This window comes from Mesorhizobium sp. P3_A10 (assembly GCF_056403175.1).
Genome location: NZ_JBFUFZ010000008.1, coordinates 1 through 55,787, shown reverse-complemented (window position 1 = coordinate 55,787; position 55,787 = coordinate 1). Strand labels below are relative to the sequence as shown.

53 protein-coding genes and 1 tRNA gene (1 of these 54 running past the window's edge) are annotated in these 55,787 nt (G+C 63.3%); 29 read left to right on the top strand and 25 right to left on the bottom strand.

Annotated elements, in window-relative coordinates; translation table 11 throughout:
• The 3 genes in view from AC1DXU_RS26020 to AC1DXU_RS26010 are tightly spaced (at most 15 nt apart) and all read right to left on the bottom strand, a layout consistent with a single transcriptional unit that may run on beyond the window.
• Positions 1 to 857, bottom strand: partial view of an iron-containing alcohol dehydrogenase gene (locus tag AC1DXU_RS26020; protein ID WP_477373597.1) — the 5' portion only. The gene continues 436 nt to the left of window position 1, outside the view; the window shows 857 of its 1,293 coding nt (coding positions 1–857); it begins with the start codon at positions 855 to 857; the stop codon falls past the left edge of the window.
• Between the two features lie 15 nt (positions 858 to 872).
• Complete coding sequence (locus AC1DXU_RS26015; RefSeq protein WP_477373595.1) at positions 873 to 2,327, bottom strand: xylulokinase; 1,455 nt, start codon at positions 2,325 to 2,327, stop codon at positions 873 to 875.
• Positions 2,328 to 2,333: 6 nt separating this feature from the next.
• Complete coding sequence (locus AC1DXU_RS26010) at positions 2,334 to 3,011, bottom strand: 4-hydroxythreonine-4-phosphate dehydrogenase (protein ID WP_477373593.1); 678 nt, start codon at positions 3,009 to 3,011, stop codon at positions 2,334 to 2,336.
• Between the two features lie 159 nt (positions 3,012 to 3,170).
• Between AC1DXU_RS26010 and AC1DXU_RS26005 the strand changes: the two genes are divergently transcribed.
• From AC1DXU_RS26005 to AC1DXU_RS25985, 5 genes are all read left to right on the top strand, one after another.
• Positions 3,171 to 4,553 carry an ABC transporter substrate-binding protein gene (locus AC1DXU_RS26005; protein WP_477325774.1) on the top strand — a complete coding sequence of 461 codons (1,383 nt, stop codon included), beginning with the start codon at positions 3,171 to 3,173 and terminating at the stop codon, positions 4,551 to 4,553.
• 66 nt (positions 4,554 to 4,619) lie between these two features.
• Positions 4,620 to 5,549 carry a carbohydrate ABC transporter permease gene (locus tag AC1DXU_RS26000; protein ID WP_477373591.1) on the top strand — a complete coding sequence of 310 codons (930 nt, stop codon included), beginning with the start codon at positions 4,620 to 4,622 and terminating at the stop codon, positions 5,547 to 5,549.
• 10 nt (positions 5,550 to 5,559) lie between these two features.
• A complete protein-coding gene (locus AC1DXU_RS25995; RefSeq protein ID WP_477373589.1) occupies positions 5,560 to 6,393 on the top strand; it encodes a carbohydrate ABC transporter permease in 834 nt (277 codons plus the stop codon).
• Between the two features lie 14 nt (positions 6,394 to 6,407).
• On the top strand, positions 6,408 to 7,463 hold the full coding sequence (locus tag AC1DXU_RS25990; RefSeq protein ID WP_477373587.1) for an ABC transporter ATP-binding protein: 1,056 nt from the start codon (positions 6,408 to 6,410) through the stop codon (positions 7,461 to 7,463).
• Positions 7,460 to 7,624 carry a hypothetical protein gene (locus AC1DXU_RS25985; protein WP_477373586.1) on the top strand — a complete coding sequence of 55 codons (165 nt, stop codon included), beginning with the start codon at positions 7,460 to 7,462 and terminating at the stop codon, positions 7,622 to 7,624. Before AC1DXU_RS25990 ends, AC1DXU_RS25985 begins: the two co-directional genes overlap by 4 nt.
• Before the next feature lie 12 nt (positions 7,625 to 7,636).
• Here AC1DXU_RS25985 and ggt read toward each other — a convergent pair whose 3' ends face one another.
• The 5 genes from ggt to AC1DXU_RS25960 form a co-directional block, all read right to left on the bottom strand.
• Entirely contained in the window at positions 7,637 to 9,223 is a 1,587-nt protein-coding gene (gene ggt / locus AC1DXU_RS25980) for a gamma-glutamyltransferase (RefSeq protein ID WP_477373584.1), read from the bottom strand.
• Between the two features lie 33 nt (positions 9,224 to 9,256).
• On the bottom strand, positions 9,257 to 10,057 hold the full coding sequence (locus AC1DXU_RS25975) for an ABC transporter permease (protein WP_477373582.1): 801 nt from the start codon (positions 10,055 to 10,057) through the stop codon (positions 9,257 to 9,259).
• Positions 10,054 to 10,965 (bottom strand): ABC transporter permease, encoded by a 912-nt coding sequence (locus tag AC1DXU_RS25970; protein WP_477373580.1) that lies wholly within the window; start codon positions 10,963 to 10,965, stop codon positions 10,054 to 10,056. Before AC1DXU_RS25970 ends, AC1DXU_RS25975 begins: the two co-directional genes overlap by 4 nt.
• The gene (locus AC1DXU_RS25965) at positions 10,962 to 12,047 is read right to left on the bottom strand and encodes an ABC transporter ATP-binding protein (protein WP_477373578.1); all 1,086 of its coding nucleotides are present in this window, start codon (positions 12,045 to 12,047) and stop codon (positions 10,962 to 10,964) included. Before AC1DXU_RS25965 ends, AC1DXU_RS25970 begins: the two co-directional genes overlap by 4 nt.
• A gap of 91 nt (positions 12,048 to 12,138) precedes the next feature.
• Positions 12,139 to 13,182: an ABC transporter substrate-binding protein gene (locus AC1DXU_RS25960; protein ID WP_477373576.1), complete on the bottom strand. Its 1,044-nt coding sequence runs from the start codon at positions 13,180 to 13,182 to the stop codon at positions 12,139 to 12,141.
• 248 nt (positions 13,183 to 13,430) lie between these two features.
• On the opposite strand from AC1DXU_RS25960, the gene AC1DXU_RS25955 reads away from it, so the two are divergent.
• A complete protein-coding gene (locus tag AC1DXU_RS25955) occupies positions 13,431 to 14,132 on the top strand; it encodes a GntR family transcriptional regulator (protein WP_477373574.1) in 702 nt (233 codons plus the stop codon).
• Between the two features lie 33 nt (positions 14,133 to 14,165).
• Here the strand turns inward: AC1DXU_RS25955 and AC1DXU_RS25950 are convergent, their stop codons facing one another.
• From AC1DXU_RS25950 to AC1DXU_RS25935, 4 genes are read right to left on the bottom strand one after another with little or no spacing between them, the layout of a single operon-like run.
• Positions 14,166 to 15,467: an NAD(P)/FAD-dependent oxidoreductase gene (locus AC1DXU_RS25950; RefSeq protein WP_477373572.1), complete on the bottom strand. Its 1,302-nt coding sequence runs from the start codon at positions 15,465 to 15,467 to the stop codon at positions 14,166 to 14,168.
• A gap of 2 nt (positions 15,468 to 15,469) precedes the next feature.
• Complete coding sequence (locus AC1DXU_RS25945) at positions 15,470 to 16,852, bottom strand: glutamine synthetase family protein (RefSeq protein WP_477373570.1); 1,383 nt, start codon at positions 16,850 to 16,852, stop codon at positions 15,470 to 15,472.
• Positions 16,853 to 16,858: 6 nt separating this feature from the next.
• Positions 16,859 to 18,142, bottom strand: a complete 1,284-nt coding sequence (locus AC1DXU_RS25940; RefSeq protein WP_477373568.1) for a glycosyltransferase — start codon at positions 18,140 to 18,142, stop codon at positions 16,859 to 16,861.
• An 11-nt stretch (positions 18,143 to 18,153) separates the two neighbouring features.
• Positions 18,154 to 19,092 (bottom strand): GntR family transcriptional regulator, encoded by a 939-nt coding sequence (locus AC1DXU_RS25935; RefSeq protein ID WP_477373567.1) that lies wholly within the window; start codon positions 19,090 to 19,092, stop codon positions 18,154 to 18,156.
• Between the two features lie 235 nt (positions 19,093 to 19,327).
• Here AC1DXU_RS25935 and AC1DXU_RS25930 point away from each other — a divergent pair, with 235 nt between their 5' ends.
• From AC1DXU_RS25930 to AC1DXU_RS25890, 9 genes are all read left to right on the top strand, one after another.
• The gene (locus tag AC1DXU_RS25930; RefSeq protein ID WP_477373565.1) at positions 19,328 to 20,392 is read left to right on the top strand and encodes a polyamine ABC transporter substrate-binding protein; all 1,065 of its coding nucleotides are present in this window, start codon (positions 19,328 to 19,330) and stop codon (positions 20,390 to 20,392) included.
• A 104-nt stretch (positions 20,393 to 20,496) separates the two neighbouring features.
• A complete protein-coding gene (locus tag AC1DXU_RS25925) occupies positions 20,497 to 21,339 on the top strand; it encodes an ABC transporter permease (RefSeq protein ID WP_477373563.1) in 843 nt (280 codons plus the stop codon).
• Entirely contained in the window at positions 21,332 to 22,126 is a 795-nt protein-coding gene (locus AC1DXU_RS25920; RefSeq protein WP_477373561.1) for an ABC transporter permease, read from the top strand. Before AC1DXU_RS25925 ends, AC1DXU_RS25920 begins: the two co-directional genes overlap by 8 nt.
• Positions 22,123 to 23,196 carry an ABC transporter ATP-binding protein gene (locus AC1DXU_RS25915; protein WP_477373559.1) on the top strand — a complete coding sequence of 358 codons (1,074 nt, stop codon included), beginning with the start codon at positions 22,123 to 22,125 and terminating at the stop codon, positions 23,194 to 23,196. The genes AC1DXU_RS25920 and AC1DXU_RS25915 overlap by 4 nt, the downstream gene beginning before the upstream one ends.
• 16 nt (positions 23,197 to 23,212) lie before the next feature.
• The gene (locus AC1DXU_RS25910) at positions 23,213 to 24,487 is read left to right on the top strand and encodes a glycosyltransferase (RefSeq protein ID WP_477373557.1); all 1,275 of its coding nucleotides are present in this window, start codon (positions 23,213 to 23,215) and stop codon (positions 24,485 to 24,487) included.
• A 238-nt stretch (positions 24,488 to 24,725) separates the two neighbouring features.
• Complete coding sequence (locus tag AC1DXU_RS25905; protein WP_477373555.1) at positions 24,726 to 25,076, top strand: cupin domain-containing protein; 351 nt, start codon at positions 24,726 to 24,728, stop codon at positions 25,074 to 25,076.
• Between the two features lie 18 nt (positions 25,077 to 25,094).
• Positions 25,095 to 25,436 carry a cupin domain-containing protein gene (locus AC1DXU_RS25900; protein ID WP_477373553.1) on the top strand — a complete coding sequence of 114 codons (342 nt, stop codon included), beginning with the start codon at positions 25,095 to 25,097 and terminating at the stop codon, positions 25,434 to 25,436.
• 28 nt (positions 25,437 to 25,464) lie between these two features.
• Positions 25,465 to 25,809, top strand: a complete 345-nt coding sequence (locus AC1DXU_RS25895) for a cupin domain-containing protein (RefSeq protein WP_477318781.1) — start codon at positions 25,465 to 25,467, stop codon at positions 25,807 to 25,809.
• 20 nt (positions 25,810 to 25,829) lie between these two features.
• Positions 25,830 to 27,338 (top strand): aldehyde dehydrogenase family protein, encoded by a 1,509-nt coding sequence (locus AC1DXU_RS25890; RefSeq protein ID WP_477373551.1) that lies wholly within the window; start codon positions 25,830 to 25,832, stop codon positions 27,336 to 27,338.
• 24 nt (positions 27,339 to 27,362) lie between these two features.
• Here AC1DXU_RS25890 and AC1DXU_RS25885 read toward each other — a convergent pair whose 3' ends face one another.
• The 5 genes from AC1DXU_RS25885 to AC1DXU_RS25865 form a co-directional block, all read right to left on the bottom strand.
• Complete coding sequence (locus tag AC1DXU_RS25885; RefSeq protein ID WP_477373549.1) at positions 27,363 to 28,124, bottom strand: SDR family NAD(P)-dependent oxidoreductase; 762 nt, start codon at positions 28,122 to 28,124, stop codon at positions 27,363 to 27,365.
• An 11-nt stretch (positions 28,125 to 28,135) separates the two neighbouring features.
• Positions 28,136 to 28,948: an ABC transporter permease gene (locus AC1DXU_RS25880; protein ID WP_477373547.1), complete on the bottom strand. Its 813-nt coding sequence runs from the start codon at positions 28,946 to 28,948 to the stop codon at positions 28,136 to 28,138.
• Complete coding sequence (locus tag AC1DXU_RS25875; protein ID WP_477373545.1) at positions 28,948 to 29,811, bottom strand: ABC transporter permease; 864 nt, start codon at positions 29,809 to 29,811, stop codon at positions 28,948 to 28,950. The genes AC1DXU_RS25880 and AC1DXU_RS25875 overlap by 1 nt, the downstream gene beginning before the upstream one ends.
• Positions 29,812 to 29,878: 67 nt before the next feature.
• The gene (locus tag AC1DXU_RS25870) at positions 29,879 to 31,042 is read right to left on the bottom strand and encodes an ABC transporter substrate-binding protein (protein ID WP_477373543.1); all 1,164 of its coding nucleotides are present in this window, start codon (positions 31,040 to 31,042) and stop codon (positions 29,879 to 29,881) included.
• Positions 31,023 to 32,159 carry an ABC transporter ATP-binding protein gene (locus AC1DXU_RS25865; protein WP_477373541.1) on the bottom strand — a complete coding sequence of 379 codons (1,137 nt, stop codon included), beginning with the start codon at positions 32,157 to 32,159 and terminating at the stop codon, positions 31,023 to 31,025. The genes AC1DXU_RS25870 and AC1DXU_RS25865 overlap by 20 nt, the downstream gene beginning before the upstream one ends.
• Positions 32,160 to 32,462: 303 nt before the next feature.
• Here AC1DXU_RS25865 and AC1DXU_RS25860 point away from each other — a divergent pair, with 303 nt between their 5' ends.
• Positions 32,463 to 33,185, top strand: a complete 723-nt coding sequence (locus AC1DXU_RS25860) for a response regulator transcription factor (protein WP_477318767.1) — start codon at positions 32,463 to 32,465, stop codon at positions 33,183 to 33,185.
• On the opposite strand, the gene AC1DXU_RS25855 is transcribed toward AC1DXU_RS25860, so the two are convergent.
• The gene (locus tag AC1DXU_RS25855; protein ID WP_477318765.1) at positions 33,163 to 33,846 is read right to left on the bottom strand and encodes a GntR family transcriptional regulator; all 684 of its coding nucleotides are present in this window, start codon (positions 33,844 to 33,846) and stop codon (positions 33,163 to 33,165) included. The genes AC1DXU_RS25860 and AC1DXU_RS25855 overlap by 23 nt on opposite strands.
• Positions 33,847 to 34,138: 292 nt before the next feature.
• Here AC1DXU_RS25855 and AC1DXU_RS25850 point away from each other — a divergent pair, with 292 nt between their 5' ends.
• The 8 genes from AC1DXU_RS25850 to atzF are packed head-to-tail and all read left to right on the top strand — an operon-like array spanning position 34,139 to position 42,439.
• Complete coding sequence (locus AC1DXU_RS25850; protein ID WP_477318763.1) at positions 34,139 to 35,266, top strand: BMP family ABC transporter substrate-binding protein; 1,128 nt, start codon at positions 34,139 to 34,141, stop codon at positions 35,264 to 35,266.
• 27 nt (positions 35,267 to 35,293) lie between these two features.
• Entirely contained in the window at positions 35,294 to 36,418 is a 1,125-nt protein-coding gene (locus AC1DXU_RS25845) for an ABC transporter permease (protein WP_477373539.1), read from the top strand.
• Positions 36,418 to 37,344: an ABC transporter permease gene (locus AC1DXU_RS25840; RefSeq protein WP_477318759.1), complete on the top strand. Its 927-nt coding sequence runs from the start codon at positions 36,418 to 36,420 to the stop codon at positions 37,342 to 37,344. The genes AC1DXU_RS25845 and AC1DXU_RS25840 overlap by 1 nt, the downstream gene beginning before the upstream one ends.
• 14 nt (positions 37,345 to 37,358) lie before the next feature.
• Entirely contained in the window at positions 37,359 to 38,060 is a 702-nt protein-coding gene (gene biuH / locus AC1DXU_RS25835) for a biuret amidohydrolase (RefSeq protein WP_477373537.1), read from the top strand.
• A gap of 9 nt (positions 38,061 to 38,069) precedes the next feature.
• Positions 38,070 to 39,599: an ABC transporter ATP-binding protein gene (locus AC1DXU_RS25830; protein WP_477318755.1), complete on the top strand. Its 1,530-nt coding sequence runs from the start codon at positions 38,070 to 38,072 to the stop codon at positions 39,597 to 39,599.
• A complete protein-coding gene (locus tag AC1DXU_RS25825) occupies positions 39,599 to 40,267 on the top strand; it encodes a cysteine hydrolase family protein (protein ID WP_477318753.1) in 669 nt (222 codons plus the stop codon). Before AC1DXU_RS25830 ends, AC1DXU_RS25825 begins: the two co-directional genes overlap by 1 nt.
• The gene (locus tag AC1DXU_RS25820) at positions 40,260 to 40,610 is read left to right on the top strand and encodes a cupin domain-containing protein (protein ID WP_477318751.1); all 351 of its coding nucleotides are present in this window, start codon (positions 40,260 to 40,262) and stop codon (positions 40,608 to 40,610) included. The genes AC1DXU_RS25825 and AC1DXU_RS25820 overlap by 8 nt, the downstream gene beginning before the upstream one ends.
• A complete protein-coding gene (atzF, locus tag AC1DXU_RS25815; protein ID WP_477373535.1) occupies positions 40,607 to 42,439 on the top strand; it encodes an allophanate hydrolase in 1,833 nt (610 codons plus the stop codon). Before AC1DXU_RS25820 ends, atzF begins: the two co-directional genes overlap by 4 nt.
• Before the next feature lie 46 nt (positions 42,440 to 42,485).
• Here atzF and AC1DXU_RS25810 read toward each other — a convergent pair whose 3' ends face one another.
• On the bottom strand, positions 42,486 to 43,355 hold the full coding sequence (locus tag AC1DXU_RS25810) for a helix-turn-helix domain-containing protein (protein ID WP_477318747.1): 870 nt from the start codon (positions 43,353 to 43,355) through the stop codon (positions 42,486 to 42,488).
• Between the two features lie 106 nt (positions 43,356 to 43,461).
• Here AC1DXU_RS25810 and AC1DXU_RS25805 point away from each other — a divergent pair, with 106 nt between their 5' ends.
• The 5 genes from AC1DXU_RS25805 to AC1DXU_RS25785 all read left to right on the top strand — a co-directional run bounded on the left by AC1DXU_RS25805 (position 43,462) and on the right by AC1DXU_RS25785 (position 49,726).
• A complete protein-coding gene (locus tag AC1DXU_RS25805; protein WP_477318745.1) occupies positions 43,462 to 44,733 on the top strand; it encodes an extracellular solute-binding protein in 1,272 nt (423 codons plus the stop codon).
• Between the two features lie 105 nt (positions 44,734 to 44,838).
• Positions 44,839 to 45,699: a carbohydrate ABC transporter permease gene (locus AC1DXU_RS25800; RefSeq protein ID WP_477318743.1), complete on the top strand. Its 861-nt coding sequence runs from the start codon at positions 44,839 to 44,841 to the stop codon at positions 45,697 to 45,699.
• Entirely contained in the window at positions 45,696 to 46,532 is an 837-nt protein-coding gene (locus AC1DXU_RS25795; protein ID WP_477318741.1) for a carbohydrate ABC transporter permease, read from the top strand. The genes AC1DXU_RS25800 and AC1DXU_RS25795 overlap by 4 nt, the downstream gene beginning before the upstream one ends.
• A 9-nt stretch (positions 46,533 to 46,541) precedes the next feature.
• Entirely contained in the window at positions 46,542 to 47,621 is a 1,080-nt protein-coding gene (locus AC1DXU_RS25790) for an ABC transporter ATP-binding protein (protein ID WP_477373533.1), read from the top strand.
• A 53-nt stretch (positions 47,622 to 47,674) separates the two neighbouring features.
• Positions 47,675 to 49,726 carry an aldo/keto reductase gene (locus tag AC1DXU_RS25785; protein ID WP_477373531.1) on the top strand — a complete coding sequence of 684 codons (2,052 nt, stop codon included), beginning with the start codon at positions 47,675 to 47,677 and terminating at the stop codon, positions 49,724 to 49,726.
• 64 nt (positions 49,727 to 49,790) lie between these two features.
• On the opposite strand, the gene AC1DXU_RS25780 is transcribed toward AC1DXU_RS25785, so the two are convergent.
• From AC1DXU_RS25780 to AC1DXU_RS25755, 6 genes are all read right to left on the bottom strand, one after another.
• Positions 49,791 to 50,816 (bottom strand): ATP-grasp fold amidoligase family protein, encoded by a 1,026-nt coding sequence (locus AC1DXU_RS25780; RefSeq protein ID WP_477373529.1) that lies wholly within the window; start codon positions 50,814 to 50,816, stop codon positions 49,791 to 49,793.
• Positions 50,817 to 50,933: 117 nt separating this feature from the next.
• The gene (locus AC1DXU_RS25775) at positions 50,934 to 51,737 is read right to left on the bottom strand and encodes an ABC transporter permease (protein WP_477373527.1); all 804 of its coding nucleotides are present in this window, start codon (positions 51,735 to 51,737) and stop codon (positions 50,934 to 50,936) included.
• Positions 51,734 to 52,924, bottom strand: coding sequence for an ABC transporter permease (locus AC1DXU_RS25770; protein ID WP_477373525.1), 1,191 nt, complete (start codon positions 52,922 to 52,924; stop codon positions 51,734 to 51,736). Before AC1DXU_RS25770 ends, AC1DXU_RS25775 begins: the two co-directional genes overlap by 4 nt.
• 14 nt (positions 52,925 to 52,938) lie before the next feature.
• Positions 52,939 to 53,982: an ABC transporter substrate-binding protein gene (locus tag AC1DXU_RS25765; RefSeq protein ID WP_477373523.1), complete on the bottom strand. Its 1,044-nt coding sequence runs from the start codon at positions 53,980 to 53,982 to the stop codon at positions 52,939 to 52,941.
• 39 nt (positions 53,983 to 54,021) lie between these two features.
• On the bottom strand, positions 54,022 to 55,116 hold the full coding sequence (locus AC1DXU_RS25760) for an ABC transporter ATP-binding protein (protein WP_477373521.1): 1,095 nt from the start codon (positions 55,114 to 55,116) through the stop codon (positions 54,022 to 54,024).
• 423 nt (positions 55,117 to 55,539) lie between these two features.
• Positions 55,540 to 55,616: transfer RNA gene (locus AC1DXU_RS25755), tRNA-Met, on the bottom strand.
• Positions 55,617 to 55,787 lie beyond the last annotated feature (171 nt).

The following is a 55,787-nucleotide window of genomic DNA, read 5'->3' as shown; positions in this document are numbered from 1 at the left end:
TGATGCGCCTCCGGCAATTCCTTGCCGCGCATATCGATGTAGTGCGCGATGAGGTGTTCGCCCTGGCTGGCCGGATAGGAGCCGCCGCACAGCGTCATACCGAGGCCCGACATGACGAGCGTGCGCGCCAGCACTTCCATCGCCGCGAGATCACCTGTCCTGAGGTCGCCGGCCTTTGCGATGAGCGCCTTTTCGTCTTCCTTGAGAAGCATGAACGGCGCCTCCCGGTACGGCGTGCCGATCAACAGATGCGCCATCAGCCAATCGGTCTGGGCGGTCGGCCGGGCCATCGAATCGCCGAAGCCGGCAGCGATCAGCCGATGCGGCGCCCGCGCCATCACATCGAGGTCGAGGAAGACGCCGACCGGCAGCGTCGCCGTCAGCGACTTCTTCAGCCCGTCCTCGGTGATCGCCGCCGATACCGATGTGTAGCCGTTCATCGACGGCGCGGTGCCGAACACCGCATAGGGTTTTTGGGAGAGATGCGCGGCATATTTGGTGATGTCGTTGACCGAGCCCGATCCGACCGCGACGAGACCGCTGGCATTCTGCGTGCGGGCTATGACCGATCGCACTGCCTCCATGTCGGGATGCGGATGGCGCGGCAGGATGATCTTGTCGACATCGCCCGTGCCACGCAGTGCGATCGACACCCTTTCGCCCAGCGCCAGGCGGGTATCCGGATCCATGACGACGGCGAGCTTGCGGCCGAGCGGCAGCGGCGCCACCAGCGTATCGGCCTCGTCGCCAAGGCCGCGCCCGATGACGATGGTCTTCAACGGCACCGACAGCATGCCGCCGCCATCCGGATCAGGCAGCGTGCCGGCGATGAGGCGATCGAGCATTTGTCTGGACATGAGGATGCGGTCCGGTCAGTCGTGGAGTGGAGCCAGCGCCTCGAACAGCGTTCGATAGCGCCGGTAGCTTCTGTCGTAGATCGCCCCGGCCACGGGGTTCGGGTCGATTGTCTCGATGCGACCGGCCAGCCTTTCGGCGGCTTCCTGCACCGAGGTGGAGAGGCCGATTGCAGTGGCTGCCAGGATTGCCGCGCCGATCGGCGAGGCATCGGCGGCGCTAGCGATTTCCACCGGCCTGCCGCTGACATCGGCGCGGACTTGCGCCCATACGCGGCTGCGTGCGCCACCGCCCGAAAGCCTGATCCGCCGCGTCGCAATGCCGAGTTCGCTCAACCGGTCGACCACGTCGCGCATGGCGAAGGCACAGCCTTCGAGAACCGCGCGCGCGCAGGCCGCTTTGCCGTGGAAGGCGGTCAGCCCATAGAAGGCGCCCCGCGCGCCGGCGATCCAGCGCGGCGCCATGGCGCCGGACAGCGCCGGCAGGAACAAGAGATCATCGCTGCCGGCCACGACCGTCGCTGCCAGTTTCGACATCGCCAGCGGCGAGCTGACGCCGAAGGTCGACAGGAACCAGGTCACCGCGCCGCCTGAAAGCCATCCTGGATTGGAGACGAAATAGCGATCGCCGAGGAAGCCGTGTGTTTCGACCAGACCGTCCGGATCGATGCGAAGCGTATCGGAAATCGCGCTGACCACTTCGGCGGTGCCGAGATTGCAGGCGACGACGCCAGGCACGACAACGCCGGCGCCGATGGCAGCGGAAAAATCATCGCCGGTGCCGACCGCCAGTGGTATCCCCGGGGGAAGCCCGATCAGCTCCGCGCCTGCGCGCGTCAAAGTCCCCGCCACTGCCGATGCATTGTCGATCTCCGGCAGCCTTGTCACGTCGATGTCGAAAGCGGCCAGCAGGTCGCCAGCATAGGCCCGCTCCTTAAGCCCGTAGAGCATGGTCGTCGAAGCCAGCGCGTGGTCGATGACGGCGCGGCCACACAGAGCGGCGACCACAAACGACACCGGCTGGTGCCAGCGCACTGCATGGCGCGCTTCGGGCAGGTTGCGTGAGGCCCAGCAGATCTTGGCCGCCATGTGCGTCGCGTCGAGAACGAGACCGGTGCGCTCGCGGATGAAGCCGGCATCAATGCCCGCTGTTTCCGCCGCTGCCCGGCGGTCCATCCAGATGATGCAGGGCGCCAACGCACGGCCGTTGCGGTCAACCGCAACACAACCGTCGAGCTGGCCGACAATCGCCATGCCCTTGATGTCGGAAGCGGACAGCCCGGCTTTTTCAAGCGCGCCGGCAATGGCAGGCTTGAGTGCACCTAGCCAGAGCGCCGGGTCCTGCTCGGCCCAGCCCGGGCTCGGGAAGACCGGCTGGTACGGCACGCTTGCCTCACCACGCAGCCGCAAATCATCGTCGACGACGACTGCTTTCAGGCTCTGTGTGCCGAGATCGATGCCGACGACTGCCATGATGCCTCAGACGCGTTCGCAATCCGCGAGGACATCCCGCAGCTGCGAAAGGATAGAACCTTTCGTCGGCGAATAGGAACCGTCGAAAACCGCGGTGCCGATCGTAAAGGCATCGGCGCCGGCCTGCTTGATCGCCTTGATTCGCTCGGCCGAGGCAACGGCGCCGGCAACGATGAGATGCGCCGCCTGGCCAAGCCCGCGCCGGGCGGCGCGAACCAGTTCGATCGGGTCGGCCTCGGTAGCGCGGTAGGCGAGGATGTCGCAGCCTGCACAACCCTTTTCAGCGAAGGAACGGCAATCGGCCTCGACATCGGCGGCCGAGCCGCCAAGCTTCGTCGGGTGGCCGACCGGCTTGCCTGGAAACGGATAGTATTGCGTGTCGCTGCCTTTGAGCACCTGCATGATCTCGTCGACCTGCGTGCCGCCCAGCAGCCGATGGATACCGAGATCGCGGGCGATGCGCGCCGAGTTCAGGCAGGCCTCGGGTGTCGTCGAAACGACTTCCATATAGGAGGTCGCACCGGTCCGGTGGATGGCGCCGGCCAACGTCCGCAGCACCTCCGGTGAAACGCCAATATCCTTGAAGCCGACATGCTTCAGGCCGACCGGCTCGATCAGCGCCACGAGGTCGAGACAGTCCTCGACCGTGCGATCGTTGCGCGTCAGCATGAAGATGAAGTCCATTCGAAATTCCCTTGGCCTGTCGGAAAGCCGGCTCGCTGCCGGTCTGTTAGCATCACCCAACCAATTGTTGCAAGGTGCCACATTTTGATTTGCAGTACTACACATTTTGTGACAGAACGGGCGCCAGCTTCGCCAGGCACGCTCCGAGGAGAGAGAAGAATGCTCAAGTTGCTGACACGCGGGAGTACCGCATCCGGACTGCTCGTTGCCGCCGCCCTTTTGTGGCAAGTCACACAGGCGGCGGCGTGGAGTTTGGAAGAGGCGTCAAAGCCTTACAGCGGACAGACCATCCGCATGGTCGGCGAGTCGCTGCCGCCGCTTGAAGCGCTGAAGAAGATGGCGCCGCAGTTCGAGAAACAGACCGGCATCCATGTCGAAGTCGAGATGTACGAGCATTCGGAAGCCGTCAACAAGGTCCAGCTCGATCTCAATTCACACCGCGGCCGCTACGATGTCATCATCCAGCCGCACCGCGAACTCGGCAAATTCGCCACCAACAATCATCTCATCGAAATCTCCAAGATGATGGCCGATCCGGTGCTGCGCGATCCGACCTTCGAGCCGGAAAAGCAGCTCTACCAGACCGCCTGGCACGAAATCTCCTGGTATGACGGCAAGGAGTACGGCTTCCCCTTCACCGTGCTCAACATGTTCATGTGGTATCGCTCGGACCTGCTGGCCGACCCCAAGGAACAGGCCGGCTTCAAAGCCAAATACGGCTATGACCTCGCCCCCGCCCAGGACTGGAAGCAGTACCGCGACATCGCCGAATGGTTCTATCGCCCCGACCAGGGCTTCTATGGTACCGCCCTGCAGGGCAAGCGCCACGAGGCGCTGTGGTATGAATGGCTCAATTTCCTCTATTCCTTCGGCGGCGACGTGCTCGACGTGAAGAGCGGCTCGGCCTGCGGCCCGGTCATCGTCAACAGCCCGAAGGCCGTCGCCTCACTCGAATACTACAAGAGCCTGCTGCAGTTCTCGCCACCGGACAGCCTCAACTATTTCTGGGACGACGTCATGGCGCTGATGCAGCAGGCCAAGGTCGCCGAGCTGATCATGTGGAACGACGCGACCTATGCCGTCTCTGTCGACACCACGGCATCGACGGTTGTCGGCAAGGTCGGCTTCGACCTCGTGCCGCAAGGCGATGGCGGCAAGATCGGCCAGGTCGAGGGCTGGACCTACCTCATCCCGGTCTATTCGAAGAACCCGCAGGCGGCTTTCCTCTTCGTCCAGTGGATGATGGGCTACGACCGCCAGCTCGAGCAGCATCTCAATGGCGGTGCCTCGGGCCGGCCCGACGTCTATGCCTCGCCGGAGGTGCAGAAGCTGCCCTACGCCAAGGCCTCGATGGCGGCCAACGAGCATGCGGTGCCGAAGGCGACGCTGCCGCAATCGGCCGAGATGACCGACATACTGGTCCGCGAGCTCTCCTCCTACCTCGCCGGCGAGAAGGAAGCACAGGCGGCACTCGACACAGCGGCGACCGACATCTCGACGCTGCTCGGTTCTTGCGCGCCAATGACCTATCCGGCACGATAGGCCCCAAGCGTCGCGCAGAGGCTACCCGCAGCAGCGGGTAGCCGTTCTTGTACCCAGGAATTGCCCGTGACCAACCGCACTCCATCGTCCCGCGGAATGCCGCTCCTTGACCGTGGAGTGGGGCCGCTGCTGATGCTGCCGGCGACGCTGCTGGTTGTAGTCTTCCTGGTCGGCCCGTTCTACTACATGGTCTATACGGCGCTGACCGATCTCAGCTTCGCCGATGCCAGCCATGCCGGCGCCTTCATCGGCTTCGACAATTTCCGCAAGCTGATGCGCAACGACCCGTTCTTCTGGGCATCGTTCCTGCTGACGCTGAAATTCGTCCTCATCGCCGTGCTGCTCGAATTCCTGCTTGGCTTCGCGCTCGCATTCCTGATCTTTCGCTTCGTCGCCAGCCAGCGGCTTTTGACCACGCTGCTGCTCATCCCGATGATGATCGCGCCGGTTGCCGTCGGGCTGATCTGGCGCCTGCTCTTGCAGGGCGATTTCGGCATGCTGACCTTCTACATGCGCAAGATCGGTCTGCTGGCGCAGAACGCGGCGGTGCTTTCGGCCCCCGACCTGGTGTTCCCGACCATTGTCGCCATCGATGTCTGGCAGTGGACGCCCTTCGTCACCTTGATCATGCTGGCCGGCATGATGAGCTTGCCCAGGGCGCCGTTCGAGGCGGCCATGATGGACGGCGCCAAACCGTTCCAGATCTTTCGCGATGTCATGCTGCCGCTGCTCAGGCCCGTCATCGCGCTGGTGCTGCTGTTGCGCGGCATCGATGCGTTCAAGGAATTCGACAAGGTGTTCTTGATGACCGGCGGCGGTCCGGGAACGCTGACCGAACTGGTGTCGATCTACGCCTACCGCGTCAATTTCCGCAACTGGGACCTCGGCTACGGCGCCGCTGTCGCCTTCATGATCTATCTGGTGGTGCTGATCCTCTGTTCGGTCTTCTACAAGGCCGTCTACTGGACGGGCAGCAAGCCGGCGGCTGCGTTTTGAGGGCGCGGCGATGATCGATCAATCCACCAACCGCGCCTGGAAGAGCTTTGCCTGGGCGGTGCTATTGGTTGCGGTAGTGGTGGCGCTGACGCCCTACGTCTGGATGGTGCTGGCCTCGTTCAAGAACCGCGTCGACCTGTTGTCCTCGACGCCGAAATGGATTTTTTCGCCGACGCTCTCCAACTACCCGGCCGTCTTCATCGACAAGGAATACTGGCCGCTGGCCATCAACTCGGTGCTGATCTCGGTGTCATCGACCGTGCTCTGCATCCTCATCGGCGCGCCGGCCGCTTATGGCTTTGCCCGCTCCGATTTCTCAGGGAAGGAAGACCTGTTCTTCTTCTTCCTGACCACGCGCATGGCGCCGCCGATTTCGATCGCCGTGCCGCTGTTCCTGTTCTTCACCTCGCTTGGCCTGATCGACACCATCTATGCGGTGGTCATCGCCCACACGTCCTTCAACCTCTCGCTCGTCGTCTGGATGATGCGCGGCTTCTTCGCCGAAATCCCCAAGGAGATCGACGAAGCCGCGATGATGGATGGTCGCTCGCGCCTGGGCGCCTTCTTCTTCGTCGTCGCGCCACTGGCCGCACCCGGCATCGGCGCGACGGCGGTGCTCTGCTTCATCCTGTCCTGGAACGAGTTCCTCTATGCCTTCATCCTTGTCGCCTTCGACGGGCGTCCGCTGACCGTCGGCATACCCGGGCTGGTGACGCCGCACGGCACGCTCTGGGGCCAGGTCGCGGCGGTCGCCATCGTTGCGACGCTGCCAATCGTCCTCTTCACTTTCCTTGTCCAGAAACAGCTCGTGCGCGGCCTCACCTTCGGCGCGGTCAAGGGCTGATCTCAGGAGTTCGTATGGCAATCGTTTTCGACGGCGTCACCAAGGCCTTCCCGGACGGGACGGTGGCGCTGCAGGCGCTCGACCTCGCCTTCGAACCTGGCGAGTTCCTCGTCCTGCTCGGCCCCTCGGGCTCCGGCAAGACGACGGCCTGCCGGCTGCTCGCCGGACTTGAGCGCCCGACCGCTGGCCGCATCATGGTCGAAGGCCTGGATGTCACCGACCTGCCGCCGCGCCTGCGCGGCATGGGCATGGTTTTCCAGAACTACGCGCTCTACAGCCACAAGAGCGTCTACGAGAACATCGCCTACCCCTTGCGCATCCGAAAGATGCCGGCCGCCGAGCTCGACCGCAGCGTGCGCGCCATGGCCGAGCTGCTCGAAATCACCCGCTATCTCGACCGCCGGCCGTCGCAACTGTCGGGCGGCCAGGCGCAACGTGTTGCCGTTGCCCGCGCCCTGGTCTGGCAGCCCAGCCTCTGCCTGATGGACGAGCCGCTTTCCAACCTCGATGCGTTGCTGCGCCTTCACATGCGCACCGAGCTGAAGCGGCTGCATCGTGAGTTGAAGAAAACCTTCGTCTTCGTCACCCACGACCAGGAAGAGGCCATGACCTTGGCGACGAGGGTCGCGGTGCTGCGCGAGGGCGCGCTGATCCAGTTCGACGATCCGCGCGAAATCTATCGCCGGCCCGCCAACCGCTTCATCGCCGAATTCATCGGCCGTCCGGCGATGAACACCTTTGACGGTCATGTGCGTGGCGGCATCTTTCACGCCGACGGTTTTTCCTGCCCGTTGCCCGGCCGGTCGGATGGTCCAATCGTGCTCGGCATTCGCCCGGAGCAGATCCAGCTCGTCGATGCCTCCGCCGGCGATGCGATCAACTTCGCCGTCGACGTCGTCGAACTGGTCGAGCCGGATGTGCTGATCTTCGCCAAAAGCAAGGCCGACGCCCTGATCGTCAGGACCGTCAACGACGACCGTGCCTACGATCCCGGCCAGACGCTGCATCTGCGCTTTCCCGCGGCGGCACTGCATGTCTTCGACGCGGCATCGGGAGCGCGCCTGCCGTGAGCACGCTGCTGGCGTTTGTCCCACTGCTCGCCGCGGCTTTCGTCTGGTGGCTGTTCTACCGCTTCAACAATTCGAGGCGCTGGTTCTCGACCGGCGAGCTGATTTTCTGGGACGCCATCGCGCTGGTCATCCTGCAACTCGTCTGGCTGATCTGGTTCTAAATCTACGCCTTGTCAGTAGCCGAGCGCGCAGCCGTCCTTGCGCGGATCGGATGCACCGGTAAGCGTGCCCTTCTCCCAGTCGATCAGCACCAATTGACCACCGCCATGCGGCTCTTCGGCAATCGAAACCTGATGGCCGCGCTGGCGCAAGCCAGCGATCGCCTCGGCCGGAATGCCGCGCTCCGCCAACACTGAGCTGTCTTTGTAAAACACCCTTGGCGCATCAAGCGCCTGCTGCGGATCCATGCCGAAATCGATCATGTTGGTGAGCAGGTGAACATGGCCGAACGGCTGGTAGCCGCCACCCATCACCCCGAACGGCATCACCGCCCGGCCGTTTTGCGTCACCATGCCCGGCATGATGGTGTGCATGGGACGTTTTCCCGGCGCGATCCGGTTCGGATGGTCCGCTGCCAGCTGAAAGCTCTTGCCGCGATTCTGCAGCACCACCCCGGTCTTCGGTCCGACCACACCGCTGCCGAACGAGCCGAAGGTCGAGTTGATGAAGCTGACCGCGTTGCGATCGCGATCGACGACGGAGATGTAGACGGTGTCGCTCGGCTGCAGCTCAAGCCGCGGCAGATGCGTCATGGCGCGTGCCGAATCAATCGCGGCGCGCAGCCGGTCCGCATGGGAGCTGGACAGAAGCTGCTCGACAGGGACGTGGACAAAATCCTGGTCGCCGACGAAATTGTCGCGGTCCTGATAGGCAAGCCGCCCGGCCTCGATCTCGAGGTGAAGCCGCTCGGCACTGTTCGGTTCCAGCGAACCAAGCGCAAAGCCTGACAGCACATTCAACATGATCAGCGCCGTCATGCCCTGGTTGTTCGGCGGCATTTGATGGATGTAGTAGCCTCGGTAGGAGGCGTTCACCGCGTTGACGTAGTCGCCTTTGGTCGCGGCGAAATCGTCCAGCGCATGCAACCCGCCGAGCGCGCGAAGGCGCGCCACCAGGTCGTCCGCGACCGCGCCTTCATAGAAACCGGCGCGGCCCTGGCTCGCGATGGTGCGCAAGGTTTCCGCCAGTTCCGGCTGCCGATGCACATCGCCGGCCCGCGGCGCCCGGCCGTCCGGCAGGAAGATCCGCGCGGCATGTTCGTCGCCAGCGAGCAGGGCGACCTCGTCAGCCCAATCGAAGGCGACGCGGTCGTGAACGACATAGCCCTGTTCGGCATAGCGTATGGCGGGCGCCAACGCGGCGTCGATGCCTTTGTTGCCGTGATCCTCGAGCAGCCGGCACCAGGCGTCGATGGCGCCTGGCACGGTGACGGCGTGGGGGCCGGCACCAGGCAGTTCGCTATGGCCCCGGTCCAGATACCATTCGGCCGTTGCTGCAGCTGGTGAACGCCCTGAACCGTTGAAGGCGAGAACCTCGCCTTCGCCCTTCGGGCAATAGAGAACGAAACAGTCGCCGCCAATGCCGGTCGATTGCGGCTCGACGACCGCTTGCACCGCTGCCGCACACACCGCCGCATCCATCGCATTGCCGCCGGAGCGCAGCATGTCGATCGCCGCCAGCGTCGCCAGTGGATGCGAGGTCGCAGCCATGGCTTCCGTCGCGCGCACCGGCGACCGTCCGGGGAATTGAAAATCACGCATGCAGGTCAACTGTCCAATCTACCGAGGAAAAATCTAGCGCTTGCGGCCAAAAAGCTGCGCTGCCGAAAGCAGCACCACCGACAGCACGATCAGGCACGTCGAGATCGCGGCGATCGTCGGATCGATCTGGTCGCGCAGCGCGCTGAACATGCGACGTGTCAGTGTCGTCGTCTCGCCGCCCGATATGAACAGCGACACCACCACTTCGTCGAATGAGGTGATGAAGGCAAACAAGGCGCCGGAGACGATGGAAAACCGGATCTGCGGCACCGTCACTTGCCAGAAGGCCGCCAGGCGTCCGGCGCCCAGGCTGCGTGCGACGCGCTCCTGGTTCATGTCGTACGACCGAAACCCCGAAAGCACCGTCAGCCCGACCAGCGGCAGCGCTTGCACCGTATGCGCCAGCACCAGGCCGGTCAGCGTGTTGTTGAGACCGATGCGCGCATAGAGAAAGAATGTGCCGATGCCGATCAGGATAACCGGAATGATCAGCGAGGCGGTCAGCACCGCATTGATGAAACCGGCGAGACGCAGCGCCCCCGAATTGAGCGCATAGGCAGCGGCAACGCCGATCGGTGTCGCGACAATGGTCGTCAACACCGCCGCCTTCAGCGAGACAATCGTCGCATCGCGCCATTCGACCGACTGGAAATAGGCCTCGTACCATCGCAGCGACCAGCTTTCCGGCGGGAATTGCAGCAGCGTCGAGCCGGAGAATGACATCGGCACGATGATCAGCGAGGGCACGATGAGGAACAACAGCACAAGGGCGCCAACTGTATAGAGCCAAAGCCGCTGCCAGTGCGAAATCGGCAGGCCGAGATCGTCGTTCATCGCGCACCCCACACGCTGGTCGCCCGCGCGCCCAGCAGCCAGCGGAACAGGCCGAGCAGGCCGAGCGTCACGGCGAGCAGAACGACGCCCAGCGCGCTGCCGGCGCCCCAGTTGGAGTAGAGGCTGGTGGTCTGCTCCATGCGCATCGCCCACATGATGACCTTGCCGCCGCCCATCAAGGCCGGGGTGACGAAGAAACCGAGGCACAGAATGAAGACGATGACCACGCCGGCGGCGAGACCCGGAAGCGAAAGCGGAAAGAATATCTGCCAGAAGGTCGCCGTCGGGGGCGCGCCGAGGTTCATCGCCGCGCGCAGATAGTCGGCATCGATCGCCTTCATCGAAGCGTAGAGCGGCAGCACCAGGAACGGCAGCAATATATGCGTCATGCCGATGACGACGCCGGCGAAATTATGCGCCAGCGGCAGCGGCTGGCTGATGACACCAAGATCCATGAGCCAGGTGTTCAACAGGCCCTTGCGCTGCAGGATCACCAACCAGGCATAGGTGCGCACCAGCACCGACGTCCAAAACGGCAAGATGACGAAGATCAGCCCGATGGAGGCGGCGCGCCGTGGCAGCTGCGACAGCATATAGGCCAGCGGATAGCCAAGGAGAACGCACAGGCCGGTGACGATGAAGGCCACCTCGAATGTCGTGATGAAGGTCCTGACATAGGACGCCTGCTCGACAAAGCGGGCGTAGTTCGCACCGCTCAACGCACCGGTCTCGTCGAACAGCGAGAGCCAGAACAGCCAGCCGATCGGCAGGACGATGATGATGCCGACCAGAACGATGCCGGGAGAGCAAAGGCCGAGCAGAGCCAGGGACTCGCGCCGGGCGTCGGCGTTCAGCACGTCCGCGTTCAGGCCGTCGCGATCTGCAAGGTTTGCGGACGCTGTGCTCATATCCCGTCCGCCAACAGGATCGCATCTTCCGCGTCGATGCGAAGCCGCACCGGTTGGCCAGCACCAGGCAGGCGGGCCAGCACGTCGCCGCGGCAATAATCGCGCAGTGCGATCTGCTGGCCATCCGCCAAAGTGGAATAGCAGATGAAACTGTCGCCTTGATAGACGATGTCGCGCACCGTCGCGTCGAGCAGGTTGGTCTTGGCAACTGGCTCTGCATCGGAGGCAAGCCGCACCCTTTCGGGCCGCACCACCAGCCAGTGCTGCCCCGGCGAAGGCAAGGGCGAGGCCGTGCAAATCCGCTTTGCCGCGTACCAGACACTGTCGTTGCGGCATTCGACGGCAAGGAAGTTCGATTCGCCGATGAAGCCGGCGACGAACCTGGTGCGGGGCTTTGCGTAGAGCGTTTCAGGCCGGTCGAGTTGCTCGATGCGGCCTTTGTTCATCACCGCGATGCGGTCCGACATGGTGATCGCCTCGCGCTGGTCATGGGTCACGTAGACAGTGGTCATGCCCAGCCGGCGGTGCAGGCTGCGCAGCTCGATCTGCATGTGCTCGCGCAACCCCTTGTCGAGCGCTGAGAGCGGCTCGTCCATAAGCACGATGCGCGGCTCGAACACGATCGCACGCGCCAGGGCGACGCGCTGGCGCTGTCCGCCCGACAATTGGTCGACGCGGCGGTCGGCTAGGCCCTGCAACTGAACCAGATCGAGCGCCTTCTCGACGCGCTCGGCCGTTTCCGCTGCGGACGTCCGGCGCTGCTTCAACGGAAAGGCGATGTTGTGGAAGACGTTCATATGCGGAAACAGCGCATAGTTCTGGAACACCATGCCGATATTGCGCTTGTGCGGCGGTTTGGTGATGACTTCCTCACCGCCAATGCCGATGCTTCCGGCATTGGCGCGGACGAACCCGGCCAGGATCATCAGCAATGTCGTCTTGCCCGACCCCGACGGGCCCAGCAGCGTCAGGAATTCACCGGGAGCCACATCGAGGTTCAGGTCGCTGAGGACTGGCACGCTGCCAAAACGCTTGGCGATACCTCGAATGTTGATCGGCGGCGCCGAACGCGCGATGGACAATTTCAGTGCTCCTTTGAAAATCTGCGGCGCGAAAGCGAACAGCGGGCCGATCGAACCTGCATCGGCCCGCTGCATCAGCCAATCATCGATCTCACTGCTGGATCAAATTGTCGAACTTCTCCTGCGCCTCGACCAGATGATCTCCCCAGAAGGCAGGGTCGAGCAACACCTGCTTCTTGACGTTTTCCGGTGCCGAATTGATGCCTGGAATCTTGTCGGCTGGGATCTTGCCGGTGTCGAAGGCCTTCTGATTGACCGGACCGTTGGCGATATAAAGCGGCAGGTTCGCCTGAATGTCCGGCTTCAGGAACATGGCAAGCGCCTTCATCGCCGCGTCCTTGTTCTTGGCGCCCTTGGGGATCACCATGCAGTCGGCCGTCAGCACGCCCTGATCGTAGCTGTAGCTGATCGGCGCGCCTTGATCCTTCAGCGTGCTGGCCCGGCCGTTCCAGATACTGGCCATGTCGACCTCGCCGTCCTTGACCAACTGCATGGCCTGCGCGCCGGATGTCCACCAGGCATCGACATGCGACCTTATCTTGTCGACCGATTTCAGCGCGCGGTCGATATCGAGCGGGTAGACCTTGTCGAGAGGCACGCCGTCGGCGATCGCCGCAACGGTCAGGGTTTCGGTTGCGAAGGCCCCGCCCAGCGCGCGGCGGCCCGGGAATTTTTCGACGTTCCAGAAATCGGCCCAGGTCTTCGGTCCGTTCTTGCCAAAGACGTCCGTGTTGTAGACCAGGATAACGGAATAGTAGGTGATCCCGACCCAGTCGTCGTGGACGAGATTGGGGTCGATGCCACTCGAGTCGATCTGGCCATAGTCGAGCTTCTCGAACAGCCCTTCTTTCGTTCCCCGCGCGCATTCGTCAGCGCCGAGTTCGACCAGATCCCATTTGACGGCGTTGCCGGTCACTTGCAGCCGGACGTCGTCGAGCCCGTTGGTGGTATCTTCCTTGATGGTCATGCCCAGCGCCTCGGCGGTAGGCTTGAAGAAGGCCTTCGACTGGGCTTCCTGATAGGATCCGCCCCATGAAGCCACTGTGATCGTTTCTGCCGCGAGCGCAGCCGGTGCCAGGCAACCGACCAGCCCTGTCACCGCCAATGCGCTGACAAACCTTGATTTTCTCATCATCATGTTCCCCATATTGGCCATTGTTTCGGCATTCTATTTTGTATACAATTTTGAATGTAACTAAATGGGAAAAGAGATGTCAACTTGAAAGATCGCATTTTCCGGCAATAGGGAAGCCGCTGCCTGACGGGATCGGACAGCCTCGCCTCCCGCGATCTTCGTGATCATGCTAGTCGTGAATGGAACAAATGTTTTGGGGTGGCCGCGGCTGGCGGAGTGCTCCTTATGAATGGATCGGAAGCTGCTCTATGCCCACGAGAAAAAAGAACACGCTTCGCGAATCGGTCTACGGATCGATGAAAGCGATGATCGTCACCGGACAGCTTCCTCCAGGAGCGCGCGTCACCGAGAACGATCTGGCGCTCAGGTTGAAAGTCAGCCGCACGCCGGTGCGTGAGGCGCTCAACCGGCTTGAGCAGGAAGGCCTGGTGGTCGGCCGCCCGCGCCAGGGCTACCTCGTCAAGGAATTCGACATCCATATGTTCCGCGAGGCGTTCGAGATCAGGGAATTGCTGGATGGCTATGCGACCGAGTTGGCGACCGCCAAAATCACGGCTGCGGACAAGGAACGCCTTCGCGAAATGGTGCGGGAATGCGAGCGCCTGGCCGCGCTGCCGACGCGCGGTTCGGATGACATGTTCCAGGAACTGCAGATCGGCATGGACATCCACCGCACCATTGCCCAGATCAGCGGCAATGTAATGCTGTGCGGCCTCCTGAACGGCATTCTCGACAAATGCCAACACTATGTCTGGATCGAACTGCTCAGGCTGGACGAATGGGGAATAGCCCGCGACGAGCATTTTGAGATCGTCGAGGCGATTTGTGCCGGCGATGCGGCGCGGGCGGTCGAGCTTACCCGCGCGCACATCCGCGGATCACGCAACAACATCCTTCGCTTGCTGCAGGCAAAATCCGACTACCAGACCTTTCTTGCCCGCGCCTCGTAGCGCGGGCAAGAATTTGTCCGTCGTCTCTCCGCCTCAATGCTTGATGCGGTCACGCATCGCGTACCACAGCATACCGAGCACATAGAGCGGAGCGCGCAGCGCCGTGCCGCCGGGGAACGGCATCGGCGTCAGCGTCGAGAACAGGTCGAGCCGCGCGGCGTCGCCCGTGATCGCTTCCGCCAGCAGCTTGCCCGACAGCGTCGACAGGATGACGCCCTTGCCGGAATAGCCGTGCGCGAAATAGACCTCGCCATAATGCCCGACATGCGGCAGCCGCGACGTCGTCACCGACACCAGACCGCCCCAGGCGTGGTCGATGCGACAGCCCTTCAGTTGCGGAAAAGTGGCTTCCATATGCGGCCGCACGAAGCCGGCAATGTCGGCCGGCGGCGATGGCGTGTAGCGCTCGCCGCCGCCGAACAGCAGCCGCCCGTCCGCCGACATGCGGTAGTAGTTGACGACGAAGCGCGTATCCGACACCGCGACATTGGCCGGGATGACGTTGCGTTTGCCTTCCAGCGGCTCGGTGGCAACGATGTAGTTGCCGACCGGCATGATGCGGCTGTTGACGCGTGGCTCCAGCCCATTGAGCAGCGCATCGCCCGCAAGCACGACATGTTTTGCCCGAACAGAACCCTTTGAAGTCGAGACGCGGATCGAAGGTTCACGCTCCAATTTCACCGCCACCGAATTTTCGTGGATGGTGACGCCGGCCGCTACTGCTGCGCGGGCAAGGCCCAGCGTATAGTTCAGCGGATGCATGTGGCCGCCAAGCGGCTCGTACATGGCGCCTTGATAGGGCGTGTCGACCTTGCTGCGTGCCTGCGCCGCCGACAGGATCTCGACGTCACGGAACTTCATCACACTCTCGAGGCACTTGGCCTCCTCTTCAAGGTCGGTGAGGTCGGAGCCGTTGACCGCTCCGACCAGATGGCCGGTCAGCCTCAGATCGCAGTCGATGGCGTGGCGCTCGATAATATCCAGCACCAGCCCCCGCGCCTCGAAGGCAAGGTCGAACAGCACCTTGGCCCGTTCAGGCCCGTAGAGCTTGACCAGACCCTTGGCGCCCTTGCGCAGGCCGGGGATCATCTGGCCGCCATTGCGCCCTGACGCCCCCCAGCCGATTTTGCCGCCTTCGAGCAACACCACCTTCAGGCCGCTTTCGGCGGCGTGAAGGGCGGCAGACAAGCCAGTGCAGCCGCCGCCGACCACCACCAGGTCGGCGTCGACATCACCCGTTAGCGCCGGATGGTCCGGCGCCGGATTGGCGGTGGCGACATAGTAGGATTTGCCGATATCGAGACCGGAATTGAAACCCGTTGAACTGGAGGCCATGATCACACCTTCAGCAGCAGGTGATCGCGTTCCCAGCTCGTCACCACGCTCTGGAACAGGTCGAGCTCGACGCTCTTGACGCGCAGATAGGACTGGAAGAAGTCCTCGCCGAGCAGCGCCCGCACCGGGTCGCAAGCGGTGAAACGATCCAGCGCCTCCTCCATGGTTTTCGGCAGCGTGCTCTTGATCTTGTAGGCATTGCCCGACGCCTCGGCCGAACGCGCCAGCTTCTGCTCGACACCGAGATAGCCGGCGAGCAGCGAGCCGGCGATTGCCAGATAGGGATTGGAATCCGCACCGGGCAGCCGGTTCTCAATTCGCCGCGCGGCGCGGCCGCCGGCCGGCACGCGCAGGCCGCAGGAGCGGTTGTCGTGCGACCATTCGATATTGGCCGGCGCGCTGTGGTTCGGCCTTATCCGGCGGAACGAGTTCACGTTCGGCGCAAACAGCGGCATGATCTCCGGCACATATTTCTGCAGGCCGCCGATGAAATGGCCGAACATCTCGGTGTCGGCATCGTCAGCGCTCGCAAACAGCGCAGCGCCGGTCTTCTCGTCGACGACAGACATGTGCAGGTGCATCGAACTTCCCGCCTGCGCCGCGATCGGCTTGGCCATGAAGGTGGCATGCATGCCGTTCTGCTGTGCGGCCTGGCGCGTCAGCCGTTTGAACAGCAGTACCTGGTCGGCCAGCGGCAGCGCATCGCCATGCAGCAGATTGATTTCCAGCTGCGCCGTGCCGGATTCATGGATGAGCGTGTCGAGCGGCAGACCGGCGGCTGCGGCATAGTCATAGACGCGCCGGATCACCGGCTCGAATTCTTCCAGCGCCGCCATGTCATAGGGATGCTGTGAGGCTTCGGCGCGGCCATTGGCGCCGACCGGCGCGGTCAGCGGCTGATCGGGATTGGGGTTAGGTGAGGTGAGATAGAATTCGACCTCCGGCGCAACCACCGCGCGCCAGCCGCGTTGGCGGTAGAGATCGAGCACGGCGCGCAGCACATGCCGCGGCGAGGCCATCCATGGCCTGCCGTCCATGTGGAAGGCGTCGGCAAAGACATAGGCCTTGCCCGCACCACCGCCCGGCGCCAGGCAGAGCGTCGAGATATCGGGCACCATGCGCATGTCCGGGTCCGCATAAGCAAAACCTTCGTCGATCGAGCCGGAGTAACGGCCATCGATGGTGACCAGAAACGCGCTGCTCGGCAGATAGAGTGCGCGGTCTTCCAGCGCTTTGAGGAATTTGGCCGTCGGCAGGGCCTTGCCGCGCAAAACGCCATTCAAGTCGGGCACCAGGCATTCAACCTCGTTGATGCCGTGCTGGGAGAGCCAGGCCTTGGGATCGTTGCCGGTGAAGAGAGCGGTATTCGTACTTTTGTCGTGCATTTTGGTTCACGTACCTATGAGAGAAAGAATGGCTTCAGCGGCCACATCTGTTCCGGGTTTCAGCGCCATCTCGGCTGCATTCTCCTTCAGGCGGGCGCGCATCGCATCGTCGGCCAAAAGGCCAAGAATAGCTCTCTCCAATCCTCCTTCGGTCCAGCCGTCACGGCCGATATGGTCACCGACGCCTGTCTCTCCGGCGCGGCGCGCATTGTCGTGTCCGTCCCAGCAATAGGGCATGATCAGTGACGGCACGCCGAAGCGCAGCGCTTCGCAAAAACTGTTGTTGCCACCGTGATGGATGAACAGGTCGGATTTCGCCACCACCGAGGGCTGCGGAAACCAGGCGTCGAGATAGACATTGTCCGGCACCGCGCGATAGGCGTCGCGCAGTCCGCCGACATTGACGATGAAGCGCGCCGGCAGTCTGTCGAACACGGCAAGCATGCGCTCGATCAGGCCGACATCCATGGCGCCAAGGCTGCCGAAGCTGACATAGACCAGCGGCCCGCCCTTGCGCGGAAAGACCGGCACCTCGAACGGCCCTTCCGAACGGACGCAGCCTTCGAGATAGACGAAGCGCTGCGGATCGAGCGGCTCGGCACGCTCGCGACGCACGATCGTCGGTGTCAGCAGCAGATTGAGGTCGGGTGAGGATTCCAGGAACAGGCCCTTGGGCAGCGGCGCCAGGCCGGCATCGACGCGAAAACGGTTGAAGCGGTCATGCGCCGGTGCCGATGCCGAGAGATAGCGAGCCTCAAAGGCGGCGCGTTGCGGGTCGTCAGTGCCAAGCCCCGAGAGATAGGGAGGGATCTGTGCGTCGGGAAGCTCGGTCTCGGCGCAGGAGACGACACGCACCCACGGACAGCCGGCGGCGGCCAGCGCCGGGAACATGATGACGTTGTCGAGCACCACCGCGTCCGGCTTCAGCCGCGCCAGCAATTGGCGCAGCGGCGCCTCGGCATTGACCGCGGTGTCGACGATCGCTTCCCAGGTCGGCGCGACATAGGTTTCGAGCTGGTCGATCGGGCTCAGCCTGAAATGCGGCAGGTGCCGGCGCACGAAGGCTTGCCAATAGCTCTGGCGCTCGCTGTCGCTCAGCGGATCGTCGGTCGGCAGCTGGTATTCCTGAAAACCGTAATCGGCAAAGACGCCGGAGAAACCGGCATGACAGATGAACACCGGCCGTGCGCCACGGGCGCGCAAGGCTTGCGCGATGCCGACGCAATTCAACGCCGCGCCAAAACTCGCTTCGGGAAACAGCGCGATGGTCGGGCTGGCTTTGCGCGTCAACGAGATCCTCATCAATCCGGCCGGCTGATCATGCCGAACAATGCGGGGGCCCCGCGACTGGCCGCCTGCGGGCGCTGGCTGCGCGACAAGCGCAGATGCACGCGAAGCAGATCGGCTGCCACCTCATACTGCCGGCTTTCGAGATGGTCGAGTATGGTCAGGTGCTCGCGCAACGACTGCTTCAGCCGGAAGACGTTGACGCCGGTATAGGTGCCCGGCAGCCGGCGCAGCCTGAGATGATCGGACAGCGCATCGGTGACGAAGCGGTTGGCGGCGCCATCGGCGATCATGCCGTGAAACTCGATGTCCAGCCGCTGGAACTCCCTGGTGTCGAACGCCGCGTCGGGCAGCCCCGCCAGCGCTTCCATGCCATGGCGCAGGACCGCCGCACGCGCGCCATCCAGCCGGAAGCCGGGCGCCACTATGGCCGCCGGTTCCAGCAGCAGGCGGAACTCGTAGCTTTCGCCTTGCGCCTCGGGATCATCCGGCGCCCGCCGGAAAAGCCAGGACTGCCCCGGCGCGCGGTCAAGAAGATTCTCCTCCGTCAGTCTCTGAAGCGCTTTTAGTACCGTCTTTCGCTCGGTATTGTACCGCCGCATCAGCCCACCGACGGTCACCGTCTGGTCAAGCCGCCGTGCCGACCGGTCGCGCAGGATCGCTTCGGTAAGCTCATCCTCCTCGGTAACAGGCAATTCCCTCGCGATCGCCGCCTGCGCGGCAAGATCGACGGCCAGGCGGTAGCCGGTCTCAGCCTCCCAGCGCACCACGCCCTGCTCGGTGAGCAGGCGCAACGCGGCCCGCACCGGCGTCCGCGAGACATTGCACAGCGAGGCGATCTGCTGTTCCGGTAAATGCACACCGGGTCCAAAGCCGCGCTGCCGGGCGACATCCAGGATGCGCTGCGCCAGATCGAGATGGTTGGTGCGGGGGCGTCGGGCTGCGGCTTGCATGACTGGTCTCGGGAACGGACGGGACGGCCAAGGTTTGGACGATCGCCGTCGCCGACGCAATCGGCCAGATTCCTTGGTCGTTTGTCAGATTATGGATTGACGTACTTTTTTCTGCAATAGTACTGTCAGGTCAATCGGCGATAAAGACCGGGGAACTGGATCGAAGCAGCGGCACGGACCGCAAGCGCCGGTCCAACGAATGAAATTCGACGATCAACCGGAATGGGAGTCTGTCATGACCGCCACTTTTCTGCGGCACCGTTCGCTGAAGATGTCTTCAATCGCGCTTGGCCTTGGCCTGGTGCTGTCGGCGCCAGCCGCCGCCGCCGACCTCGTCATCTCCAACTGGGACGGCTACATGGCGCCCGATGCCATGGCCGCCTTCAAGACCGCCACCGGCGTTTCCGGCGAGGTCGTGGTGCACGCCACCAATGAAGAAATCATGGGCAAGCTCATCGCCGCCGGCGGCAAGGGCTATGACGTGGTCTTCGTGTCCTCGCCCTTCGCCGAGGTGCTGAACAAGCTCGGCCTGACCGAGCCGATCGACCACGCCAAGGTCCCCAACCTCGCCAACCTCTACCCGGAAGCGACCAAGCTGCCGCACGATGTCGGCAACACATTTTCGGTGCCCTATACCTGGGGCACGACCGGCCTCTGCTACCGCTCGGATCTGGTGAAGGTGGCGCCAACCAGCTGGAGCGATCTGCTGGCCCCGTCCGACGACCTCAAGGGCAAGACCACCATGCTGGCGACCGATCGCTGGCTGCTTGCCGCCGGCCAGCTCGACAAGGGCTATTCGGTCAACGAGACCGATCCGGCCAAGATGGCCGAGGTCAAGGACCTGCTGATCTCGGCCAAGAAGACCTTGCTCGCCTATGACGACACCACCTTCTATTCCAAGCTGGTGTCGGGCGAAGCGCTGATGGTGCAGGCCTGGGACGGCTGGTGCAACTACGGCATCGCCGACAAGCCCGAGATCAAATATGTGATTCCGAAGGAAGGCTCGGACCTGTGGGTCGACACGATGGTGGTGATGAAGGCGTCCGAACACAAGGACGCCGCCTTCCAGTTCATCAACTTCATGCTCGATGCCAAGAACCACGCCTGGGCGGCCCAGAACATCGACTACAAGGTGCCGAACAAGCCGGCCATGGAAAGCCTGCCGGCCGATTTCCTGGCAAAATTCCCCAACATGGCGATGCCGGTGGCCGACCTCGTCAAGTTCGAACAACTGCGTGACGTCGGCGATGCCCAGCGCGACTATTCGAAGATCGTCAGCGAGATCAAGGCCGCGCAGTAAGCGACCTCAAACCAGAGATCACGGCCGACGGCGGATTTCCGCCGTCGGCCGCTGAATGCGGTACCCTAATCGTGTCATCAACCAGACTTCGATCCTCCTTGCTGATGGCCCCGGCGCTGGCCTGGCTGACCGCCTTGATGGTGGTGCCATGCGCGCTGGTGCTGGCGCTCGCCTTCTTCCGGCGCGGCATCTATGGCGGGATCGAATACACCTTCACGCTGGAAAATTTCGGACTCGTGTTCGACCCGCTCTATGCAGGCATCTTCCTCAACTCAGCGCGCATCGCCGGCACCGCAACCCTGATCGCGGTGGTGATCGGCTATGCCGCCGCCTATGCGATTGCTGCTGCACCGCGCCGCTGGCAACCGGTGTTTTTGTTCTTTGCCGTGCTGCCCTTCTGGTCGAACTATCTGATCCGCACCTATGCCTGGATCGTGCTGCTCAACCGCGAGGGCCTGATCACCCAGCTCTTGCGCTGGTTCGGTTACACCGGCGAGCCGCCATCGCTGCTCTACACCGAGGGTGCTGTCATCGCCGGCCTCGTCTACAACTATCTGCCTTTCGTCATCCTCGCCTGCTACGCACCGCTGTCGCGGCTCAACCCGGAACTCGCCGAAGCCTCGCGAGACCTCGGCGCTTCTGCCGCCACCACCTTTCGCCGGGTCATCCTGCCGCTCACCGTGCCCGGCATCGCCGCCGGCGCGGTCTTCGTCTTCGTGCTGTCGATCGGCAATTTCGTCACCCCGGCGCTGCTCGGCGGCGGCCGTTTCCAGATGATCGGCAATCTCGTCTACGACCAGTTCCTGACCGCCAATGACTGGCCCTTTGGCGCTGCCTTGGCGATGGCGCTGATCGCCATCATGCTTTTGGTGCTGATGGCGCAGGCGCTGGCCGCCAATCGCGCCTCAGGCCAGACCGCGCAAGCCGGGGGCGACGCCGATGGCTGAGCGCTCCCCCGCCACGCGGCGCACGCTCTGGCTGGTGCTGAGCCTGGTCTTCGCCTTCCTCTACATCCCGATCGCCGTGCTGGTGGCGCTGTCCTTCAATGAAGGCGGACTGCCAACGGCATGGTCGGGCTTTTCGCTGAAATGGTATGTCTCGCTGGCCGGCAATTCGGCGATCCTGTCGGCCGCGCTCAACACGCTGATCGTGGCGCTGGTCTCGACCGCAATCGCCACCTTGCTCGGCACGCTGCTGGCGATCGGCGTCGAGATGCGCCGCCAATATGGCAAGGGGCTCGAAGCGCTGATCTTCGCGCCGATGATCATTCCCGACATCGTGCTGGCGATCGCGCTGCTCTCGTTCTTCTCGATGCTCAACCTGACCATGGGCCTGCACACCATCATCCTTGCCCATGTGGTCTTCAACCTCGCCTTCGTCTGTTCGGTGGTTCGCGCGCGACTGAAGAGTTTCGACTGGTCGATCGTCGAGGCCTCCGCCGATCTCGGCGCCTCCGCCATCACCACCTTCCGGCGGGTGACATTGCCAGTCATCCTGCCGGCGGTGATCGCCGGCGCGCTGCTCGCCTTCACATTGTCGGTCGACGAGTTCATCATCGCCTTCTTCACCGCCGGCGCCGGCCGTGCCTCGACCACGCTGCCGATGCAAATCTACGCCATGATCCGCTTCGGCATCACGCCGGAGATCAACGCGCTGGCAACCATCGTCATGGCAGTCTCGATCACCGCGCTGACCCTGTCGCAGCGGCTCAATCGCGGGGTCATCGGCCAATGAGCGAACCGCGCACGTTGCTGGCCATCGATCATGTGTCGAAGAATTTCGGCCGCGTCACCGCCGTTGACGGCATCTCGCTCGACATCCGCGAGAACGAGTTCTTCGCGCTGCTTGGTCCCTCGGGCTGTGGCAAGACCACGCTGTTGCGGATGCTGGCCGGTTTCGAGACGCCCAGTGACGGGCGCATCCTGCTCGATAACAGAGACATCGCGAAAATCCCGCCCAACAAGCGGCCGGTCAATCTGATGTTTCAGTCCTACGCGCTGTTCCCGCATATGAGCGTCAGGGCCAATGTCTCCTACGGCCTCGAGATGGAGCGTTTGCCGGCCGCCGAAATCCGCTCCCGTGTCGACGCCATCCTGGCGACGACCGAGCTCGTCCCTTTCGCCGACCGCAAGCCGGAGCAATTGTCGGGCGGCCAGAAGCAGCGCGTCGCGCTCGCCCGTGCCCTGGTCAAGCGGCCGCGGCTGCTGCTGCTCGACGAGCCGCTCGGCGCGCTCGACAAGAAACTGCGCGGCGCCATGCAGCTGGAGCTGAAGCGCCTGCAGCACGAGGTCGGCATCACCTTCGTCATCGTCACCCATGACCAGGAAGAATCGCTTGTCATGGCCGACCGCATGGCGGTGCTCAGGGATGGCAGACTGCTGCAATGCGACACGCCGCACGCGATCTACGAACATCCGGCTGACCGTTTCGTCGCCGACTTCATCGGCGTGATGAATTTCGTGCCGGGCAAGACCGCGGCTGACGGCGTTCTGGCGGCCAACGGCGCACGGATTGCCGGCAAGGTTCCCACGACGCTTTCGCCGGGCGCCGCTGCCCTGGCGTCGGTGCGGCCCGAGCGTATCCGGCTGTTCCCGTCCGGTGAGACCGCCAACCGCACCACCGGCATCGTTGAGGCGCTGGCCTACCACGGGCTCGACCTGCAACTGCATGTCCGCACGTCCCTGTCGCCAAAACCGTTCCTGGTACGCGTCACCGCCGACGCCGCCGACCGTCGGCCGGTTTCGTCCGGCGACGCTGTCGAACTCGGCTGGGACGCCGCCGACGTCAGAATTTTCGCAGAGTGATTGAAGGAGAAGCCTGATGGCGCAAAAGACGATCGCGTTTTTCCCCGAAGCGGCCTTTGGCCCGGCGCTCAATTCCGTCGGCATCGCCCAGGCCGTCGAGGCACGCGGCCACAAAGCGGTGTTCCTGTCCGATCCCGGCTTCGTCGACGTCTACAAGGGTTACGGCTTCGAGGCCCATCCGGTGAACCTGTCCGAGCCGATGCCGCCCGAGCAGATGGCCAAGTTCTGGGAGGACTTCATCAACGGCCACATCCCGAATTTCCGCAAATCGCCCTACGACCAGGTCGACAATTACGTCAAGGATTGCTGGACGGCGATCGTCGACAGCGCCAAATGGGCGCAGAAGGATCTGCCGCGCGTTCTCAACGCCATCAAGCCCGACGTGATCTGCGTCGACAACGTCATCCTGTTCCCGGCGATCAAGCAGTACGGCAAGCCGTGGGTGCGCGTCATCTCCTGCTCGGAAAACGAAATCGAGGACGAGGACATCCCGCCGCATCTCTCCGGCTGTGGCGAGAACGACCATGCCGGACACCAGCGCTACCGCGATCATTTCAACGCCGTCATCAAGCCGATCCATGACGACTTCAACGCCTTCCTCACCGCCAACAACGAGGCGCCCTATCCGGTCGGCCAATTCTTCGAGGCCTCGCCCTTTCTCAATTTGCTGCTCTACCCCGAAGCAGCGAAATTCAAGCGCCGCCATCCGCTCGATCCGGCAAAATTCCAGTATCTCGAAGGCTGCGTGCGGCAGGAGAAGCCGTACACGGTGCCCACTTTTGCTGAGAGCAATGACGGGCCGCTGCTCTATGTCTCCTTCGGCAGCCTGGGCGCCGGCGATGTCGATTTGCTGAAGCGCATCATCGCGACATTGGGCAAGACGCGCTACCGCGCGCTGGTCAATGTCGGCGGCTACAAGGATCAGTACACAGACGTGCCCGGCAACGTCATCGTCGACAGCTGGTTCCCGCAGCCCTCGGTCATCCCGCAGGTCGACGCCGTGATCCACCATGGCGGCAACAACTCGTTCACCGAGTGCCTCTATTTCGGCAAACCGGCCATCATCATGCCCTATGTCTGGGACGGCCACGACAACGCCACACGCGTCGAGGAGACCGGCCACGGTTTCGGCATGCCGCGCTACGACTGGACCGATGCCCAGCTGATCGCCAAGCTAGAGGCTTGCCTGACCGACCCGAAAATGAAGGCGAAGCTGGCGAAGACCTCGGCGCAGATGCGGTCGCAGAATGGACCGGAGAAGGCTGCGGGGTTGCTGGAGACGCTGCTGTGAGTGCAATGCTTGAGGTTCTGAGCCAAGGCACCCCCCTCTGGCCTGCCGGCCATCTCCCCCTCAAGGGGGGAGATCAGCTGTCGCCACCGCTTTCGCCAATCGCAGAGCTCACAAGAAATGTGCCGTCATTGGGGCTGCCAATCTCCCCCCTTGAGGGGGAGATGTCCGGCAGGACAGAGGGGGGCCTCGCAGGGCGGCAGCGGATCGCGATTGAGCATCATGATCATGGAGCACGCCCATGACCTCCTCCGCGCCGCACCTCCGCCAAGCCTCAACGCGCACCGACCTCGTCGACTGGGGCGCCCAGCCGGATGCGCTGGACGGCGCGTCGCACTCCACCGGCAGGCTGGTGCACAAGGGGCCGAACAACCAGCCGGAATCCGGCATCTGGGTCTGCACGCCGGGCCGCTGGCGGCTGGCGATCCCGCGCGACGAATTGTGCCATTTCGTCGCCGGCCGCGCGACCTACCGATCGGATGTCGGCGAGGTGATAGAAGTCGCCGCGCAAACCGTGGTCATGTTCCCGGCCGGCTGGGCCGGCGAATGCACTGTCCACGAGACCATCCGCAACATCTGCATGCTAGCCTGATCACTGGAGTTCCAATATATGCCGACACCTTATTGGCCGAACGCTGCCTCGGTAGCGCTGGACGACTGGGGCGCGAGCTCGTCGCCGATCGCCGGTTCGCCGCACGCCTCCGGCAAGATCCTGTCGCAGAATTCGGACGGATCGAGCGAATGCGGCCTGTGGTCATGCACGCCCGGCACGCGCCACATCATCTTCGCGGCCGATGAGTTCTGCCATTTCCTGTCCGGGCGCGGCAGCTATATCCATGAGAATGGCGAGCAGGTCCCGGTCGAGGCCGGGACGCTGGTGTTCTTCCCCGCAGGCTGGACCGGCACCTCCATCATCACCGAAACGCTGACCAAGGTCTTCATGTGCCGGTAAGCACCGAAACTCATCAAGGAATATCCATATGACCACGCCGATCATGAAATCGCCGCTCGCCATTACCGACCTCGTCGACTGGGGCGTCATTCCGACAATGATCGAAGGCGAATCCCGCACTTCCGGCAAGCTGTTGCACAAGGGGCCGGAGGGCCGTTCCGAATGCGGTCTGTGGGTCTGCACGCCCGGCAAATGGCACTGCCACGTCACACGCGACGAGTTCTGCCATTTTCTCGAGGGCCGCTGCACCTACGTCCACGAATCCGGCGAGGTGATCGAGATCGAGCCCGACACGGCGGCGTTCTTCCCGCAGGACTGGAAGGGCGTCTGCACCGTCCACGAGACGATCAAGAAGGTCTACATGATCCGCTGAGCGGACTTGAAAGGACGACCATGGACTTCTCCGCTGACCGGCCGGCTTTCTTCGTCAATCCGGATTACCGGCCCATGGCCGGCGCGAACAAACCGGTGATCGATCCGGCGACGCTGGAAACGGTTGGCGCGATCGCGTCGGCCAGCGATGGCGAGATCGACGCCGTGCTGACAGCGGCAACGAAGGCGCAAGCGGTGTGGAAAAAGCTCGACGCCAAGAGTCGCGCCAAGCATCTGCACGCGGTCGCCAACGCCATCGAGGCGGCAGACTTCACCCGCTGCGCCGAGCTGATGGTGCGCGAGATGGGCAAGCCCTATCCGGAAGCCATCGGCGAGATCGCCAATTGCGCGCCGATCTTCCGCTACTATGCCGAGATGGCGCGGGACGATGCGGGCAAGGTCGCCGGCACGACGCAGGCGGGCTCGTTCCAATATGCGCGCTACGAGCCTTACGGCGTCTCCGTCCACATCATGCCCTACAACTTCCCGATCCTGCTGATGTGCTGGACCGTCGCTGCTTCGCTTGCCGCCGGCAATGCCTGCATCATCAAGCCTGCCGAGGCGACGACGCTGTCGACCCTCGATTACATGACCGTGTTCCGCTCGCTGCCCGAAGGCCTGGTCTCCTGCGTGCCCGGCGGCACGGCCACCGCGCAGGCGCTGATCGCTTCCGACCGCACCCATGCCGTTGCCTTCACCGGCTCGGTCGCCGCCGGCAAGGCGGTTGCAGTGGCTTGCGCCGAACGCATGAAGCCGTGCGTCATCGAGGCCGGCGGCAGCGATCCGCTGATCATCAGCGAACATGCCCCGCTCGATGTGGCGGCGGCCGGTAGCGTCACCGCCGCATTCCATCTCACCGGCCAGGTCTGCACCTCGGCCGAGCGCTTCTTCGTCGTCGATTCCGTGCATGACCGTTTTGTCGATCTGTTTGCGCAGAAGACCCGCGCGCTGCGCATCGGCAACGGGCTGGACAAAACCGAGATCGGGCCGCTGGTCAGCGAGGCGGCACGGGCGAAAGTGATGCGGCTGGTCGACGATGCCATCCGCAGCGGCGCCAAAGCGGTTACTGGCGGACGCATTCCGCCGGCGCACAATGTCGGCTGGTTCTACGAGCCGACCATCCTCACTGGCGTCACGCCTGATATGGCCATCGTGCGCGAAGAGTGCTTTGGGCCGGTCGCCGCGATCTGCCGGGTGAGAGATTTCGACGAGGCGATCAGGTTCGCCAATGACAGCCCGTTCGGGCTCGGCGCTTCCGTCTTCACCACTGATCTTGCCGAGGCGCATGAGGCGGCCGAGCGGCTCGAGGCCGGCATGGTCTGGGTCAACAATCCGCTGATCGACAATGACGCGCTGCCCTTCGGCGGCTGGAAGGCCTCGGGCCTCGGCCGTGAGCTCGGACGCCAGGGGCTGGATGCTTTCCGGCGCTCGAAGATGGTGATCATCGACCACAAGCCGGCAATCCAGGAATGGTGGTATCCCTATCCCGACAGCTGGTTCCGCGAAGCCGGCGGCCGCAAGCACGTCTGAGGCGACGCGGACACAAGCAACAGCTCAGCCGATGCTTTCACCGCCGTCGATCACCAAAGCCTGGCCGGTCATGAAGGACGAGCGGTCGGAGACCAGAAACAGGATCGCTTCGGCGATCTCTTCGGCACTCGCCCAGCGCTGCATCGGGATCTTGGTGCGGACATAGCGCTCGATCGCCTCGCGTCCGCCCATCTGCGCGATGAACGGCTCGTTGAACGGCGTGTCGACCCAGCCCGGACAGAGCGCGTTGACGCGGACATTGTGTCGGGCATAGTCGAGCGACATCTGTCTGGTCATCGCCACCACGGCATGCTTCGACGTCGCATAGGCGATCATCTCGCGGTCGTAGAACACCCCTGAATTGGAAGCGGTGTTGAGGATGACGCCGCCGCCCTGTGCGATCATCGACGGCATGACGATCCTCGCCGCCAGAAACTGCGCCCGCACATTGATCCGCCACGAGGCATCCATGCCGTCGATGCCGACTTCGGTCAGCGTGCCGCCGACCTGGATGCCGGCATGATTGTGCAGGATGTCGATCCGTCCATGCTGGCTGAGCGTGCCGGCAATGAGCTGCTCGACCGCTGCGTCCTCGCCGACATCGGTCGCCACCGCCTCGGCCCTGCCGCCGGCAGCACGGATGTCGCAGGCCGTTGCTTCACCGGCCGCCTGATCCCGGTCGGCGATCACCACCACCGCCCCTTCCTTCCCCATGATCATGGCGCCGGCGCGCCCGATGCCCGACCCGGCGCCCGTCACCACGGCGATGCGATCTCTCAAAATCATGATGTCGTCTTTCAGTGCGATGGTTTTCGTTGGCGCAACTGCCATTGGGCAAGCACCACGAGCAGGATGGAGGCGACGAGCACGATCGTCGCAATGGCGTTGATCTCCGGCGTCACCCCGCGCCGGATCGAGGCAAAAACATAGATAGGCAAGGTCGTCTGCGCGCCGGCGACGAAGAAGGCGACGATGAAATCGTCGAACGAAAATGTGAAGGCGAGCAGGAAGCCGGCGATCACCGCCGGCAGGATCTGCGGCAGCACGATCGAACGGAACGTCGTCAGCGGCGTGGCGTAGAGATCGCTCGACGCCTCGACCAGGTTGCGGTCGAGGCTACCAAGCCTGGTGCCGACGATCATCGCCACCAGCGCCATCGAAAACAGCCCATGCGCGGCGATGATCGAGCCATAGCCGAGCGCCAGGCGCGGCGGCTGGTCGTTCGGCCACAGCGAGGCGAGGAACGGATTGACGACGGCAAACAGCTGGACCAGCGCGACCAGCGTCGAGATGCCGATGACGACGCCCGGAACGACGATCGCCGCACCCAGCAACGCGTCGAAGACAGCCCGCGTCCGCACGCTGACCCGCTGCAGGCCGAGTGCCGCCGCGGTGCCGCACAGCGCCGCCAGCAAGGCGCTGGTGGTGGCGATGAACAGGCTGTTCTTCAGCGCTTCGACCAGGAACGGGTTCGACAGCGCCTTGCCGTACCATTGCACGGAAAAGCCGGTGAACTCGCTGGCGTGGTGGCCGGCGTTGAACGAGAACAGCACCACCAGCGCGATCGGCAGATAGAGGAAGGCAAAGACGGCAACGACGAAGGCGCGCATCAGATCATATCCACCCGGCGAGCGCCGGAAAGCCGGGTCGAGATGCGGTTGGCGGCGATCAGCACCACCACCGAGACCAGAACCAGCGTGATGGCGATGGCCGAACCGAACGGCCAGTTGCGCGACTGCAGGAACAGATCGACCAGCGCATTGCCGATGAAGAACACCTTGCCGCCGCCAAGCAGCGTCGGGATCAGATATTCGCCGAGCAGCAGGATCATCACCAGCGAGAAGCCGGTCATGACGCCCGGCAGCGACAGCCGCAGCGTCACGCCTAGGAATGTCGAGATGGGCGTAGCACCGAGATCGGCGGAAGCTTCCAGCAGCCGGCGGTCGAGCCGCTCGAGGCTGACATAGATCGGCAGGATCATCAGCGGCAGATAGCCATAGACGATGCCGAGCAGCACCGCGCCCGGCGTGTTGATCAGCCTGACATCTTCGAGCCCGATATAGGCCAGCAACGCCGGGATGCCGCGTCCGCCAAGCACATACATCCAGGCATAGGTGCGCATCAAAAGGCTGGTCCAGAACGGGATGACGACGAGTGCGAGCAGGATCAGCCGCCAGCGCTCCGGCGCGCGCAGGGCGAGGTAATAGGCAACCGGATAGGCGACGAGCAGGCAGGCCAGCGCGCCTATCGGCGCCAGCACCATCGTGTTCCAGAAGGCGGTCGCCCGCGCCGGCAGATTGGCATATTGCGCCAGCGTGAAGGCGGCCTGGTAGCCGCCTTCCGGCGCCCGCTCGCCGACGCTGAAGACGGCGATGGCGACGAATGGCAACACCAGGAAGACGACCAGCCATGCGGCCGCCGGACCGAGCAGCAAGGCGGTCACAAGGTTTCTGCGAAAAAGGCTGCCATGCATTAGAGAACCGTCCCCGGTTCCGGCGGACATAGGCCCGCCGGTCAAGTGTCTGCGTCAGGCCGGCCGTTCAAGCCGACTTGAAGCGGGCCATCAGCTCGGCGCGGCCCGGATCGGTCAGCGTCGCCGCCGCGCCGAATTCCAGCGGCTTCAACAGTTCCGCCGCGGGATAGAGGATCGGATTGTCCAGAACCTCCTTGGGCAGCAGCGCATTGACCCGCGCATCGGTCGACGGCGCACCGTTGGCAAGATGCTCCTTGACCGCAATTTTCGGGTTCATCAGGTAGTTGAGCAGCGCATAGCCGGCGGGCTTGTTCGGCGCATCCTTGGGGATGGCGTAGAAGTCGGTCCAGATCTCGCCGCCTTCCTTGCCCAGCACATAGGCAATCTCGGGAATGTCCCGATTGAGCTGCGCCCCATCATTGGTCCAGCACATCGTCATCCAGGCGTCGCCGGCGCGCATCGACGGCTGATAGTCGCTGGAAACCGCGAACAGATGCGGCTTGACCTTGAGTAGCAATTCCTCCGCCTTGGCGAGCTCGTCCGGCTTCAGCGAGTTGAACGAGAAGCCGAAATACTTCAGCGCATTGCCGATGGTGGTCAGCTGGTAGTCATGCACCATGGTGCGGCCATCGCCTTCCGCCATCGCGGTGTCCCAGAACTCCTTCCAGCTCGCCATCGGCTTGGTCAGCTTCTTGGTGTTGACAGAAAATCCTGTCGTGCCCCAGTTCTTCGGCACTGCATAGATCGTCCCGTCGATGGTGCCTTCCGAGGTGAAGCGCGGGTCTTCCTGAGTGCCGTCGAAATTGGCCAGCTTGGCCATGTCGAGCGGTTCGATGATGGCGAGCTTCTTGTAGGTCGAGATCGTGTAGTTGGTCGGCACGAACAGGCTCCAGCCCGAAGCGCCGGCCTGCAGCTTGGCCAGCATTTCCTCGTTCGAGCCGAAGACATTGACTTCGACGGCCACGCCGGTCTCGGCCTTGAAGCTCTCGAACGTTGCCGGGTCATGATAGTTGGGCCAGGTGGCGATCGACATGCGGTCGCCAAGGCTTTCCGCGGCGTAGGCCGGTGTCGGCATGATGCCGAGCTCGCGCGCCATCACCGCCGTTGCGATGCCAAGACCGGTGAGGCCAAGGAACTCGCGGCGGCCGATCGAGCCGCGCTTCAGGCGCATCAGTTGATCGACGAATTTCTCAGGGCTTATCGGCAGTCCGTCACGATAGGATTTCGACATGTTTGTTTTCCCTCTGGTTGGTCCCGTTGTTCTTGGGCTCCGGAAACGCCAGCGGCGCCCCAGTGGCAAAGCCGATGGCGACGGGTTCACCCGGCTTGAAGAGATTGCCCTGGCCGATCACATGGTCGGCCTTGGCGAGCAGCGTTCCGATGCCCTCGACCTCGATGGCGTACTCCGCGGTCGAGCCGAGAAAAATCCGGTTGCGGACAATGCCCTTCAACCGGCCGCTTGCCGCAGCGCCGAGGCTGAGCGATTCCGGGCGCAGGCTGACCGACACGGCTTCGCCGTGGCGCAGTGTCGTCCGCTTGCGCGCTGCAATGACGGTGCCGTCGGCCAGCATTACCTCGACGAGGTCGCCGGAGAAGCCGGCGACCGTGCCGCTCAACAGATTGGTCTTGCCTACGAAATCGGCGACGAAGAGATCGGCGGGCTCGTCATAGATCTCGCTTGGCTGTCCGAGCTGGACGATGCGGCCGCCATTCATGACGCAGACGAAATCGCTCATCGACAGCGCTTCTTCCTGGTCGTGGGTGACAAGGACGAAGGTGATGCCGAGCTCGCGCTGCAGGTTCTGCAGTTCGATCTGCATGTCGGTGCGCAGCTTCTTGTCGAGCGCCGCCAGCGGCTCGTCCAGCAAAAGCACCGCCGGCTTGTTGACCAGCGCGCGCGCCAGCGCGACACGCTGCTGCTGGCCGCCGGAAAGCTCGTGGATCTTGCGGCGGCCGTAGCCGGCAAGCCGCACCATGGCCAGCGCCTCGCCTGCCCTTAAGCTGATCTCGCGCGACGACAGCCGCGGCCGGGCCTGGCGCAGCCCGTACGCAATGTTGTCCTCGACATCGAGATGCGGAAACAGCGCATATTGCTGGAACACCATGTTGACCGGCCGCCGATAGGGCGGCGTGCCGGCCATATCCTGGCCGCGGATGAACACCGCACCTTCGCTTGGCTGTTCAAACCCGCCGATCATACGCAGGCAAGTGGTCTTGCCGCAGCCGGACGGCCCGAGCAGCGCGACAAAGGCCGATGGCGGAATGGCGAGATCGATGCCGCTGACCGCCGTCACGCTGCCGTAGCGTTTGGTCACGCCGCGAAACTCGATGTCGGGCACTGCGGTCAAGGTTGCGGCTCCAGCACGCGCATGACCCCGAAAATCGGAACCGATTTTCGGAAAGGATCATGCGCCAAATCAAAGTTCTACAGCGTCCTTTGCGCGTCCGAAGGACGCGCGGCGCTGTAGGGCAATTTCGAAACGCTACCAGAGCCAATGGCGGCTGGTATATACCTCGCAGGTGGTATATTTGATCTATTTTCTCGTTTAAAGGGGTATAAACTGAGCGCATCCCGCAGCGACGACTACAACGACCTCGCCGCCGTCATCGCCGCGACACGCGAGACGAGCGGTGACCTTTTCGGCAAGGCGATGGTCGACTGGCTGCGGCAGCATGTCAGTTTCGATCACTGCGTGGTCTTCGGCTATCGCGGTGCGGCGCGCCCGCCAATGCTGTTCGAGACATTTTCACCGACCGAGAGTCACATCTTCGTCGCGCTCTATCAGGAAGGGCCTTATCTGCTCGACCCGTTCCACCATGCGGCGGTCGAGCGCAAGGAAGGCTTCTGGCGTATGCGCGAACTGGCGCCGGACCGCTTCTATGCCAGCGAATATTATCGCTCCTACTACAGCCAGACCAGGCTTGCCGAGGAGGTCGGCTTTTTCGTCCCGCTGGCAGGCAAGGATGCGCTGGTGCTGTCGCTGATGCGATTGCGCGCGTCGGGACCGTTCGGAACCGCCGATGCCAGGCTGCTGCGCGACATGGCGCCGGCGGTGATCAACTTCGCCAGGCTGCGCTGGCCGGGTTTGCCGACGGACGAAGCGGCAACGGCGCCACGCGGCGAAACCGTCGCTGCGGTCAACGAGTTCGACCGGGCCCACATCTGGAAGAGCCTGTCGCTGACCTCGCGCGAAAAGCAGGTCGTCGATCTGGTGCTGCAGGGGCATTCCACGGAATCAATCGCCCGGGCGATGCGGATCGTGCCGGGGACGGTGAAGGTCCATCGCCGCAACATCTACCGCAAGCTCAAGATCAAGTCGCAGGCCGGTCTCTTCGCCCGCTTCGTTGAGATCATAGACGCGCAGGCGCGATAGTATCCGAATGCACCGGGTCGACGGTGGCAAAGACGGCGCTGGCCTCACTGACGATCGAAACGTGATCCCTGGCGGCGTTGCCGGCGGCAGTGCCATCACCACGCATGATCGCGGTGACGATCGCGTCATGCTCCTTCCAGGATTTGGCCAGACGACCCGGCAGCATGAATTGCGCACGGCGGAAGGGTGCCAGGCGGCTGCGGGTCATCACCGTCATTTCATAGATATGCGTGTTGTGGGCGCCGCGATAAAGCCGGCTATGGAACTCGGTGTTGAAATATTCATAGTCCTCCTCGGCGCCCAGCTGCACCAGCCGCGCCGAGCCCTGATGTTCTATCTCGAGCGCGCGGCGCTCGCCGCCGGTCATGCGCTTGGCTGAGAAGCGGGCGCAAATCGCTTCCAGTTCGGCCATGCTTTCGAACATCGAGGCGAGGTGTTCCTGCGTTACCACGGCGACGATGGCGCCCCGGTTGGGCCGCCTTTCGACCAGGCCCATGGCACTGAGATGACCGAGCGCCTCGCGCACCGGCGTGCGTGAGACGTCGAAGCGGGCGGCGAGCGAAGCCTCATCGAGCTTTTCGCCGGGGCGCAGGAAGCCGGTGACGATGCGGTCACCGATCGCCCTCACCATCTGATCGACGGTAGTGCCCGACCTGATCAAACTGCGCTTTCCCGACACGTCTCCTCCGTCCAATCCTTTGCAGGGTTGGCTCGCGGGCCAGTCCCGACTCGGGTCGCCTCACTCTATGCCTCTATTTTAATCTACCTGTCAAACTGGCTATTTTCAAGGCAAAAAGTGCATGCAATTGCCTTTCGCTTGTGCAGGCAGCATCGGCAGTATAACTGATTTTATTGGATAAATTTTGATTTCTGAACTGGCACGCTGATTGCATGCACTTTCCTGAGAAGGCGTTAACCGACCCGGAAAAGGGTCCTACAGGGGAGCATAAGAGATGACCGACAGATTCATGCTTAGCCGCCGCCAGCTGCTCAAGACCTCTGCCGCAGGAGCAGCACTTGGCATTGCCTCGGCAGCCTTTCCCATCAGCAGGGCCTTCGCCGCGGCCGCCACCGTCGGCTTCATCTATGTCGGGCCGAAGGACGACTACGGCTACAACCAGGCGCATGCCGAGGGTGCGGCGGCGCTGAAGGGCATCGAGGGCATCTCCATCGTCGAGGAAGAGAACGTCCCCGAGACGGTCGACGTCCAGAAGACAATGGAATCGATGATCAATCTCGACGGCGCCTCGCTGATCTTCCCGACCTCCTTCGGCTATTTCGATCCGCACATGCTGGCCATGTGCGCGAAATTCCCCGACGTGCAGTTCCGCCATTGCGGCGGCATGTGGAACAAGGACAAGCATCCGATGAATGCCGGCTCCTATTTCGGCTATATCGGCATGGGCCAGTATCTCAACGGCGTCGTCGCCGGCCACACCTCGAAGACCAAGAAGCTCGGCTTCGTCGCCGCCAAGCCGATCCCGCAGGTGCTGCTCAACATCAACTCCTTCCTGCTCGGCGCACGCTCGGTCGACCCGACGATCACCTGCCAGGTCATCTTTACCGGCGAGTGGTCGCTGGCGGTCAAGGAGGCGGAAGCCACCAACGCGCTGGTCGATCAGGGTGCCGACGTCATCACTTGCCATGTCGACAGCCCGAAGGTGGTGGTCGAGACGGCCGCCGGACGCGGCGCCTTCATCTGCGGCTATCACGCCAACCAGAGCCCGCTGGCGCCCGAAAAATACCTGACCGGCGCCGAATGGAACTGGGCCAAGGTCTACAAGATGTTCGTCGACGACCTCGTCGCCGGCACGCCGCTGCCCAATTTCACCCGCGGTGGCCTGGCCGATGGTTTCGTCAAGATGAGCCCGCTTGGTCCCGCCGTCGGCGAGCCGGCCCACAAGCAGTTCGACGCCACGCTGGCCGAGATGATGAAGGGTGGCTTCTCCGTCATCAAGGGTCCGTTGAAGAGCAACAAGGGCGTTGTCGTCGCCACCGAAGGCCAGGCCTTCGTCGAGACCGCCATCGAACTCGAAAGCATGGACTATCTCGTCGAGGGTGTCGTCGGTTCGACCGCCTGAAGCTGAACGCGCGCACGGAGACGGGCCATGGCAGATACGGTCAGCAGCGCGGATGCACCGGCAGTGTTCGGCGCCAGGAGCTATCCGGCGGCGCTGGAATGGATTGCCCGGCGGGCGGAAGCCTTCGTCATTCCGCTCGCGGCTCTGGTCGTCGGCATGGTCCTGTTCAGCCTGTTCATCGCGCTGGTCGGCAAGTCGCCGCTCCAGCTCTATGAAACCATGTGGCGCGGCGGTTTCGGCTCGTGGTTTTCGATCCAGAACTCGCTGTCGCGCGGAGCCCCGCTGCTGCTTGCCGCGCTCTGCGTGGCGCTGCCGGCCCGGCTCGGCCTCGTCGTCATCGGTGGCGAGGGCGCTATCGTGCTCGGCGGCGTCGCTGCCGCTGCCACAGGCGTGGCGCTGGGCGGCGCGCCATCATCAATCGTCATTCTTGCCATGGGCGTGGCGGGCATGGCCGCCGGCGGCATCTGGATCGGTGCCGTCGGCGCGCTTCGCCACTACCGCGCCGTCAACGAAACCATCTCCAGCCTGCTGATGGCCTATATCGCCATCGCCCTGATGAACCATCTGGTGGAAGGACCACTGCGCGATCCCGCCTCGCTCAACAAACCCTCGACCCAGCCGCTGGCCGACGCCTATCGCATCGGCAACATTCCGGGCATGGAGGTGCATTGGGGCCTTGTCGTCGGCATCGTTGCCTGCGTCCTGTCCTGGCTGCTGATCGAAAAGACCCGCTGGGGCTTTGCCGCCCGCATCGCCGGCGGCAATGTCAGGGCAGCCCAGGTGCAGGGGCTGGCCGTCGGACCGCTGATCGTCGGCTTCACCGCGCTTGCAGGCGGCTTCGCCGGCCTTGCCGGCATGCTGGAAGTCGGCGCCGTGCAAGGCAGCGCCAATGCCTCGCTCGCCGCCGGCTACGGCTATACTGGCATTCTTGTTGCCTTCCTTGCCCGCCACAACCCGCTGGCCATCATCCCTGTCGCCATCCTGCTTGGCGGCATCAACGCGTCCGGCGGCCTGATTCAGCGCCGCATGGACCTGCCCGATGCCACCGTGCTGGTGCTGCAAGGCATGCTGTTCGTCGTCATCCTGTTCAGCGAAACCTTCTACGGCCGCTTCAAGGCCTTCAATCCCGACCTCTGGAAGCGAGGCGCCTGATGGACGCAACCGAGATCGGACTGTGGGGCGTTCCGCTCGCCATCCTCGGCGGCGCCATCCGGGTGTCGACACCCTTCATCTTCGTGTCGCTTGGCGAAGCCATCACCGAACGCTCCGGCCGCATCAATCTCGGCCTCGAGGGCACGCTGGTTTTCGGCGCCATGACCGCCTATGCGGTGGCGGTGATGACCGGCTCGCCCTGGCTCGGCCTGCTGGCGGCCGCCGCGGCCGGCCTGTGCTTCGGCCTGTTCCACGGCTGGATCTGCAAATTTCCCGGGGTCAACGACATCGCCATCGGCATCGCGCTGATGCTGCTCGGCTCCGGTCTCGCCTTCTTCTTCGGCAAGCCATTCATCCAGCCGTCGGCGCCCGACCTGCCGGCCATTCCCTTCGGCGACTGGTCCGATATTCCGCAGGTACAGGCGGCGCTCAACGTCAATGTGCTGTTCCTGATCGGCGCGGCACTGGCGGTGTTCCTGTGGTGGGCTTTCCGCAACACCCGCGCCGGCCTGATCCTGCGTGTGGTCGGCGACAGTTCCGACGCGGCGCGCGCCATGGGCCTCAACCCCAACACCGTGCGCCTCATTGCCACTGGGGTCGGCGGAGCGCTAGCCGGCATCGGCGGCGCCTATCTGTCGCTCTACTATCCCGGCAGCTGGACCGAACGCATTTCGTCCGGCCAGGGGCTGATGGCGGTAGCGCTGGTCATCTTCGCGCGCTGGAACCCGCTCGGCTGCTTTGCCGCCGCCTTGCTGTTCGGCGGCGCCGGCGCGCTCGGCCCGGCGCTGCAGTCGGTCGGCGTCACGCAAGGCTACTATCTGTTCTACGCCGCTCCCTACATCCTCACCCTGATCATCATGATCGCCACCTCATCGCCGAGCCGTTCGCTTGCCGGCGCGCCGGGCGAATTGTCGATCACCAAATGACTGGAGTTTTTGCCATGAACGCCAGAGCCGAGATCACCCAGCGCTACATCGACGCCGACCCCTATCCATGGCCCTACAATGGCGAACTTCGCCCTGACAATACGGCGCTAATCATCATCGACATGCAGACCGATTTCTGCGGGCCGGGCGGCTATGTCGACCATATGGGCTACGACCTGTCGCTGGTGCGCGCGCCGATCGAGCCGATCAAGTCGGTGCTGTCGGCCATGCGCGCGAAAGGCTACACCATCATCCACACCCGCGAGGGCCACCGGCCAGACCTCGCCGACCTGCCCGCCAACAAGCGCTGGCGCTCGCGCCGCATCAATGCCGGCATTGGCGACCCCGGCCCCTGCGGGCGCATCCTGGTGCGCGGCGAGCCGGGCTGGGACATCATTCCCGACCTCTACCCGACTGAGGGCGAGCCGATCATCGACAAGCCGGGGAAGGGCTCGTTCTGCGCCACCGACCTGGAGCTGATCCTCAACCAGCGCGGCATCGAAAACATCGTGCTCACCGGCATCACCACCGACGTCTGCGTGCACACCACGATGCGTGAGGCCAACGACCGCGGCTTCGAATGCGTCATGCTGGAGGATTGCTGCGGCGCGACCGACTACGGCAACCACCTCGCCGCGATCAAGATGATCAAGATGCAGGGCGGCGTCTTCGGCGCGGTGTCGAATTCGGCGTCCTTCGTCGCCCAACTGCCATGAGGTTTGGCCATGAGTGAAGGCGGCAGGAAAGCAGTCAGCGTCGAGACCATCGGCATGACCATGCGCTTCGGCGCCTTTACCGCGCTCAGCGACGTCTCGATCAAGGTGCCTGCCGGATCGTTCCACGCGCTGCTCGGCGAAAATGGCGCCGGCAAGTCGACGCTGGTCAAATGCATGATGGGTTTTTACCACCCGACCTCGGGCGACATTCTGGTCGACGGCCGCGAGGTGGCGATCGCCAGCCCGCGCGATGCTTCGGCACTCGGGCTTGGCATGGTCTACCAGCATTTCACGCTTGTCCCGTCACTGACCGGCGCGGAAAACCTGGTCATTTCACGTGAGAAGGTGCCGGGGATCATCGACTGGCGCCAAGAGCGCGCCGACCTTGCAGCCTTCATGGAGCGGATGCCGTTCAAGCTGCCGCTCGACGTCAAGGTGGCCGAGCTCGCCGCCGGCGAAAAGCAGAAGCTGGAAATCATCAAGCAACTCTATCTCGGCCGCAGCTTCCTGGTGCTGGACGAGCCGACTTCAGTGCTCACCCCCGGCGAAGCCCAGGAAGTGCTGGGCCTGGTGCGCGACATGACCAGAGCGGGCGGTCTCACCGTGCTGATGATCTCGCACAAATTCCATGAAGTGACGGCGTTTGCCGACGACATCACGGTGCTGCGCAAGGGCAGACTGACCGGAACCGGAAAAGTGTCGGACCTGTCGCACAGGGAGATGGCAGCGATGATGATCGGCGACCAGCCGATCGCCGCGCTCGACAGTCGCGCTCCGGTGCCGATCGACGCCAGGCAGATCCTGACAGTGAAGGCACTGAAGGCACCCGACCGGACAGGCCTGAAAACCATCAACATCGGCGAACTCGATGTGAAGTCCGGCGAAATCGTCGGCGTTGCCGGCATTTCCGGTAACGGCCAGAAGGAGTTTCTCGAAGTCCTGGCCGGACAGCGCACACGCGACGGCGGCGACGTTCTGGTCAAGGGCTCGCCCTATGGCGCCAGCCGCAGCGAGGCGCGGACGCTCAATGTCCGCTTCATTCCCGAGGAGCCGTTGCGCAATGCCTGCGCGCCGAAGATGACGGTGGCGGAAAACATGGCTTTCCGGACCTTCGATTTGAACGAAGCCGGCAAGCCGATCAGCTGGATCAGGATGAGCGCGATCAGGGACTATGCGACCCGGCTGGTCGAGCAGTTCAAAGTCAAGACCGCATCGCTTGCCTCGCCGATTTCGTCGCTGTCGGGCGGCAATGTGCAGCGCGCCGTGCTGGCCCGCGAACTCACCGGCGAGGTCGACCTGCTGATCGTCTCCAACCCGTGCTTTGGCCTCGACTTCTCGGCGGTGGCCGAGATCCGCGCCCGTATCATGAAGGCGCGCAATGCGGGTGCCGCCGTGCTCCTGATGTCGGAAGACCTCGACGAACTGCTCGAACTGTCCGATCGCATCTTCGTCATGTCGGACGGCGCGCTGGTCTATGAGACGCCGATTGCGCAAGCCAGCGTGCAGACCATCGGCGAGCATATGGCGGGACATCACTGATGGCAGAAATCAATGCACTGCCGTTTTCCTTCACCTTCAAACCGCAGACCATGGCGCTGGTGGTCATCGACATGCAGCGCGATTTCGCCGAGCCCGGCGGCTTCGGCGCCAGCCTCGGCAACGACGTCAGCCGCGTCACAGCCATCGTGCCGACGGTGAAGAAGCTGATCGAAGGGTTCCGCGCCGCCGGCCTGCCGGTGATCCACACCATGGAGTGCCACAGGGCCGACCTTTCGGACCTGCCGCCGGCCAAGCGCAATCGCGGCAATCCGTCGATCCGTATCGGCGATGTCGGCCCGATGGGCCGTGTGCTGATCGTCGGCGAACCGGGCACGGCAATCCTCGACGAGCTTGCCCCGCTGCCCGGCGAGATCGTCATCGAAAAACCCGGCAAGGGCGCGTTCTACGCAACCAGTTTTGGCGACGATCTGAAACGGCTCGGCGCACAGCAACTTGTCTTTGCCGGCGTCACCACCGAAGTCTGCGTGCAGACGACGATGCGCGAGGCCAACGATCGCGGCTATGAGTGCCTGCTCGCCGAGGACGCTACGGAAAGCTATTTCCCGGAGTTCAAGGCGGCGGCCCTGGCCATGATCAGGGCGCAAGGCGCCATCGTCGGTTGGACGGCGATGGCCGACCAGGTGCTTCAGGGAATTGCCAATGCCTAATCTTGCTTTTGCTGGCCTCGTCAATGGCGGCTGGCGCGATCTGGCGTTCGAGCATTTCCGTCACGGCATCACCGTGCATTGGCTGCTCAAGGGCGGGCCGGTCGAACCTTCGGTTGCGATCCTGAACTACCAGCCCGGCGCCGGCGTGCCGCGCCACCGCCATGTCGGGCTGGAGACCATCGTCGTGCTGGAAGGCACCCAGAGCGACGAGAACGGCGACTATCCCGCAGGCAGCGTCATCCTGAATCCAGTCGGGACCGAGCATTCGGTGTGGACGAAAGACGGCTGCGTCGTGCTGATCCAATGGGACCTGCCGGTGATCATTCTGGGGGAGACGAAATGAGTGATGTCCGCTTCGACATAGCGAGCCTGCACGCGGCCTATCGGGACGGCGTCAGCGTTGGCGATGTGATCGCGACGATTTATGCCCGCATCGAGACCGCTGATGATCCGGGCATCTTCATCCATCTCGCCGCCAGGGCGGATCTGCTTGCCGCGGCCGAAGCGCTCGGCCCGTTCGACCCGGCGGCAAAACCGCTCTGGGGTGTTCCCTTCGCCGTGAAGGACAACATCGACGTCGCCGGCATGCCGACGACGGCGGCCTGCGCCGAATACACCTACTGGCCCGATAGGGATGCCACCGTGGTGGCACGGCTCAAGGCCGCCGGCGCGCTCGTCGTCGGCAAGACCAATCTCGACCAGTTCGCCACCGGCCTCGTCGGCGTGCGCACGCCCTGGCCGATCCCACGCAACGCCATCGATGAGGAGCTGGTGCCGGGCGGCTCCTCCTCGGGTTCGGCGGTGGCAACGGCGCGCGGCATCGTCTCCTTCGCGCTCGGCACCGACACCGCCGGCTCCGGCCGCATCCCGGCCGGCCTCAACAACATCGTCGGCCTGAAGCCGACAGTCGGTGCGCTCTCGACGGCCGGCGTCGTGCCGGCCTGCCGCACGCTGGACTGCGTCTCGGTGTTCGCGCTGACTGTCGATGACGCCTATCGGGTGTTCTCCGTGGCGGCAGCGCGCGATGCGGCCGATGCCTATTCGCGCGACATCGCCGTCCAGCCGCTCGCCGCGCGCCCGCCGGTGCTGAGCGTCGGCATCCCGGCAAAAGCCGACCTGAAATTCTTCGGCGATGCGGCGATGCAGGCCGGCTTCGAGGCCTCGCTTGCCATGCTGTCGCGGCTCGGCTGCCGGCTGGTCGAAATCCCGTTCGGCGATTTCTACGGCACCGCCAACCTCCTCTACGAGGGCGCCTGGGTGGCCGAACGCTATGTGGCGATCCGCGATTTCATGGAGTCCAACGAAGCCGCCCTGCATCCGGTGACGCGCAAGATCATCGGCGGCGCCAGAAGTCTGTCGGCCGCGGACGCCTTTCGCGGCCTTTATGCCTTGCAGGCCTACAAGGCGAAACTCGCTCCAATCATCGCCTCGGTCGACCTGTTCTGCGTGCCGACCGCGCCGACCCACTACACGGTCGATGCGGTGCTTGCCGACCCGATCCTCACCAACAGCCGGCTCGGCACCTACACCAATTTCGTCAACCTGCTCGACATGTGCGGCATCGCTGTGCCGACCGGAAAGCGCGATGACGGCTTGCCGATGAGCGTCACGCTGCTTGCGCCGGCCGGCGGCGACGCGCTGACGGCAGCACTTGCCCGCGACCTGCATACCGCCAGCGGCCTCTTGCTCGGCGCGACGGACTGGCCGCAGCCGGCCCCTCTGCTTCCTCCGTCGCCAATCGCCGACGGCATGATCGATCTGGTGGTGGTCGGTGCGCATCTCTCGGGCATGCCGCTCAACGGCCAGCTGAAAAAGCTCGATGCGCAATTCTCGAGAGCCGTGAAAACAGCGCCGGCCTACAGGCTCTATGCACTCGCCGGTCAGTCTGTGCCCAAGCCGGGGCTGGTGCGGGTCGCCAGTGGCGGCATGGCGATTGATGTCGAGGTCTGGCGGCTTGAGCCGGACGCGTTCGGGCGCTTCGTCGCCGCGATCCCGTCGCCGCTTGGCATCGGCACAATCGACCTCGCAGACGGCACGTCGGCCAAGGGTTTCCTGGTCGAAACTGCCGGGCTGGCGGCAGCAGCCGACATCTCGGCCTATGGCGGCTGGCGCAGCTTTGTCACCGGCGCCCGCGAACCGAAACAGCGCCTGGAAGGTGTCCCTGCCAATTGACTGGCGATGGAACAGGCCCTGGCCAGCCGATCGCGGATTGGCGGAATTACCTGATGCCCACACCCTTGCGGAAATCGGAAGGCGTCATGCCGGCAAGCTTGCGGAACGACTTGTTGAAGGCGCTGAGCGAACCGAAACCGGAGTCCATGGCGACCCTGAGCACGTTGGCGTCCTGGTGCATCAGCATCGCCTGGGCATAGCTGAGCCGCAACAAATTCACATATTCGTTGAGCGTCATGCCGGTCGATTTCTTGAAGGTGCTCATAGCGTATTTGGGATGAATGTCGGCAGCGGCCGCGATGTTCACGCAGTCGATGTCGTAGAGAAAGTTCTCCGCGATGAAGTCGCACATACGCCCGACATTGCGTGAAGACTGCTGATCGAAGGGGCTGCCGGCTGCCTGTCCGATCGGGTTTTCGGGCACGAGCCGGTACGGCTCGAACCGCATCCGCTCCAGCCGCAGCAGCAGCTCGTTCACGGCATGCTCCGCCTTTGCCGAATCGCCGGAGCGGGCGTAGCGGTTCCAGCGCTCGAAACTGTCGTCGTCCGACCGGTCGGTCGCATCGCTCACCAGTGTCGCGCCTGTCATTAGCCGATGCCGGACATCGGTCGGCAGGTGCAGCCGGAAGAAATGCACCAGCGGCAGATGCGCGCCGGCATAGACGGCATCGTCGCTGAGATCGTCCATCTGATGCGGCAGGCCGCCCCAGAACAGGCACATCTCGCCGGCCGAAAGCGAAATCTCATGGTCGTTCATGCGGTAGTGCACGCTGCCGCGCACAATGAAATTGACCTCGACCTGGGCGTGCCAATGCGGCTTGAGCATAACCAGGGGCTGTGTGTGAAACATCTGCAGCAGCAGCGGCAGGCCTTCCACACTGCTGGCGCCAGGTTGGTAAAACGGTCGTTCCGGCATCTTACTTTCCGCCAATTTCTTATTCCCTTTGACGGCGACAAGCCTTCCCTACCGCATAGTCTAGCCACGCTCACCAAGACAGAGCAAATGAAATGGGAGGATTTCAATGCGCACCATATTGACCTGCGCCGCGCTTGCGCTTGCCCTGGGCTCAAGCCCGGCGCTTGCGCAGTCTGGCGAAATCACGATCTGGAGCTGGAACATCGCCGCTTCATCGTTGAAGGCGACCGTAGCCGGCTTCAACAAGCAGTACCCCGACGTCAAGGTGACGGTCGAGGATGTCGGCAACCAGCCGACCTATGACAAGTCGATCGCCGGCTGTGCCGCCGGAGGCGTCGGGCTGCCGGATATCGTCTCGATCGAGAATGGCGAGGCCGAGAACTACTGGAGCCAGTTCCCCGACTGCTTCGTCGACCTGCATACGCTTGGCTACACCGCCGAGGACCAGGCAAAATTCCCCGATTTCAAGCGCACCGAACTCGAAGTGGGCGAGAAGGCCTATGCAATGCCATGGGATTCCGGCCCTGTCGCCGCCTTCTACCGCCGCGACTTCTATGAGAAGGCCGGTGTCGATCCTGCCTCGATCAAGACCTGGGACGATTTCATCGCCGCCGGCAAGAAGATCCAGGCCGCCAATCCGGGCGTGACGATGACCAATGCCGATTTCAACGGCGACACCGAATTCTTCCGCATGATCGCCAACGAACAGGGCTGCGCCTATTTTGCCGCTGACGGGCTGTCGATCACGGTCAACCAGCCCAAATGTGTCGATACCCTGACCAAGATCAAGGAGATGAAGGACGCAGGCATCATCTCCTCGGCCGATTGGGGCACCAAGATCACCAACAACACCGCCGGTGCCGTTGCCACCCAGATCTATGGTGGCTGGTATGAGGGCACCATTCGCACTGAATCGGCGGGCGAAAACGGCAAATGGGGCGTCTATCTCATGCCGAGCCTGACGGCCGACGGCCCGCGCGCCGCCAATCTCGGCGGCTCTTCGCTGGCCATCACATCGGCCTCGAAGAACAAGGAAGCCGCCTACGCCTACCTGAAATACACGCTCGAGACCAATGAAGGCCAGATAACGATGCTGAAGGACTTCGGCCTCGTGCCCTCGCTGGTCTCGGCGCTCAATGATCCCTATGTCTCCGAAGGCCTGCCCTATTGGGGTGGTCAGGCAGTGTGGAAGGATATTCTCTCCACCTTGCCCAAGGTCGTGCCCAGCCGCGGCACGCCGTTCCAGAGCGATGCCGAGATCATCATGCGCTCGGTGCAGACCAAATATCTGGGCGGCGGCTATCCGGACGCCAAGACCGCGCTCGATGATGCAGCCAATCAGATCGCGGCAGCGACCGGATTGCCCGTCAAGTCCTGATCTGGGCGAGATGGTCCCGAGCGGCATCGATGCTGCCCGGGACCATTCAACGCGCTGCGTGTTTGAGCACGCGTGCTCACCCGCCAATGCGGAAAGGAGGCAACCATGCGCTATCAGAACGCCACGGCGTATCGCTTCCTCGCGCCTTATCTGCTGATCTTCGCGATCTTCTGGCTATGGCCGATCATTGACTCTTTCCTGATCTCCTTCCAGGCGACGCGCACCGTGCCCTGGCGGTTTGCGCCCGGCTTCAACTGGGGCCGGCTGATCGGCGACCCAGCCTTTTTCAATGCTCTGAAGAACACGCTGCTCATCCTGGTTATCCAGGTGCCGGTGATGATCGCGCTCGCCACGGTGATGGCCGTGCTTTTGAATTCGCCGCTGCTGAAAGCCAGAGGCCTGTTCCGCTTCGCTTTCTTCGCCCCGGTCGTGGTTGGCGAAGTCGCCTATTCCGCAGTCTTCCGGCTGATGTTCAACCTCAATTTCGGCATCATCAACAAATTGCTGAACAGCGTCGGCCTTCCAAGCGTCGACTGGTTTTCCAACGTCACGCCGGCGATGGCGCTGATCATGATCGCGGTGACCTGGCGCTGGGCCGGCTACAACGCCATCATCCTGCTCGCCGGCATGCAGTCGATCCCGCAGGATGTCTACGAGGCGGCGACGCTCGACCGCGTCAGCAAGGTGAAGCAGTTCTTCTACATCACCCTGCCATTGCTGAAGCCGATCATCGTCTTCTGCTGCGTGCTGTCGATCATCGGCACCATGCAGCTGTTCACCGAACCGTTCCTGATCACCGAACGCGGCGGCCCGGGCGGCGGCACCGAAACGCTCGGGCTGCTGCTTTACCGTCAGGGTTTCAGGTCGCTGAACTTCGGCTACGCCTCGGCCGTCGCCTACACCATGGCTGGGCTCGCAATCGCCATCACGCTGGTGCAACTCTGGCTGACGAAGGAGCCGAAATGAGCTCGCGTTCGCAAGCCAAACTGGGTCGCAGCATCGCGCTGCACCTTTTCCTGACGCCGCTGGCGCTGATCTGGCTGTTTCCGCTGTGGATGATGACGATCTTTTCGACGATGCCCGACAACGGCATCTTCAGCCCCGGCATCGAGCTTCTGCCGCACGGCAATTTCATTGAGAATTTCAACAATCTGCAACGCGATACCGATTTCATCCGCGCCATCGGCATCTCGGTTTCGGTGGCAGTGACCTACACGGTGCTGTCGGTGCTGCTCACCTCGATGGCCGGCTGGGCGCTGGCGCGCTATCAGTTCTTCGGCAAGGGCGCGGTCGTGGCGATCATCCTCGGCACCATCACACTGCCCTATGCCGTTGTGCTGATCCCGCAATTCATCATGGTGGCGCGCGACTTCAAGCTCGCCAACACCTGGGTGGCGCTGGTCGTACCGCCGCTTTTCAATTCGCTGGGTGTCCTCTTCATGCGACAGAGCTTTTCTATGATGCCGGCCGATCTGTTCGACGCCGCGCGAGTCGAAGGGGTCAAGGAATGGCGCATCTTCCTGTTCGTGGCGCTGCCTTTGGCGCGGCCGACGCTGGCGGCACTGGCCATCATTCTGTTCCTTGCCTCGTGGAACAACTATCTCTGGCCGCTGCTGATCAACAGCCAGCCCGGCTCGATGACGGCTCCCGTGGCGCTCGGCACGCTGATCGGCCTCACCAAAGTATCATGGGGCGGCATCATGGCAGGCTCGATGATGCTGACGGCGCCGATGTTGGTCGTCTTCGTTCTCTTGCAGCGTCATTTCATCGCCGGCATTGCCGCCGGCGCTATCAAGTAAGGATCGGCAATGGCGGCGGTAACCCTCAGCAATGTCGTCAAGCGCTTTGGCAACTTCGAGATCGTTCATGGCGCCAACATCGATGTGAGCGACGGCGAGTTCGTCGTCTTCGTCGGCCCCTCCGGTTGCGGGAAATCGACGCTGCTGAGGATGATCGCCGGGCTTGAGGACATCAGCGGCGGCGAGATCGCCATTGGCGGCAAGGTGGTCAACGATGTCGAGCCGGCCGACCGCGGCATCGCCATGGTGTTCCAGTCCTATGCGCTCTATCCGCATATGACCGTCGAGCAGAATCTGAGCTTCGGCCTCAGGATGACCGGCAATCCGAAAGCCGATACCGAGCGGCGGGTGAAGCGGGCCTCTGAGATCCTGCGCATCACCGAGCTGATGGCCCGCCGGCCGCGCCAGCTTTCCGGCGGCCAGCGCCAGCGGGTCGCCATCGGCCGCGCCATCGTGCGCGAGCCCCAGGTGTTCCTCTTCGACGAGCCGCTGAGCAATCTCGACGCCGAGCTCCGGGTACAGATGCGCGTCGAGATCTCGCGCCTGCACAAGGAACTGGGCACGACGATGATCTACGTCACCCACGACCAGACCGAGGCGATGACACTGGCCGACAGGATCGTGGTGCTGCGCGGCGGCCATGTCGAGCAGATCGGCCGTCCACTCGATCTCTACGACAATCCCGACAATCAGTTCGTGGCCGGTTTTGTCGGCTCGCCAAAGATGAACTTCATCAACGGCCGCGTTGTCGGGCGCGACACGCACGGCATCGTTGTCGAGCTGGCGGGCCAGGAAAAGACCCGCATCACGCAGCCTCTGACCGGCGCAGCACCCGAGACGGGAAGCAAGGTCATCGTCGGCGTGCGGCCCGAACATTTCGGCAATGCCGGAGAAGGCGATGCCGACCTTGTCGTGCGCATCGACGTGGTCGAGCATCTGGGCGGCACCAGCTTTCTCTATGCCAGGACGACCAACGGCGAAGACGTGGTGATTCAGCGCGACGCGGCAAAGGTTCCCGACACCACCGAGGTCACTGTTTCCATCCGCAAATCCTACCTGTTCGACGAAAACGGGCTGCGGCTGCGCTGACCGCTTTCCCTTTCCAGCCTTTACACTCTTTCTAGCCGTCAAGGAGAATGACAATGACTTCAACCGCGCCCATCCGCTGGGGCATTCTCGGGCCGGGCAGCATTGCCCTGGCCTTTGCCGGTGGCGTGGCCCAGTCGCGCACCGGCAAACTGGTCGCCCTCGGCGCCCGCAACCCAAGCAAATCGGGCCTGGTCGAAAGCTTTCCCGGCGCCCGCATCCTCGACGGCTACGACGCCTTGCTCGCCGATCCGGATGTCGATGCGGTCTATATTTCGATACCCCATCCCGGCCATGCCGAATGGGCGATCAAAGCGGCTGAGGCCGGCAAGCACGTGCTGTGCGAAAAGCCGATGGGGCTGACCGCCTTCGAGGCCGACGCGATGATCCATGCCGCCCGCAAGGCCGGTACGTTTCTCGGCGAGGCCTTCATGTACCGGCTGCATCCGCAGACGCTGAAGCTGGTCGAGTTGATCAGGTCGGGTGTCATTGGCGAGGTCCGTATGATCAAGTCCAGCTTCGGCTTCGCCATGCCGGACTTCATGCCGGAGCATCGGCTCTATGCCAACGATCTCGCGGGCGGCGGCATTCTGGACGTCGGCGGCTATCCCGTCTCCATGGCGCGGCTGATTGCCGGCGCAGTTGCAGGAATGCCTTTCGCCGAGCCCGACAAGGTGACCGGTACCGCGCATCTTGGCCCGTCCGGTGTCGATGAGTGGGCCTCGGCGCTGCTGCATTTTCCAGGCGGCATCATCGCCGAAGTCTCCTGCAGCATCTCGCTCAACCAGGACAATGTGCTGCGCATCCTTGGCACCAAGGGCCGCATCGAGGTGCCGGATTTCTGGTTCGCCGGCGGCAACCGCGATGTCGGTCTCGGCAAGATCGACGTGGTCCGTTACGACGGGACGCGCGACACCATCAGTGTCAATGAAACGCGCCATCTCTACTCTTTCGAGGTCGACGCCGCCGGCGAGGCCATCCTTGCCGGTAACCAGGAATTTGCCTGGCCGGGTATGGGCTGGGCCGATAGCCTAGGCACACTGCGCGTGCTCGACAAATGGCGCTCTGCGGCCGGCCTCGAATACGAGATCGAAAAGTCCACGAGACGCGTCAACACGATTTCCGGCCGGCCGTTGCGCTCCAACGGCACGGCGATCGGCAAGCGCAACATTCCGGGCTTGTCGAAACCGGCTTCCGTGGTGGCGCTTGGCTTCGAGGATTTCCGCAGCTTTTCCTCGGGCGCGATCCTGCTCGATGGCTTTTTCGAAGCGGGCGGCAATCTGTTCGACACCGGCTATGTCTATGGCGCCGGCTATACCGAGGCGTTGCTCGGCCAGTGGTTGAAGAACCGCGGCGTGCGCGAGCAATCGGTGGTCATCGGCAAGGGCGCACACTCGCCGCTCTGCTATCCCGATGTGATCGGCAAGCAGCTTGCCCAGTCGCTCGACCGGCTGCAGAGCGACTATGTCGACGTCTATTTCATGCATCGCGACAATCCGGATGTGCCGGTCGGCGAGTTCGTCGACGCCATGGACCAGGAGGTCAAGGCCGGGCGCATCCGTGGCCCGTTCGGCGGCTCCAACTGGACGATGGAGCGCATGGATGAGGCGATTGCCTATGCCGAGCGGACCGGCAAGCAGAAGCCCGGCGCGCTCTCCAACAATTTCTCGCTGGCCGAGATGCTGGAACCGATCTGGGCCGGCTGCGTCACCTCCTCCAGCGATGAGTGGAAAGCCTGGCTGACATCCAGGCAGATGCCGAATTTCGCCTGGTCGAGCCAGGGACGCGGTTTCTTCACCGACCGCGCCGGCCGCGACAAGCGTGACAATGAGGAACTCGTCCGGGTCTGGTATTCGGAGAAAAATTTCGGCCGCCGCGACCGGGCGATCGAACTCGCCGACAGGCTGGGCAAAAGCCCGATCCATGTCGCGCTCGCCTATGTGCTGGCGCAGCCCTTTCCGTCGGTTCCCCTGATCGGTCCGCGCACGCTCGGTGAACTGGAAGACAGCCTCCAGGCACTCGACATTGCGCTTTCACCGGCGGATATCGAGTGGCTGGACGGCGGTTCGGATCGAAACCAGCCAGACAGGGCCCAATCATCCCGATAGGATCGGGATGAGGCTCACTTTTGCTGTTAGACCATGACCTCAACCCGAGGGTTGGGATCATGGTCTAGGTCTGCAGCGTTTCCAGAGGCGGGGACCCGACAAGATGGGCCGGGTGCAAATCGCCACCGTCCGCCATACATTTCGCGCGCAGCGCATTTGCATAGAGCCGGGCAATGCCCGTGTGCCGCCGCCGCAAATAATCCGATTGATCGAGCCGCCAGTGCCGCTCGATGTCCGCCATGATGGCCGGATTGCTCCAGACGGAGTAGCCGCCCCCGGTATAGACGGTGACCTCGCCAGCGAACAGCCGCTCGTTGGTGACCAGAAAATCGACACGGACATAGTCGAGATCGCCAGCGATGCGCGGCGCGATGACGACTGCCTGACGAATGAATTCGACCAGGCGCGCTGTCACGGGCAGCGCCTGGTCCTCGCGCGGATAGTCGACATCGCGACCGGGCAAGGGATTGCCCTCAGGATCGAACAGCCGCGACATGCGTGCTTTCTTGTCCTCGGCCCTGACATGGCACACGACACCGCTGCAGATCTGGACCTTGATCTCGGTGGCGATCTCGCCGCCGCTGAGCGGCAGCCGCTGTTCGACGAAGACCGTCGGTGTAATCGACCAATAGGCCCATTCGCCATTGTGGCGCCCTTGACGTTTCCCGAGCCAGCGTCTGGTCTCGCTTACGATGGTCGTGCGATCTGGCCGGCCGTCGGAAACGAAAATATTCATGTCGCAGCCGTGGTTCGTCTTGACCACCACGTCTTTGGCCAAGAGGTCGAGCGGAATGTCATCGGGATCGCGGCCCGACCACAGCGTCTCCGGCACCATCAATTCCGGGCAAACCTTGAGGATGTAATCTTTCACGGCGAGCTTGTCCGACAACGTCACGAACAACGGATTGTGGTCGACGATTCTGCGCCAAAGCATCCGCTCGTGATAGGTCTCCGGCGCGGCAGGGTTGGGCAGATAGCCAAACCTCCTTGCAAATCGCATGACGAGCATCGCGTGGCGAACCGTCAACAGCAGCCGCGCCCCTGCCAGAATGAAGCGGTGTCTCGCGGAAATATCGGCCCTCGACTTCATTAAGAAGATTCAATCCTTCTGCTGCCAGGCAGAGAGTTGGGCCACGGTTTTACGCCCGCGCTTTGGTCATGCAGCTAGCATCGACGGGTCGTGCCGACAAGCGCGCCGGCCAAAGCCCTATCGGTTCGAACGGCCAAGCATCGTCGAAACGGCCAGCAGCACGATCGAGGCGGCGATCAGCACGGTTGCGGCAGCCGCGATGGTCGGCGTCAGCGTGTCACGAGCGATGGTAAACATCTCGCGCGGCAAGGTGCGCTGTCCAGGACCGGCGAGAAACATTGTCACGACGACCTCGTCGAGCGAGGTGGCGAAGGCAAACAGCGCGCCCGAAGCGATGCCCGGCAGGATGACCGGAAGCGTCACCTTGCGGAAGGCAAGCAAGGGCGGCGCTCCCATGCTGGCCGCGGCCCAGAGCAGCCGGCGGTCGAGGCCGGTCAGGACAGCTGACACGGTCACCACCACAAAGGGCACGGCGAGAGCTGTGTGGGCAAGGACGAGGCCTGGATAGGTTGCAGCCAAACCGGTCAACGAAAAGACGAAATACATGCCGACGCCGACGATGACGACCGGCGCGATCATCGGCACCAAAAGCAGCGCGGAGATCAGTCGCCTTCCGGGCAGACCGGGTGCCGCCAGACCGAGTGCGGCCATGGTGCCGAGCGGCGTTGCCAGCAAGGTCGTGGCGACGGCCAGCACCAGGCTGTTGCGCAAGGCATCCATCCACGTCTGGGTGGAAAAGAACTCATGGTACCATTTCAACGACCAGCCGGTGATCGGAAAGGTGAAATCGCCGCCGCTCTTGAACGAGAACAGCACGATAGTGATTAGCGGAGACATCAGAAAGGCCAGCACGATTGCCGCCATCAGGCCGAGACAGAGACGACCGAGCCGGCTGGCGAAGGTTTGTCTCGGACCGGTCACCGGACCTCCTGGCGGATGCCGACGCCGCTGCGGTGCAGCAAGGCGTTCTGGATGGCGTAGAGGAAAAGGGTCGTGATCAGCAGGACCAGGCCTAGTGCTGAGGCAAGACCCCAGTTCAGCGTGCCGGTGGTAAACAAGGCGATATAGTAGCTGATCATCTGGTCGCCGGGGCCGCCGACCAGCATCGGCGTGATGTAGAAGCCGAGCGTGACGACGAAGACCATCAGCGTGCCCGCCATGACGCCCGGCATGACCTGCGGTAGGTAGACACGCCGGAAGGCATAGAATGGCGACGCGCCAAGCGACAGCGCCGCTCTGAAAAGATGCGGATCGATCGATCGCATGGCGGCGAGCAGCGGAAAGATCATGAACGGCAACATGACGTGGACCAGCGCGACGATGACGCCGACGCGGTTGTAGAGCAGCTTCAAGGGTTCATCGATGAGACCCAGATCCATCAGCAATGTGTTGATCACGCCCCGGTCCTGCAGCAGCGCAAGCCAGGCCATGGTGCGGACCAGGATCGAGGTCCAGAACGGCAGCAGCACCATCAGCAGCAGCAGGTTGCGCACCCGGTCGCTCTGGCGCGCCAGAAAGGCGCAGAGCGGAAAGGCGAGCGCCAGCGCAATGACTGCCGTGGTGGCAGCGATCGCGAAGGTCCGCAGCATGATCGAGCGGTAGAGCGCCACGCCTGAGCGGGAAGGCCCGATGCCGGTCTCGTAGTTCTGCCTGAGATCGAGCGCGGACAGGATGTGGAAGATACCGACAGGCCCGGCGGCACGCTTCATGGCCTGCCATGTTTGGTTCGCACCCCATTGCGGATCGAGCGAGACCAGATCGGCGGTACCGGCCGGTGCAGCCTCCAGCTTGCGTTTGGTCGATTGCAGCAAGGCGCGAAAGCCGGGATTCTCATAAGAGAGCCGGCGGCTGAGCGAAGCGAGAGCAGGGCCGTCGACTACCCTGAGATCGCTGGCCAGCGCGGCAAAGGCCGACTGCGGCGTGCCCCGGCCGTCCCATGCCGACAGTCGGTCAGCGGTGGCAGGCAACGCCGCCCGCAACTCGGGATCGGCAATGCTGCGCCACATGACCATGCCGACGGGCAGCAGGAAGGTGGCCAGCAGGAACAGAAACAGCGGTGCGATCAGCGCGTAGCTGCGCAGCAATCCGCCCTTCCGTCCCTTCAGCATCACCGACCCCCCACCTACTGGGCGGCCGACCACTCGGCCCAGCGGGCGGTCAGGGCGTCAGTGTTGTCGACCCAGAAAGCAGCATCGATCTGGAGGACGTCCTTGGCGTTTTCCGGCGCGGTCGGCAGGTCGGCGAGCAGTTCCGGCTTGACCATGCCGACAGCCTTGGCTGAGGTGATGCCGATCGGCTGGAGCTCGGGCAGGTGGCTTTGCGGCCCTGCCTCGCCGGCGAATTTCAGAAGCTCGTAGGCCTTGTCGACATTCGGCGAGGTCTTCAGGATAACCCAGCTGTCCGCCGTCTGCAGCGACTTGTCCCAGACGATGCCGAACGGTTTGTGGTCCTTGTGGATCGCATTGGTGACACGGCCATTGAAGGACGAGGTCATCACCACCTCACCCGAGCCGAGTAGCTGCATCGGCTGGCCGCCCGCGGTCCAGAACACCAGCGACGACTTGATCGTATCGAGCTTGGCAAAGGCACGATCGACGCCTTCTTGTGTCGACAGCACCTTGTAGACATCGGCGAGCGGAACGCCGTCGGCGATCAGCGCGAATTCGAGATTGGTCTTGGGCGAGGAGCGCAGCGCCCGCTTGCCCGGATACTTCTTCAGGTCGAAGAAATCCGCCCAGGTCGGCACGGCGCTGACGCGGGTCTTGTCGTAGGCCAGAACGTGATTGTAGATCGCAGCACCTATGCCGCATTTGTGGACGGCGCCAGGGATATAATTGTCCTTGCCGCCGAGCCTGTCGATATCGAGCGGAAGGATCAGGCCTTCCTGACAGGCGATCTCCAGCTCCTCGCTTTCGGCGTTGACGATGTCCCAACCGCTGTCGCCGCTTTCAACCTTGGTCCGGATGACGCCGATGCCGTTGTCCCAGATGTCCTCGACGACCTTGATGCCGGTCTTCTTGGAGAACGGTTCGAAAATGAAGTTGTGCTGCGCCTGCTGGAAGGTGCCGCCATTGGAGACGATGACGAGATCGCGTGAATAGGCGTTGCCGACAAGCATGGTGCAAGCAAGAAAAGACGCGGCGACGAGTCCAGTTTGTTTGAGCATGAAGTTCCCCTCTTTGATTTTGAATGGTCAAGTCCAGGTTCAGGCGAGGATCAGAGCCTCCTCGGCCGGAATGGAAAGGCGCAGCGTCTGGCCGGGTGCCGGCAAGGCCGCGCAGGCCTGCGGTTTCAGCTTGAGCTGCAGGATTTGCGCGCCGGCAATGGTGATCCGCACGCGCACATGATCGCCGTGGAAAAGCTGGTCCAGCAATGTCCCTTCGATGGCGTTGCCGTCGGCATGGATTTCCGAAATCGCCTCCGGCCGCACCACCAGGACGGCATCCTTGCCGGCGCAGATGCCATCGCCGGCGCGGGCGCGAAGCACAGCTCCGCTGGCCAGCCTTATCTCGGCAAAGGCGCCCTCGATACCAACCACGGTGCCGGGCAGCATGTTGGTCTCACCGAGGAAACTCGCGACGAAGCGGGTACGCGGCCGGTTGTAGATCTCGACCGGCGGGCTGATCTGCTGAATACGCCCCTCATGGACCACTGCAACCCGGTCGGACATAGTCAACGCCTCGTCCTGGTCGTGCGTGACATAGACGAAAGTGACGCCGAGTTGCTGGTGGATCTGCTTGATCTCGATCTGCATCTGCTCGCGCAGTGCCTTGTCGAGCGCGCCGAGCGGTTCGTCCATCAGGACGATGCGCGGGCGGTAGACCAGCGAACGGGCAAGCGCGACGCGCTGCTGCTGGCCGCCCGACAGCTGCCCGGGCTTGCGATCGCCATAGCCTGAGAGATGGACGAGTTCGAGCGCATCGCCGATGCGGCGCTTCGCTTCGCCGGCAGGCACATTGCGGACGGCGAGCGGGAACCCGACATTGTCGATGACCGACATATGCGGGAACAGTGCGTAGCTCTGGAAGACCACGCCCATCTCGCGCTTGTGCGGCGGCAGATCGGTGATGTCTTGCCCGTCCATGAAGATGCGCCCGGAACTCGGCCATTCGAAGCCGGCCAGCATCATCAGCGTCGTCGTCTTGCCGGAACCACTTGGCCCGAGCAGGGTCAGAAATTCACCCTTGACGATTTCAAGCGAGAGATCGTCGACGACCGTGATCTTGTCATAGCGTTTCGTGACCGAGCGAAACGACACGATCGGCGGGACGTCGGGATGAGCGATAGGCTGGTCCATCATGGAGGGGTCAGCTCAGTTTCGCGTGGCCACAGCGTGGGGTGAAATCGGTGATTGCTGGATGGATGCGATCTTTGAACATCAGCGCCGAGATCGGCAAATTGGCCAATCCCGCGCAGATGAGCTTATCGAGTTCTATACCGAAAACTTGCGATCCCCAATACTCCCCTGTCCAGCCAAAATCGCAAATCGGCTCGTCCGCGACGAAAAATCGTATCTGCGAAGCATCCGCCGCGCCGCTTTGAAATAGCCTCTCGGCGGGACACCACCAGAATCAAGAAAGCCCGCCGGCTGATGCCTGACGGGCTTGTTGTCTGGTTGCTGGGACAGGGATTGGTCTCTGTCCCGCCGCGTCGGCTTGGCCTTCTTGCAGGCTACGGCTGAACAGCAAAACGGCCCGCGCGATGGCGGGCCGTTTTTGTGATTTGGTTGCGGGGACAGGATTTGAACCTGTGACCTTCAGGTTATGAGCCTGACGAGCTACCGGGCTGCTCCACCCCGCGTCAACCTTAGAGGTAAGTTTTAGCTTACCGGAATCAAGAGACCACCAAATGAAAGGGCCGCTTGCGCGGCCCGTAGTCCCGTTGGCGGGCCTGTTCGTAAGGAGAAGATTTCACTCCATCCGATTGGATGTGAGTTCAACGTGCATTTAGCAGACCCCTGGCAGCGACCTA

Excerpts from the sequence above, each read along its gene's own strand:
- AC1DXU_RS25805 (WP_477318745.1), top strand. The coding sequence starts at position 43,462 with ATGCGCACCATATTGACCTGCGCCGCGCTTGCGCTTGCCCTGGGCTCA.
- AC1DXU_RS25830 (WP_477318755.1), top strand. The coding sequence starts at position 38,070 with ATGAGTGAAGGCGGCAGGAAAGCAGTCAGCGTCGAGACCATCGGCATG.
- AC1DXU_RS25905 (WP_477373555.1), top strand. The coding sequence starts at position 24,726 with ATGACCTCCTCCGCGCCGCACCTCCGCCAAGCCTCAACGCGCACCGAC.
- AC1DXU_RS25960 (WP_477373576.1), bottom strand. The coding sequence starts at position 13,182 with ATGATGAGAAAATCAAGGTTTGTCAGCGCATTGGCGGTGACAGGGCTG.
- AC1DXU_RS25785 (WP_477373531.1), top strand. The coding sequence starts at position 47,675 with ATGACTTCAACCGCGCCCATCCGCTGGGGCATTCTCGGGCCGGGCAGC.
- AC1DXU_RS25910 (WP_477373557.1), top strand. The coding sequence starts at position 23,213 with ATGGCGCAAAAGACGATCGCGTTTTTCCCCGAAGCGGCCTTTGGCCCG.
- AC1DXU_RS25795 (WP_477318741.1), top strand. The coding sequence starts at position 45,696 with ATGAGCTCGCGTTCGCAAGCCAAACTGGGTCGCAGCATCGCGCTGCAC.
- AC1DXU_RS26005 (WP_477325774.1), top strand. The coding sequence starts at position 3,171 with ATGCTCAAGTTGCTGACACGCGGGAGTACCGCATCCGGACTGCTCGTT.
- AC1DXU_RS26015 (WP_477373595.1), bottom strand. The coding sequence starts at position 2,327 with ATGGCAGTCGTCGGCATCGATCTCGGCACACAGAGCCTGAAAGCAGTC.
- AC1DXU_RS25915 (WP_477373559.1), top strand. The coding sequence starts at position 22,123 with ATGAGCGAACCGCGCACGTTGCTGGCCATCGATCATGTGTCGAAGAAT.
- AC1DXU_RS25840 (WP_477318759.1), top strand. The coding sequence starts at position 36,418 with ATGGACGCAACCGAGATCGGACTGTGGGGCGTTCCGCTCGCCATCCTC.
- atzF (WP_477373535.1), top strand. The coding sequence starts at position 40,607 with ATGAGTGATGTCCGCTTCGACATAGCGAGCCTGCACGCGGCCTATCGG.
- AC1DXU_RS26010 (WP_477373593.1), bottom strand. The coding sequence starts at position 3,011 with ATGGACTTCATCTTCATGCTGACGCGCAACGATCGCACGGTCGAGGAC.
- AC1DXU_RS25890 (WP_477373551.1), top strand. The coding sequence starts at position 25,830 with ATGGACTTCTCCGCTGACCGGCCGGCTTTCTTCGTCAATCCGGATTAC.
- AC1DXU_RS25875 (WP_477373545.1), bottom strand. The coding sequence starts at position 29,811 with ATGCATGGCAGCCTTTTTCGCAGAAACCTTGTGACCGCCTTGCTGCTC.
- AC1DXU_RS25895 (WP_477318781.1), top strand. The coding sequence starts at position 25,465 with ATGACCACGCCGATCATGAAATCGCCGCTCGCCATTACCGACCTCGTC.
- AC1DXU_RS25760 (WP_477373521.1), bottom strand. The coding sequence starts at position 55,116 with ATGATGGACCAGCCTATCGCTCATCCCGACGTCCCGCCGATCGTGTCG.
- biuH (WP_477373537.1), top strand. The coding sequence starts at position 37,359 with ATGAACGCCAGAGCCGAGATCACCCAGCGCTACATCGACGCCGACCCC.
- AC1DXU_RS25920 (WP_477373561.1), top strand. The coding sequence starts at position 21,332 with ATGGCTGAGCGCTCCCCCGCCACGCGGCGCACGCTCTGGCTGGTGCTG.
- AC1DXU_RS25990 (WP_477373587.1), top strand. The coding sequence starts at position 6,408 with ATGGCAATCGTTTTCGACGGCGTCACCAAGGCCTTCCCGGACGGGACG.
- AC1DXU_RS25850 (WP_477318763.1), top strand. The coding sequence starts at position 34,139 with ATGACCGACAGATTCATGCTTAGCCGCCGCCAGCTGCTCAAGACCTCT.
- AC1DXU_RS25970 (WP_477373580.1), bottom strand. The coding sequence starts at position 10,965 with ATGAGCACAGCGTCCGCAAACCTTGCAGATCGCGACGGCCTGAACGCG.
- AC1DXU_RS25765 (WP_477373523.1), bottom strand. The coding sequence starts at position 53,982 with ATGCTCAAACAAACTGGACTCGTCGCCGCGTCTTTTCTTGCTTGCACC.
- AC1DXU_RS25900 (WP_477373553.1), top strand. The coding sequence starts at position 25,095 with ATGCCGACACCTTATTGGCCGAACGCTGCCTCGGTAGCGCTGGACGAC.
- AC1DXU_RS25885 (WP_477373549.1), bottom strand. The coding sequence starts at position 28,124 with ATGATTTTGAGAGATCGCATCGCCGTGGTGACGGGCGCCGGGTCGGGC.
- AC1DXU_RS25810 (WP_477318747.1), bottom strand. The coding sequence starts at position 43,355 with ATGCCGGAACGACCGTTTTACCAACCTGGCGCCAGCAGTGTGGAAGGC.
- AC1DXU_RS25930 (WP_477373565.1), top strand. The coding sequence starts at position 19,328 with ATGACCGCCACTTTTCTGCGGCACCGTTCGCTGAAGATGTCTTCAATC.
- AC1DXU_RS25845 (WP_477373539.1), top strand. The coding sequence starts at position 35,294 with ATGGCAGATACGGTCAGCAGCGCGGATGCACCGGCAGTGTTCGGCGCC.
- AC1DXU_RS25955 (WP_477373574.1), top strand. The coding sequence starts at position 13,431 with ATGCCCACGAGAAAAAAGAACACGCTTCGCGAATCGGTCTACGGATCG.
- AC1DXU_RS25820 (WP_477318751.1), top strand. The coding sequence starts at position 40,260 with ATGCCTAATCTTGCTTTTGCTGGCCTCGTCAATGGCGGCTGGCGCGAT.
- AC1DXU_RS25770 (WP_477373525.1), bottom strand. The coding sequence starts at position 52,924 with ATGCTGAAGGGACGGAAGGGCGGATTGCTGCGCAGCTACGCGCTGATC.
- AC1DXU_RS25880 (WP_477373547.1), bottom strand. The coding sequence starts at position 28,948 with ATGCGCGCCTTCGTCGTTGCCGTCTTTGCCTTCCTCTATCTGCCGATC.
- ggt (WP_477373584.1), bottom strand. The coding sequence starts at position 9,223 with ATGCGTGATTTTCAATTCCCCGGACGGTCGCCGGTGCGCGCGACGGAA.
- AC1DXU_RS25945 (WP_477373570.1), bottom strand. The coding sequence starts at position 16,852 with ATGCACGACAAAAGTACGAATACCGCTCTCTTCACCGGCAACGATCCC.
- AC1DXU_RS25995 (WP_477373589.1), top strand. The coding sequence starts at position 5,560 with ATGATCGATCAATCCACCAACCGCGCCTGGAAGAGCTTTGCCTGGGCG.
- AC1DXU_RS25870 (WP_477373543.1), bottom strand. The coding sequence starts at position 31,042 with ATGTCGAAATCCTATCGTGACGGACTGCCGATAAGCCCTGAGAAATTC.
- AC1DXU_RS25925 (WP_477373563.1), top strand. The coding sequence starts at position 20,497 with ATGGCCCCGGCGCTGGCCTGGCTGACCGCCTTGATGGTGGTGCCATGC.
- AC1DXU_RS25825 (WP_477318753.1), top strand. The coding sequence starts at position 39,599 with ATGGCAGAAATCAATGCACTGCCGTTTTCCTTCACCTTCAAACCGCAG.
- AC1DXU_RS25780 (WP_477373529.1), bottom strand. The coding sequence starts at position 50,816 with ATGAAGTCGAGGGCCGATATTTCCGCGAGACACCGCTTCATTCTGGCA.
- AC1DXU_RS25935 (WP_477373567.1), bottom strand. The coding sequence starts at position 19,092 with ATGCAAGCCGCAGCCCGACGCCCCCGCACCAACCATCTCGATCTGGCG.
- AC1DXU_RS25790 (WP_477373533.1), top strand. The coding sequence starts at position 46,542 with ATGGCGGCGGTAACCCTCAGCAATGTCGTCAAGCGCTTTGGCAACTTC.
- AC1DXU_RS25800 (WP_477318743.1), top strand. The coding sequence starts at position 44,839 with ATGCGCTATCAGAACGCCACGGCGTATCGCTTCCTCGCGCCTTATCTG.
- AC1DXU_RS25860 (WP_477318767.1), top strand. The coding sequence starts at position 32,463 with ATGGTCGACTGGCTGCGGCAGCATGTCAGTTTCGATCACTGCGTGGTC.
- AC1DXU_RS25950 (WP_477373572.1), bottom strand. The coding sequence starts at position 15,467 with ATGGCCTCCAGTTCAACGGGTTTCAATTCCGGTCTCGATATCGGCAAA.
- AC1DXU_RS25975 (WP_477373582.1), bottom strand. The coding sequence starts at position 10,057 with ATGAACGACGATCTCGGCCTGCCGATTTCGCACTGGCAGCGGCTTTGG.